Source organism: Clostridium sp. MCC345 (assembly GCF_018785345.1).
Taxonomy (GTDB): Bacteria; Bacillota; Clostridia; order Lachnospirales; family Anaerotignaceae; genus Anaerotignum_A; species Anaerotignum_A faecicola.
This window is the reverse complement of record NZ_WQPP01000012.1, coordinates 57,672-106,955: the sequence shown is the minus strand read 5'-3', so window position 1 is coordinate 106,955 and position 49,284 is coordinate 57,672. Positions and strand designations below refer to the sequence as shown.

At 48.8% G+C, this 49,284-nt stretch carries 56 protein-coding genes; 8 read left to right on the top strand and 48 right to left on the bottom strand.

What is annotated here, in order from left to right; translation table 11 throughout:
* Nucleotides 1–705: 705 nt before the first annotated feature.
* From GPK49_RS04060 to yneA, 4 genes are all read right to left on the bottom strand, one after another.
* The gene (locus GPK49_RS04060) at nucleotides 706–861 is read right to left on the bottom strand and encodes a hypothetical protein (protein WP_016407368.1); all 156 of its coding nucleotides are present in this window, start codon (nucleotides 859–861) and stop codon (nucleotides 706–708) included.
* Nucleotides 862–1,033: 172 nt separating this feature from the next.
* Nucleotides 1,034–2,044, bottom strand: coding sequence for a flotillin-like protein FloA (floA, locus tag GPK49_RS04055; protein WP_118582062.1), 1,011 nt, complete (start codon nucleotides 2,042–2,044; stop codon nucleotides 1,034–1,036).
* Between the two features lie 15 nt (nucleotides 2,045–2,059).
* The gene (locus tag GPK49_RS04050; protein WP_215676823.1) at nucleotides 2,060–2,524 is read right to left on the bottom strand and encodes an NfeD family protein; all 465 of its coding nucleotides are present in this window, start codon (nucleotides 2,522–2,524) and stop codon (nucleotides 2,060–2,062) included.
* 213 nt (nucleotides 2,525–2,737) lie between these two features.
* Nucleotides 2,738–3,058, bottom strand: coding sequence for a cell division suppressor protein YneA (gene yneA / locus GPK49_RS04045; RefSeq protein WP_016407371.1), 321 nt, complete (start codon nucleotides 3,056–3,058; stop codon nucleotides 2,738–2,740).
* 250 nt (nucleotides 3,059–3,308) lie between these two features.
* Between yneA and lexA the strand changes: the two genes are divergently transcribed.
* Nucleotides 3,309–3,917: a transcriptional repressor LexA gene (gene lexA, locus GPK49_RS04040; RefSeq protein ID WP_118582071.1), complete on the top strand. Its 609-nt coding sequence runs from the start codon at nucleotides 3,309–3,311 to the stop codon at nucleotides 3,915–3,917.
* A 14-nt stretch (nucleotides 3,918–3,931) separates the two neighbouring features.
* A complete protein-coding gene (locus GPK49_RS04035) occupies nucleotides 3,932–5,869 on the top strand; it encodes an NAD(+) synthase (RefSeq protein ID WP_215676822.1) in 1,938 nt (645 codons plus the stop codon).
* Between the two features lie 321 nt (nucleotides 5,870–6,190).
* On the opposite strand, the gene GPK49_RS04030 is transcribed toward GPK49_RS04035, so the two are convergent.
* Nucleotides 6,191–7,432 (bottom strand): hemolysin family protein, encoded by a 1,242-nt coding sequence (locus GPK49_RS04030; protein WP_215676826.1) that lies wholly within the window; start codon nucleotides 7,430–7,432, stop codon nucleotides 6,191–6,193.
* Between the two features lie 267 nt (nucleotides 7,433–7,699).
* On the opposite strand from GPK49_RS04030, the gene GPK49_RS13150 reads away from it, so the two are divergent.
* Nucleotides 7,700–8,314, top strand: a complete 615-nt coding sequence (locus GPK49_RS13150; RefSeq protein WP_444876937.1) for a Na+/H+ antiporter NhaC family protein — start codon at nucleotides 7,700–7,702, stop codon at nucleotides 8,312–8,314.
* A 107-nt stretch (nucleotides 8,315–8,421) separates the two neighbouring features.
* Nucleotides 8,422–8,997 (top strand): Na+/H+ antiporter NhaC family protein, encoded by a 576-nt coding sequence (locus GPK49_RS13145; RefSeq protein ID WP_444876936.1) that lies wholly within the window; start codon nucleotides 8,422–8,424, stop codon nucleotides 8,995–8,997.
* Nucleotides 8,998–9,099: 102 nt separating this feature from the next.
* On the opposite strand, the gene GPK49_RS04020 is transcribed toward GPK49_RS13145, so the two are convergent.
* The 4 genes from GPK49_RS04020 to GPK49_RS04005 all read right to left on the bottom strand — a co-directional run bounded on the left by GPK49_RS04020 (nucleotide 9,100) and on the right by GPK49_RS04005 (nucleotide 14,508).
* Entirely contained in the window at nucleotides 9,100–11,001 is a 1,902-nt protein-coding gene (locus GPK49_RS04020) for an ABC-F family ATP-binding cassette domain-containing protein (RefSeq protein ID WP_215676825.1), read from the bottom strand.
* A gap of 8 nt (nucleotides 11,002–11,009) precedes the next feature.
* On the bottom strand, nucleotides 11,010–11,876 hold the full coding sequence (gene lgt, locus GPK49_RS04015) for a prolipoprotein diacylglyceryl transferase (protein WP_215676821.1): 867 nt from the start codon (nucleotides 11,874–11,876) through the stop codon (nucleotides 11,010–11,012).
* Between the two features lie 174 nt (nucleotides 11,877–12,050).
* Nucleotides 12,051–13,283, bottom strand: a complete 1,233-nt coding sequence (gene yfmH, locus GPK49_RS04010) for an EF-P 5-aminopentanol modification-associated protein YfmH (protein ID WP_215676820.1) — start codon at nucleotides 13,281–13,283, stop codon at nucleotides 12,051–12,053.
* Nucleotides 13,273–14,508: an insulinase family protein gene (locus tag GPK49_RS04005; RefSeq protein WP_215676819.1), complete on the bottom strand. Its 1,236-nt coding sequence runs from the start codon at nucleotides 14,506–14,508 to the stop codon at nucleotides 13,273–13,275. Before GPK49_RS04005 ends, yfmH begins: the two co-directional genes overlap by 11 nt.
* A 200-nt stretch (nucleotides 14,509–14,708) precedes the next feature.
* On the opposite strand from GPK49_RS04005, the gene GPK49_RS04000 reads away from it, so the two are divergent.
* Together GPK49_RS04000 and GPK49_RS03995 are read left to right on the top strand one after the other, a co-directional pair.
* Nucleotides 14,709–15,815 carry an FAD-binding protein gene (locus GPK49_RS04000; protein WP_215676818.1) on the top strand — a complete coding sequence of 369 codons (1,107 nt, stop codon included), beginning with the start codon at nucleotides 14,709–14,711 and terminating at the stop codon, nucleotides 15,813–15,815.
* Nucleotides 15,816–15,841: 26 nt separating this feature from the next.
* Complete coding sequence (locus GPK49_RS03995) at nucleotides 15,842–16,501, top strand: YczE/YyaS/YitT family protein (RefSeq protein ID WP_016407381.1); 660 nt, start codon at nucleotides 15,842–15,844, stop codon at nucleotides 16,499–16,501.
* A gap of 130 nt (nucleotides 16,502–16,631) precedes the next feature.
* Here GPK49_RS03995 and obgE read toward each other — a convergent pair whose 3' ends face one another.
* The 16 genes from obgE to GPK49_RS03915 all read right to left on the bottom strand — a co-directional run bounded on the left by obgE (nucleotide 16,632) and on the right by GPK49_RS03915 (nucleotide 29,529).
* Complete coding sequence (gene obgE / locus GPK49_RS03990; RefSeq protein ID WP_215676817.1) at nucleotides 16,632–17,909, bottom strand: GTPase ObgE; 1,278 nt, start codon at nucleotides 17,907–17,909, stop codon at nucleotides 16,632–16,634.
* A gap of 222 nt (nucleotides 17,910–18,131) precedes the next feature.
* Nucleotides 18,132–18,422, bottom strand: coding sequence for a 50S ribosomal protein L27 (gene rpmA / locus GPK49_RS03985; RefSeq protein WP_016407383.1), 291 nt, complete (start codon nucleotides 18,420–18,422; stop codon nucleotides 18,132–18,134).
* Nucleotides 18,423–18,425: 3 nt separating this feature from the next.
* Complete coding sequence (locus tag GPK49_RS03980; RefSeq protein ID WP_016407384.1) at nucleotides 18,426–18,758, bottom strand: ribosomal-processing cysteine protease Prp; 333 nt, start codon at nucleotides 18,756–18,758, stop codon at nucleotides 18,426–18,428.
* A 9-nt stretch (nucleotides 18,759–18,767) separates the two neighbouring features.
* Nucleotides 18,768–19,073 (bottom strand): 50S ribosomal protein L21, encoded by a 306-nt coding sequence (gene rplU, locus GPK49_RS03975; RefSeq protein ID WP_016407385.1) that lies wholly within the window; start codon nucleotides 19,071–19,073, stop codon nucleotides 18,768–18,770.
* A 130-nt stretch (nucleotides 19,074–19,203) separates the two neighbouring features.
* Nucleotides 19,204–21,456, bottom strand: a complete 2,253-nt coding sequence (locus tag GPK49_RS03970) for a tetratricopeptide repeat protein (protein ID WP_215676816.1) — start codon at nucleotides 21,454–21,456, stop codon at nucleotides 19,204–19,206.
* A 6-nt stretch (nucleotides 21,457–21,462) separates the two neighbouring features.
* Nucleotides 21,463–22,086, bottom strand: a complete 624-nt coding sequence (locus GPK49_RS03965; RefSeq protein WP_215676815.1) for a RecX family transcriptional regulator — start codon at nucleotides 22,084–22,086, stop codon at nucleotides 21,463–21,465.
* A gap of 103 nt (nucleotides 22,087–22,189) precedes the next feature.
* Nucleotides 22,190–22,399 carry a hypothetical protein gene (locus GPK49_RS03960; protein ID WP_016407388.1) on the bottom strand — a complete coding sequence of 70 codons (210 nt, stop codon included), beginning with the start codon at nucleotides 22,397–22,399 and terminating at the stop codon, nucleotides 22,190–22,192.
* Nucleotides 22,400–22,820: 421 nt separating this feature from the next.
* The gene (locus GPK49_RS03955; RefSeq protein ID WP_016407389.1) at nucleotides 22,821–23,036 is read right to left on the bottom strand and encodes a PF20097 family protein; all 216 of its coding nucleotides are present in this window, start codon (nucleotides 23,034–23,036) and stop codon (nucleotides 22,821–22,823) included.
* Nucleotides 23,033–23,686: a hypothetical protein gene (locus GPK49_RS03950; protein WP_215676814.1), complete on the bottom strand. Its 654-nt coding sequence runs from the start codon at nucleotides 23,684–23,686 to the stop codon at nucleotides 23,033–23,035. Before GPK49_RS03950 ends, GPK49_RS03955 begins: the two co-directional genes overlap by 4 nt.
* A 278-nt stretch (nucleotides 23,687–23,964) precedes the next feature.
* Complete coding sequence (locus GPK49_RS03945) at nucleotides 23,965–24,186, bottom strand: hypothetical protein (RefSeq protein ID WP_016407391.1); 222 nt, start codon at nucleotides 24,184–24,186, stop codon at nucleotides 23,965–23,967.
* A gap of 116 nt (nucleotides 24,187–24,302) precedes the next feature.
* Complete coding sequence (locus tag GPK49_RS03940; RefSeq protein ID WP_016407392.1) at nucleotides 24,303–24,668, bottom strand: hypothetical protein; 366 nt, start codon at nucleotides 24,666–24,668, stop codon at nucleotides 24,303–24,305.
* 77 nt (nucleotides 24,669–24,745) lie between these two features.
* Nucleotides 24,746–26,269, bottom strand: coding sequence for a ribonuclease Y (rny, locus tag GPK49_RS03935; protein WP_330645256.1), 1,524 nt, complete (start codon nucleotides 26,267–26,269; stop codon nucleotides 24,746–24,748).
* Between the two features lie 209 nt (nucleotides 26,270–26,478).
* The gene (locus GPK49_RS03930; protein WP_215676813.1) at nucleotides 26,479–27,915 is read right to left on the bottom strand and encodes an Rne/Rng family ribonuclease; all 1,437 of its coding nucleotides are present in this window, start codon (nucleotides 27,913–27,915) and stop codon (nucleotides 26,479–26,481) included.
* A gap of 344 nt (nucleotides 27,916–28,259) precedes the next feature.
* A complete protein-coding gene (locus GPK49_RS03925) occupies nucleotides 28,260–28,745 on the bottom strand; it encodes a M23 family metallopeptidase (RefSeq protein ID WP_215676812.1) in 486 nt (161 codons plus the stop codon).
* A complete protein-coding gene (locus tag GPK49_RS03920; RefSeq protein ID WP_016407396.1) occupies nucleotides 28,705–29,067 on the bottom strand; it encodes a hypothetical protein in 363 nt (120 codons plus the stop codon). The genes GPK49_RS03925 and GPK49_RS03920 overlap by 41 nt, the downstream gene beginning before the upstream one ends.
* A 51-nt stretch (nucleotides 29,068–29,118) precedes the next feature.
* Complete coding sequence (locus GPK49_RS03915; protein ID WP_016407397.1) at nucleotides 29,119–29,529, bottom strand: FMN-binding protein; 411 nt, start codon at nucleotides 29,527–29,529, stop codon at nucleotides 29,119–29,121.
* 131 nt (nucleotides 29,530–29,660) lie between these two features.
* Here GPK49_RS03915 and addB point away from each other — a divergent pair, with 131 nt between their 5' ends.
* Entirely contained in the window at nucleotides 29,661–33,059 is a 3,399-nt protein-coding gene (addB, locus tag GPK49_RS03910) for a helicase-exonuclease AddAB subunit AddB (RefSeq protein WP_215676811.1), read from the top strand.
* Nucleotides 33,060–33,121: 62 nt separating this feature from the next.
* Here the strand turns inward: addB and GPK49_RS03905 are convergent, their stop codons facing one another.
* From GPK49_RS03905 to GPK49_RS03860, 10 genes are all read right to left on the bottom strand, one after another.
* On the bottom strand, nucleotides 33,122–33,907 hold the full coding sequence (locus GPK49_RS03905; protein ID WP_215676810.1) for a DUF975 family protein: 786 nt from the start codon (nucleotides 33,905–33,907) through the stop codon (nucleotides 33,122–33,124).
* A 112-nt stretch (nucleotides 33,908–34,019) separates the two neighbouring features.
* Nucleotides 34,020–34,283 carry a hypothetical protein gene (locus GPK49_RS03900; protein WP_016407400.1) on the bottom strand — a complete coding sequence of 88 codons (264 nt, stop codon included), beginning with the start codon at nucleotides 34,281–34,283 and terminating at the stop codon, nucleotides 34,020–34,022.
* Nucleotides 34,284–34,297: 14 nt separating this feature from the next.
* Nucleotides 34,298–35,302, bottom strand: a complete 1,005-nt coding sequence (gene ruvB / locus GPK49_RS03895) for a Holliday junction branch migration DNA helicase RuvB (protein WP_016407401.1) — start codon at nucleotides 35,300–35,302, stop codon at nucleotides 34,298–34,300.
* 22 nt (nucleotides 35,303–35,324) lie between these two features.
* Nucleotides 35,325–35,969 (bottom strand): Holliday junction branch migration protein RuvA, encoded by a 645-nt coding sequence (ruvA, locus tag GPK49_RS03890; RefSeq protein WP_016407402.1) that lies wholly within the window; start codon nucleotides 35,967–35,969, stop codon nucleotides 35,325–35,327.
* A gap of 95 nt (nucleotides 35,970–36,064) precedes the next feature.
* Nucleotides 36,065–36,577, bottom strand: coding sequence for a CarD family transcriptional regulator (locus GPK49_RS03885; RefSeq protein ID WP_215676809.1), 513 nt, complete (start codon nucleotides 36,575–36,577; stop codon nucleotides 36,065–36,067).
* Between the two features lie 96 nt (nucleotides 36,578–36,673).
* On the bottom strand, nucleotides 36,674–37,117 hold the full coding sequence (locus GPK49_RS03880; protein WP_016407404.1) for a deoxycytidylate deaminase: 444 nt from the start codon (nucleotides 37,115–37,117) through the stop codon (nucleotides 36,674–36,676).
* Between the two features lie 106 nt (nucleotides 37,118–37,223).
* Nucleotides 37,224–38,531, bottom strand: coding sequence for an acetyl-CoA hydrolase/transferase family protein (locus tag GPK49_RS03875; RefSeq protein WP_016407405.1), 1,308 nt, complete (start codon nucleotides 38,529–38,531; stop codon nucleotides 37,224–37,226).
* A gap of 296 nt (nucleotides 38,532–38,827) precedes the next feature.
* Nucleotides 38,828–39,241: a hypothetical protein gene (locus tag GPK49_RS03870; RefSeq protein ID WP_016407406.1), complete on the bottom strand. Its 414-nt coding sequence runs from the start codon at nucleotides 39,239–39,241 to the stop codon at nucleotides 38,828–38,830.
* A 212-nt stretch (nucleotides 39,242–39,453) separates the two neighbouring features.
* Nucleotides 39,454–40,419 (bottom strand): ROK family glucokinase, encoded by a 966-nt coding sequence (locus GPK49_RS03865; RefSeq protein WP_215676808.1) that lies wholly within the window; start codon nucleotides 40,417–40,419, stop codon nucleotides 39,454–39,456.
* Nucleotides 40,419–40,943, bottom strand: coding sequence for a GNAT family N-acetyltransferase (locus GPK49_RS03860; protein WP_215676807.1), 525 nt, complete (start codon nucleotides 40,941–40,943; stop codon nucleotides 40,419–40,421). Before GPK49_RS03860 ends, GPK49_RS03865 begins: the two co-directional genes overlap by 1 nt.
* Before the next feature lie 150 nt (nucleotides 40,944–41,093).
* Here GPK49_RS03860 and GPK49_RS03855 point away from each other — a divergent pair, with 150 nt between their 5' ends.
* The gene (locus GPK49_RS03855) at nucleotides 41,094–42,350 is read left to right on the top strand and encodes a stalk domain-containing protein (RefSeq protein WP_215676806.1); all 1,257 of its coding nucleotides are present in this window, start codon (nucleotides 41,094–41,096) and stop codon (nucleotides 42,348–42,350) included.
* Nucleotides 42,351–42,436: 86 nt separating this feature from the next.
* Here GPK49_RS03855 and ybaK read toward each other — a convergent pair whose 3' ends face one another.
* The 13 genes from ybaK to GPK49_RS03790 form a co-directional block, all read right to left on the bottom strand.
* On the bottom strand, nucleotides 42,437–42,916 hold the full coding sequence (gene ybaK / locus GPK49_RS03850; RefSeq protein WP_215676805.1) for a Cys-tRNA(Pro) deacylase: 480 nt from the start codon (nucleotides 42,914–42,916) through the stop codon (nucleotides 42,437–42,439).
* 125 nt (nucleotides 42,917–43,041) lie between these two features.
* Complete coding sequence (locus GPK49_RS03845) at nucleotides 43,042–43,278, bottom strand: hypothetical protein (RefSeq protein WP_215676804.1); 237 nt, start codon at nucleotides 43,276–43,278, stop codon at nucleotides 43,042–43,044.
* A gap of 1 nt (nucleotide 43,279) precedes the next feature.
* Nucleotides 43,280–43,549, bottom strand: coding sequence for a hypothetical protein (locus tag GPK49_RS03840; protein WP_215676803.1), 270 nt, complete (start codon nucleotides 43,547–43,549; stop codon nucleotides 43,280–43,282).
* Between the two features lie 2 nt (nucleotides 43,550–43,551).
* Nucleotides 43,552–44,307 carry a sigma-70 family RNA polymerase sigma factor gene (locus tag GPK49_RS03835; RefSeq protein ID WP_215676802.1) on the bottom strand — a complete coding sequence of 252 codons (756 nt, stop codon included), beginning with the start codon at nucleotides 44,305–44,307 and terminating at the stop codon, nucleotides 43,552–43,554.
* A 66-nt stretch (nucleotides 44,308–44,373) separates the two neighbouring features.
* A complete protein-coding gene (locus tag GPK49_RS03830) occupies nucleotides 44,374–45,243 on the bottom strand; it encodes a hypothetical protein (protein ID WP_215676801.1) in 870 nt (289 codons plus the stop codon).
* A gap of 2 nt (nucleotides 45,244–45,245) precedes the next feature.
* Nucleotides 45,246–45,695, bottom strand: a complete 450-nt coding sequence (locus GPK49_RS03825) for a hypothetical protein (protein WP_215676800.1) — start codon at nucleotides 45,693–45,695, stop codon at nucleotides 45,246–45,248.
* A gap of 188 nt (nucleotides 45,696–45,883) precedes the next feature.
* Entirely contained in the window at nucleotides 45,884–46,069 is a 186-nt protein-coding gene (locus GPK49_RS03820; protein ID WP_215676799.1) for a hypothetical protein, read from the bottom strand.
* Between the two features lie 30 nt (nucleotides 46,070–46,099).
* The gene (locus GPK49_RS03815) at nucleotides 46,100–46,369 is read right to left on the bottom strand and encodes a hypothetical protein (protein ID WP_215676798.1); all 270 of its coding nucleotides are present in this window, start codon (nucleotides 46,367–46,369) and stop codon (nucleotides 46,100–46,102) included.
* Entirely contained in the window at nucleotides 46,366–46,551 is a 186-nt protein-coding gene (locus tag GPK49_RS03810; RefSeq protein WP_215676797.1) for a hypothetical protein, read from the bottom strand. Before GPK49_RS03810 ends, GPK49_RS03815 begins: the two co-directional genes overlap by 4 nt.
* On the bottom strand, nucleotides 46,548–46,757 hold the full coding sequence (locus GPK49_RS03805; RefSeq protein WP_215676796.1) for a hypothetical protein: 210 nt from the start codon (nucleotides 46,755–46,757) through the stop codon (nucleotides 46,548–46,550). The genes GPK49_RS03810 and GPK49_RS03805 overlap by 4 nt, the downstream gene beginning before the upstream one ends.
* 207 nt (nucleotides 46,758–46,964) lie before the next feature.
* Complete coding sequence (locus GPK49_RS03800; RefSeq protein WP_215676795.1) at nucleotides 46,965–48,869, bottom strand: phage NrS-1 polymerase family protein; 1,905 nt, start codon at nucleotides 48,867–48,869, stop codon at nucleotides 46,965–46,967.
* 4 nt (nucleotides 48,870–48,873) lie between these two features.
* A complete protein-coding gene (locus tag GPK49_RS03795) occupies nucleotides 48,874–49,047 on the bottom strand; it encodes a transcriptional regulator (RefSeq protein ID WP_215676794.1) in 174 nt (57 codons plus the stop codon).
* A 14-nt stretch (nucleotides 49,048–49,061) separates the two neighbouring features.
* Nucleotides 49,062–49,256, bottom strand: coding sequence for a helix-turn-helix domain-containing protein (locus tag GPK49_RS03790; RefSeq protein WP_215676793.1), 195 nt, complete (start codon nucleotides 49,254–49,256; stop codon nucleotides 49,062–49,064).
* Nucleotides 49,257–49,284 lie beyond the last annotated feature (28 nt).

Here is a 49,284-nt window from a genome sequence, read left to right as displayed (position 1 = left end):
CCAGGATCAAACTCTTATGTTAAAGTTTTGTTCCTAACCAGTTCTTCTGGCTAACTCCGGTTTTTCTAAACCGGCAAAATCAAGTTCATTATCTCGTCAGTTCGCGTTGTCTTTTCGCTTTGCGAAAACCGCTCCATTCTTCGCTATTCAGCGCCTCCCGCAACCTTCGGTCACATGGTCGCGCTTCATAATCAGCTCAGAACTACTCTGACAGAATTGACTATGGGTTGTGTTTATTCATATCCATTGTTCAGTTTTCAAGGATCAATCTGCTTTTCAGCAGCGAAGATTATTTTATCAAATCTTCATTTTCTTGTCAAGTATTATTTTTTATACCTGATTCGATTTTGTTTGCTGTTTTTCGACAGCGAATGATATTTTATCAAGTATCATTCAGTTTGTCAAGCACTTTTTTATTTATTTTTCTGTGCCTGTTTTCGCTGTTTATGTCAGCGGATATCAGTATATCATCCGCAGTCCCGCTTGTCAATGTTTTTCTTTTCAAACATTCGCTGTTGACCAATGCCTATACTCTTTTTCCGACTGCTTTCGTGCAGCGACATTTATTTATTATACACGCTTAACACAAAATGTCAACACCTTTTTTCACCTTTTTTCGATATTTTTTCCTTCCCCTCAAAATAAGGAAAAGGCAGCCCTTTTTCCCTAGGAATCAAAGCTGCCTTTTTCATAATAATACCTTTTTTAGTCACACTTATTTGTCTTGTTTGTTTTATTGGTTTTATTTGTCTTTTCGTTTTTGCCGGTATCAATGCTGTATTCCTGTGCAAATTCTGTTCTGTTCATGCCCTTCTGGTTGTTCTTTTCCGTTTTGTTTGTTTTGTTATTGTTTTTGTCCATGACTATGACCTCCTGTCATCCTTCTTTTTTCTCGGCGAGCATCTCTCGCAGTCATAGTATGTCTCGTCTTTCTCATTTTATTCGTTTTCCTTTTATTAGGATTTTTTCTCTGTTTCTTCTTTATTATATAACAAAAAAGAGGGTTGCCCCTCTCCTTGTCGAAATTTCATTTTTAATTGTCTTTTGTTTCGATGCACTGCTCCTTATGGAACACCTTAGACAAATCCGTATTGCCGACATTGTTCTTCATCGCGGTATCCGCCTGCACATTCTGCATACGATAATAATCCATCACGCCCAGATTGCCGCTGCGCAGTGCTTCTGCCATCGCACGAGGAACCTCTGCTTCTGCTTCCACAACCTTTGCCTTCATGTGTTCCACTTCCGCTCTCATTTCCTGCTCCTTGGCAATCGCCGTCGCGCGGCGTTCTTCCGCCTTCGCCTGTGCAATCTGCTTGTCCGCTTCCGCCTGCTGAATCTGCAGGTGTGCGCCGATGTTTCTGCCAATATCCACATCTGCAATATCAATAGACAGAATCTCAAATGCAGTACCGTTATCCAGACCCTTTGACAAAACTGTTCTGGAAATCAGATCGGGGTTTTCCAATACGCTCTTATGACTCTGAGAAGAACCAACCGTTGTAACAATACCCTCGCCAACTCTGGCAATAATCGTTTCTTCGCCTGCACCGCCGACCAGTCTGCTCAGATTCGCTCTCACTGTTACCTTCGCAATCACCTTCACCTCGATGCCATCAATCGCAACGGCAGAAATCCAAGGTGTTTCGATAATCTTAGGCGTGACGCTCATTTTTACAGCTTCAAAAACATTCCGCCCTGCCAGATCAATCGCTGCCGCACGTTCAAAGGAAAGATCCAGATTTGCTCTGTGCGCCGCAATCAAAGCATCTACAACGTTATCCACACGACCGCCGGAAAGCAGATGGGATTCCAGCTGATTTGCGTTAACATTCATCCCTGCCTTCTGCGCCTTAATCAAAGGACGAATAATCTTATCCGCACGCACCCGACGCAGACGCATCCCGACCAGCGAAAAAATATTTACCCTAACGCCTGCGGAAACCGCGGAAATCCATAACCCCAGGGGAACAAAGCTCAGGAAAATCCCCACTATCACCAGAATGACAATCAGCGGAATAATAAAACCAAAAATTTCAAACATCTCATACGCCTCCTTTTATGCTTCGCATACCTTTACAATCACAGTTTTCCCCGTGATTTGCACAACCTGCACCTTTTCGTCTCTGTCAATAAAATCACCCTGCGAACAGACATCGATCATCTTCCCGTCAATCTCTGCCACGCCAAAGGGACGCAGCGTCGAATGTGTCACACCTGTCTGTCCCAGCAGTCCCTGCAGAGCATTTTCATCAAAGTCCTTCGCTTCCTGCTTATCCTTTAATACAATCTTATTGTACAGTCCACTTTGCTTTGCCAGAAATACCATTGCAAAAAATACAGCCACAACTGCAACCAGCATGATTAAAAATAGAATCAATCCGTAAATCTTAAACGTCAGCGCAAGCGAGCCGAAAAGGGAGATTGTACCCAAAATGCCAAACAGACCAAACCCCGGCATTAGAATCTCTGCAAAAATCATCACTAAACCGAGAACCGCCAAAACAACAATCCATGGAAACATTTCTTCAACCTCCTTTATGCAGTTTTTTACCCTATCTAGGCAAAGTATATTCGCATGGAGCAAATATGCCCTTCTTGACTTTATAGTATCATAAAAAGTAATTCGCTTGCAATGGATTTTAAAAACTGTAAGATTTTCTTAAGAAATTATCCCCATTTACAGAAGGGAGATGAAGCTCCTTCATCTCCCTTCTGTTTTTTGTGTTTCCCTTTTTTATATTTCTCTCGTCACCGGTACGATGATATTTTCGCCCGTCCGTATGTTCGCTGTTTTCAGCCCGTTCACCTCACAAATTGCATCAACCATCTGTTCGGTTTTCTGTCCCTCTGCTTTATATTCCTTCGCGATATCCCAAATCGTATCGCCCCTCTGAATCTCCACAGACTCATAATACGTTTTTGTTTCTCTTCCCTTCTGCGCGCCCATGGCAAAGGTTCCCAAGCAGAGAATCAACGCCAGTGTCAGCAGCAGAAATACGTTTTTTCTGATTTTTCTGGATTTCCTTACGACCCTTCTTTGTGTTCTTCTTTCCATGCTTTCGCCCCCATTCACTCCGAACATTTCTTCGTTTTATGCTTGTATATTACACGAACATCTATTCCTTGTCAATACTTTTTTGCATTTTTTGCGAACATAGGTTTGATTTTGTATCAATTCCATGCTATAATGAAAAACAACATCGGGAATTGCCGAAGCTCCGGCGATTTCCGTTCCTCGGCAGGATATTTCTGCCATCGACTTGATAATTCCCATCTATTTGGATACAATCATAAGGAGTGAGTATATGAGTGAGCTGTCCGCAAAGCAAAGACAAATTCTGGAATATATGAAAGCAGAAGTGCGGGAAAAGGGCTACCCCCCTTCGGTACGGGAAATCTGTGATGCCGTTGGGCTGAAGTCCACCTCAACGGTGCATGGGCATCTGTCCCGTCTGGAAAAGAAGGGGCTGATTCGCCGCGACCCAACCAAGCCCAGAGCCATTGAAATTCTGGATTCCGACTTTGATGCACCCCAGCGTGAATTTGTGAATGTGCCGATTGTCGGCAATATCACCGCCGGCATCCCGATTCTTGCCGTGGAAAATATCGAGGATACCTTCCCGATTCCCGTGGATTATATTCACAATGACACCGTGTTTATGCTTCGTGTCAAGGGGGAAAGCATGATTGAAGCAGGCATTTTTGATAAGGATTTGATTCTGGTTCGCCAGCAGCAGGATGCCAATAACGGCGATATCGTTGTTGCCTTAATCGAGGATTTTGCAACCGTCAAAACCTTCTATAAGGAAAAGGATTTCATCCGCCTGCAGCCGGAAAACCCCTCTATGTCACCCATTATCGTAAAGGACGTTGCCATTTTGGGCAAGGTCATCGGTCTGTTCAGAAAATTCTAAGGAGAGATGAAAGTATGTATGGTTATGTAAAGGTCGGTTCCGCTGTACCGAAGCTGCGGGTTGCCGATTGTGTCTATAATAAAGAGGAAATCTTGAAGCTGGTGGAGGCAGCCGCCGCAAAGCAGGTGCGTGTGCTGTCCTTCCCAGAGCTTTCCGTTACAGGCTATACCTGTGCGGATTTGTTCTTTCAAACACCGCTTCTGCACGCCGCCGAGCAGGCAATTCAGGAGATTGCAGAAGCAACAAAAGCACTGAATATCTTCCTCCTGATTGGTGCGCCCATCGCTGTGGATAATCAAATGTTCAACTGCGCTGTTGCCCTCTACAAGGGCAAGCTTCTGGGTATCGTCCCCAAAACACATATCCCCAACTATAGCGAATTTTATGAAGAACGCTGGTTTGCCTCTGCGGATGACCTTTTGACGGAAGAAATTACTTATGCAGGGCAGAATGTTCCCATCGGCGCAGACCTGATTTTCGCTGCTGCGGATTTCCCTGCACTGAAAATCGGCGTGGAAATCTGCGAAGACCTCTGGGTACCCATTCCCCCCAGCTCCTATCTGAGCCTGTACGGCGCAACGCTGCTGCTGAATCTTTCCGCAAGCAATGAGCTTGCCTCCAAGCCCGGCTATCGCCGTCAGCTGGTGTCTCAGCAGTCCGCGCGCTGCCTGTCCGCTTATGTGTACACCTCCGCAGGCACAGGCGAATCCACACAGGACGCTGTATTCAGCGGACACAGCATGATTTACGAAAACGGCACGCTTTTCGCGGAAACAGAATCCTTCTCTCGCGAAAGCCAGTTTGTTTATGCCGATATCGACGTAGAAATGCTGATGAGCGAGCGCAGAAAGCACACCACCTTCATGACCCATCTGCAAAAAGCAGAGGCACAGAAATTCTATCGCCAGATTTTCTTCGATATGGCAGAGGACACCACACTGGACAACTGGAGCAGACCCCTGTCCAATGTCCCCTTCACCCCAACCACAAAGCTGGATGCACGCTGTAAAAATATTTTCGCCATCCAGACAACAGGTCTTGCAAGACGCATGGAGCATACCCATGCCGATTCTCTGGTGATTGGCATTTCCGGCGGTCTGGATTCCACGCTGGCACTGCTGGTCTGTGCAAAAGCCTGTGATTATCTCGGCATTGACCGCACCCATGTCATCGGCGTAACCATGCCCGGCTTCGGCACAACGGACAGAACCTATCAAAACGCCCTGACGCTGATGCGTTGCCTTGGCATCACCATGAAGGAAATTCCTATCCGCGATGCTGTCATTCAGCATTTCAAGGATATCGACCATGATATCAGCCTGCATAATGTTACTTATGAAAATGCACAGGCGCGTGAACGCACCCAGATTCTGATGGATTTGGCAAATAAATACAATGGTCTGGTTGTTGGTACAGGCGATTTATCCGAGCTGGCTTTGGGTTGGGCAACCTATAACGGCGACCACATGTCCATGTATGGTGTCAATGGCGGCATCCCTAAAACACTGGTGCGTGTTCTGGTAAAATGGGTCGCAACAAACGGCGAGGTAGACGCAGAGGCATCCGCTGCTCTGTTGGATGTACTGGATACCCCCGTCAGCCCCGAACTGCTGCCTCCAGATGAAAACGGGAAAATCAACCAGAAAACCGAGGATTTGGTCGGCCCCTATGAGCTGCACGATTTCTTCCTTTATCAGATTATCCGCTTCGGCTATCATCCTGCAAAGATTCTCTTCCTTGCAGAAAAAGCCTTTGCCGGTGAATATGACAGAGCAACCCTTCTGAAATGGCTCAAGAATTTCTACCGCCGTTTCTTTATCCAGCAGTTCAAGCGTTCTTGTCTGCCCGATGGCCCGAAGGTTGGGGCATTGTGCCTGTCTCCCAGAAGTGACTGGCGAATGCCTACCGATGCAGTCAGCCGCATTTGGATGGACGAGGTCGAAAAGCTGTAATTTTATACAAAAAAGCTGAGATATCTATTACAGACACCCCATTTGTTAGACAGTATACTGTTTCACAGGTGGGGTGTTTTCCTATCTCAAAAGAGCTGCCAGGCAAACGATACTGCATCGGAATTTAAGAAACCGACAGTACCGGCAATACCGAAGGAGAAGCCTCGCCGCCGCAGAATAAGCCGAATAAAGGCAAATTTTAAGGGCCTATCGCCTGCAATATACAGACAATAAGCCCTTTCGGTTGCTTGAATTGTTTTGCTGAAAAATATTTGTCTAGCCCTTCGGGGTGCCACTCAACGGAGATACCCCATTTCCTTTTTATTTATAAACACGAACCTTTTCAATACGATTCTTATCCATTTCCTCAACCACAATCCGCAGTCCATCCGTCTCAATCACCTCGCCGTTTTTCGGAAAATCCCCTAAAAGCTGAAGAATATACCCTGCAATGGTATCCACTTCCTCGCTTTCCAGCTCGGTACCGACAATTTCATTGAAATCCTCCAGACGGGTGCTGCCGTCCACCACGAATTCGTTATCCTTGATGACCTCGATTTCATCTTCCTCATCATCGTATTCGTCTCCGATTTCTCCGACAATTTCCTCAACAATGTCCTCTGTTGTAATCATACCGGATGTGCCGCCATATTCATCCAGAACGATTGCAACCGCCAGACGGCTGTTTTTCAGCTCCGCCAGCAGCTCATCCAGAGGCTTGCTTTCGTAGGTGAAAAATGGCTCTCTCATATATTTTTCTGCCGAGAAGGTCGCTTCATCCAGATAGAAAATATCTTTGACATACAGAATACCGACAATATCATCCAAGTCCTCGCCATAAACAGGCATACGGGAAAAACCCTCCTCCTGCACCTGACGGACGTATTCCCCATAGGTCACATCCAACGGAACCGCAACGATATCCGTTCTGGGTGTCATGACATCCTTCGCCTTGGAATCCCCGAAATCGAACACGTTGTTAATCATTTTTCTTTCGTCTAGCTCCAGCACGCCCTCTTCATGGCTGACATTGACCATGGTTTTCAGCTCTGCCTCTGTAATCAGCGGTGCTTTTTCATTCGGATTACATCCCAGAAGACGAATCAAACCGCCTGTCACCACATTCAGCACTGCAACCACAGGGCGGAACACCAGCACACAGAAGGAAATAATCTTTACCACTGCAAGAGCAACCTTTTCCGCCTTCTGCGCCGCAATCGTCTTAGGAGTAATTTCCCCGAAAATCAGAATGATAACGGTAATCACAATGGTCGCAATCCCCGCTCCGCCGGAATTGCCGCGGAAAATCTGAATTGCCAATGTGGTTGTCAGGGCAGACGCGCCGTTGTTTACTAAGTTATTCCCAACCAAAATGGAACTCAGCAAGCGGTTCGGGTCTTCCAGCAGACGCATAATCAAATCCGCATTTTTTACATTTTCCTCCACCATATTCCGCAGACGAATCCTGCTCAGGGAAGTCAGCGCCGTTTCCGATGCGGAAAAAAACGCAGAACAACATACCAAAAAAATCAATAAGCCAATTAACACTGGACTGCCGTCCATACGGTCATCACTCTCCATATCTCTCAAATGTTTTCTATATATCTGAATAGTTTACTATAAAAGTGACTTTTTTGCAACAAAAACTCCTTTGTACAAAACCCAATCCTTGTAGCAAACAAAAAAATATGTTAGGATATAAAGGATGTTATACAACAGATTTTTCAAAGGAGCGGGAAATGCCTATGAATGTATCATGCAGATTGCTGTAAAAAAATGGAATCTCAATTAAAAACTTAGTAGTTTTATCGTATGGAAAGGAAGAAGAAAATGGAAAAGAGAAACGGGAAGGCATTGCTTCCCATATTCGTATTTGTTGTTTTATATTTAGGTCTTGGCATATTGTTTGAATATGGCCTGCGCATCGAAATGGGCTTTTACAAAATCCCTGTTGTTGTCATATTTCTGATTGCCCTGCTTGTTGCCTGTCTGCAAAACCGTTCCCTGCAGCTCAATGATAAGCTTGCCGTTATGGGCACCGGCATCAGCGACCCGAATATTATCACGATGATTCTCATCTTCATGCTGGCAGGGATTTTTGTCGGCGTTGTCGGCAGATCCTCCGCAAACAGCGTTGCCTACTTCATTCTCTCTCTGATTCCACCACAGTTCGCGGTTGCGGTGCTTTTCATCGTCAGCTGTCTTGTATCGCTCGCCATGGGCACCTCTGTCGGCACAATTACGCTGATTGTCCCCATCGGCATTGCTGTTGCAAAGGCATCCGGCTTTTCCGTGCCTCTTTGCATTGCTTCTGTCATGAGCGGTGCAATGTTCGGGGATAACCTGTCCTTTATTTCGGATACAACCATTGCTGCCTGCAACGGACAACAGATAAATTTAAGGAAAATTTCTTTATCGCCCTGCCTGCGGCGATTGTCAGCGTAATCATTATCTTTGTTCTTTCCGTAAAAAGCTATAATGGCGGCTTTGTTGCGGAAAAATATAACCTGATTCAGACCATTCCCTATATTCTGGTACTGATCGGCGGCATCGTGGGACTGAATGTGTTCCTTGTACTGATTATCGGTGTCATCAGTGGCTCTGTTATCATGATTGCAACCGGCATGATTGCGCCAACCGATTTGCTTGGCAATATGGGCACCGGTGCCGCAGGGATGTTTGAAACCAGCATGGTTGCAATTCTGGTTGCCGCTATCTGCGCACTCATTAAGGAATACGGCGGCTTTGCCGCTCTCCTGCATTGGATTAAGCAGGTCTTTAAGGGCAGAAGGGGCGGTCTGCTCGGCATGGGCTTATTGGTCGGGCTTATGGATATCGCAACCGCAAATAATACCGTTGCCATCGTTATGGCAAACCCCATCGCAAAGGAAATGTCCAAGGACTACGGCATCAGCAGCAGAAAAGCTGCCTCCATTCTGGATACCTTCTCCTGTGTATTTCAGGGTATCCTGCCCTACGGTGCGCAGATGCTCGTTGCCATCGCCGCCGCATCCGGTTTGGGCGAAACCGTCAACGCATTTGAAATCATGCCGAAGCTGTTCTATCCTTATATGCTGCTCATCAGCTCTCTTCTGTTCATCTTTTTCGGAAAGGAAAAGCAGAAATAAGCGGTTCAGCCACAGGATGTTCTTCCGCAACCGCAGAAGACCTTCTATAAGAAACGAAAAAATAAATATTTTAAGGGTGTCGAAAAAGTCGACACCCTGTTTTTACGCTTTATTTCTCTCAATTTCCTCCGCCAGCTCGCTCAGCTCCATCCAACGCTCCATCCGTTCCTCAAGCTTCGCCTCCAGTGCTTCCTTTTCGGCAGAAAGCTCCTGTAAATGGGTGAAATCTGTCGCACAGGCTGCCATATCCGCATCCGTCTTTGCAATTTTTTCCTCCAACGCAGCAATTTCGTCCCCAATGGTATCATATTCCCGTTGGTCCTTATAGCTCATTTTCTTGATGGGAGCCTTTTCCTTCTGCGGTTCCTCCCTTTTCACCTTAACTGCCTTTTCAGCGAAAATAGGCGTTTCCTTTTCTCTTGCCGCCTTGCAGTCGGAATAGCCGCCCTCATATTGCTTAATTCTGCCGTTGCCAAGGAAAGCAAAAATCCGTCCCATCGTTTTATCCAGGAAATATCTGTCATGCGAAACCGCAACCACCGCCCCGTTGAAATGCTCCAGATATTCCTCCAGAATCATCAGCGTTTCAATATCCAGATCGTTCGTCGGTTCATCCAGAAAGAGGATATTCGGCGCGCCCATCAGCACGCGGCAAAGGTACAGCCTTCTTCTTTCCCCACCCGAAAGCACAGAAATCGGGCCTCTCTGCATGGAAGGCGGAAAAAGAAAGCGGTCGAGCATCTGGGATGCGGTGATATGTCCGTCCGCCGTGCGGATAATTTCCGCCTCATCACGAATGTAATCAATCACACGCTGCTTCTCGTCCATATCCACGTTTTCCTGCGCGAATACACCGATTTTCACCGTTTCGCCTATCTCCACCTCACCGCTGTCAGGCTTCAGCCTTCCGGTCATAATGTTCAGCAGTGTAGATTTGCCGCAGCCGTTATCCCCGATGATACCCACACGGTCATCTCGGAGAATGATGTAGCTGAAATCCTTGATGTACGTTTTCCCGTCATACGCCTTGCAGATGTTTCTTAGCGCAATCGTCTTTTTCCCCAGACGGCTGCCGACAGAGGAAAGCTCCACGCTCTGCTTTTCCTCTGGCGCACGGATTGCGGAAACCTCCTCAAAGCGCTGCAATCTCGCCTTCTGCTTGGTGCTTCTCGCCTGCGCGCCGCGGCGCACCCATTCCAGCTCCGTCCGCAGAAAATTCTGCCGCTTGCGTTCCCCTGCGGCAATCAGCTCCTCGCGCTCTGCCTTCATTTCCAGAAACTTGGAATAGTTCGCCTGATAGGAATACAGCTTGCCCTGCTCCAGCTCCAGTGTGCGGTTTGCCACACGGTCAAGGAAATATCTGTCATGCGTCACCATCAAGAGCGCCTTGGAATATTTCTCCAAATGCTTTTCCAGCCAATCCACCGTATCATTATCAATATGGTTTGTCGGCTCATCTAGAATCAGCAAATCCACAGGTGCAATCAGTGCCGCCGCCAATGCCACGCGCTTTTTCTGTCCGCCCGAAAGCGTTTCCACCGTCTGCCCGAAATCAGAAATGCCAAGCTTGGTAAGAATCGTTTTCGCCTCACTCTCCAAAGACCATGCCTCTGCCTTATCCATTTTTTCCGCAAGCTCCGCCGCCCGCTTCACAAGCCTTTCCTCCTCAGGCGTTTTTGCAAATGCCGCCATCGTTTCCTCATATTCTCGCACCAGAGCAAGCTGCGGATTTTCTCCGCGGAACACCTGCTGCAGCACCGTTGTGCCGTCCACAAAAACGGGGCTCTGGGAAAGATAGCCGATACGCATCCCATTCATGGTAACAATCGTGCCGCTGTCCGCCTGATCCACCCCTGCGATAATCTTCAACAGGGTAGATTTCCCCGTCCCATTCACACCGATAACCCCGATTTTATCCCCTTCATGGATGCTGAAGGAAATATCATCGAAAATGACACGCGTACCGTAGCTTTTTCTGATATTTTCTGCTGTCAATAAAACCATATTTTCACTCAACTTTCTGATTCCTTCTTCGCCTTTTCCTGCTTGCCCTTCCGGATTAAAAATATCGCCGCGCAGATAATCAAACCACCCGAAAGCAGCTGGCTCACCGCAAAGGGGCCAAACATCAGCTGGTCTGTCCGCAGTCCCTCAATCCAGACTCTCCCAAGCGCATAGCCCAGAAAATATAAGCCCAGCACCTGCCCGTCAAATTTCTTTTTCGGGCGGAATTTTATCAAAAGCAAGAATAAGCAAAGATTCCAAAGCGATTCATATAAAAAGGTCGGATGCACCTGAATATAATCCACGCCGCCATAATTGACAATATGCTGCATCACCTCTGCGGAAATATCGCTCGTCCGCACCTGACTCATCTGCAAGCGCATTGCAAGCAGACCATTCGTAAAGCCGCCAAACGCTTCTCGGTTGAAGAAATTCCCCCAACGTCCCAGCATCTGCCCAAACGCAAGGCAGGGTGCAATCGTATCCGCCAGCAGCCAGAAATTGACCCCTTTCCTTTTGCAATAGACGATTGCCGTCACCACGCCGCCGATGATGCCGCCGTAAATGGCAAGTCCTCCCTCTCTGAGGGCAAATATCTTTTCGGGATGCGCGCTGTAAAAATCCCACGAAAAAATAACATAATACAGCCTTGCCCCGATAATGGCAAAAATCAGCGCATAGATGATAAAATCAACGTACATATCAGGGGACTGTCCCGTCCGCTTTGCCTCCTTCATTGCCATCAGTACCCCCAGAACCACCGCCAGCCCGATAAAAATGCCGTACCAGTAGACGTTCCTTCCGAATACCGTAAACGCCACACGGTCTAGGTGTGCAATCTCAATTCCCAGATTGGGAAACCATATTTCAGGCATAAAAATCCCTCTTTTCTCTTTGATTTTTTCTGCCGATTTTTCGGCATACCAATATTATTTTATAACAACCACCTCTTAGAATCAACCTTTCTGTTTTCCCTGCCGAAAAATTCATGCCTCCTTTGCGGCACAATAAAAAATGCCCTCCCGATAAACGTATAGAGGGCATCCTTTTTATTTCACAACCGAAAGCACCATATTTTCTTTTGAAAAGCCTTCCTTCAGCATTTTTTCCACTTCCTCCTGCCGCACGGTCTTGATGCAGGTCAAAAGGTCGATTGCCGTTGCATCCATCCGCGCCCACGCAAGCTGTCCAAAGCAGAGCTTCTGCGGTGTATCCAGCTGCCGCAGGAGCTGCCCCAAGTGCTTTTTGCGGATACGCTGAAAATCCTCCTGCGAAAAGCCTTCTTGTTGCAGGCGCTCCAGCTCCCTTCCCAGAAAATCCGCTGTTTCCTCCGGATGCGTCCCACTGCCCGAAAATGCCGCAAAGGCATACCCCTCGCCGCAGAAAAAGGCAGAGCCGAGTGCCTCATCCAGCCACTCCCATTCATACGCCTTTTGGAAAAACACACTGCTCTCCCCTGCCAGAAGCTCCATACAGAACCCTGCCGCCATCCGTTTTTTCAACCAATCCTGCTTCGGAAGCGGCGGCAGCTTGCATCCAATCTGAAACTGCGGCACAGAAAGCCTCCTTTCACACGCGCGATATTTCTCCGCAATCTCTGCATCCTCTGTCGGAAAATACACGCGTGCATCCGTTTCCCGTCTCGCAACACGCTCTGCCATCCGCCGCACCTCGCCCAAATGGATATCCCCTGCACAGATCAGCGCCATTTCGTCCGTTGTGTAATAGCATGCGTACGCCCTCTGCAAGGTTTCCTCTGTAATTTCTGCCACCGTTTCCGCCGTTCCCGCAATGCGGTTGCGGATGGGGTGCTTCCCATACATACCTTCCAGCATCTGATAATACCCCACCCACATCGGGTCATCCTCATACATCGTAATCTCGCTCACGATGATATCCTTTTCCCGCTCCGTGTCCTCCTTCGTAAAATACGGCTTCTGCACAAAATCCAGCAAAAGCCTTAAATTTTCCGTAAATTTATCCGAACAGGTAAAATAATAAACCGTCCGGTCGCCATCGGTAAAGGCATTTGCAGATGCGCCATTTTGCGTAAAGCGCGCAAAGGCATCGCCCCATTCCTGCTGAAACAGCTTATGCTCGATAAAATGCGCCGTTCCCTGCGGAAAGCAGATTTTCTCGCCATCCCTTCCCTTCCAAAACAGGTGGTTCGCCCCTCTTTGCACCAGCACCGCCGCCATCTGCTCCCCAAAACCCGTTCGAGGAAAGAGATAATACCGCAGACCGTTTTTCGTTTTGCCCTGCTCCGTTTTTTCAATCCGCATCCTGCGTCCGCTCCTTTCCCTGCAAAAGATACACCGTCTGTAATCTGAAATGCTTTGCCGCACGCACAATATCCGCCGCCTCTGTTCTTTCTATCTGCCGCAAAAGCCGCTCTGTGGTAAGCTCCTTGCCCTGCAATGCCTGCTCTGCCAGAAAATCCACCATCCCCCATGGGCTGTCCGCCAATGCGGTATATTCCCGTATCAGGCTTTCCTTTGCATGAGCAAGCTTTTCCTTGGAAATGCTGTTTTTCTTCCATTCCTCTAAGCAGAAAAGCAGCTCCGCACAGACGCGCTTGGCATCCTCTGCCCGAATCCCTGCCTGCACAAAAAAATACGGCGAAAGCGGATATCGGTACGATTTGATTTCGTAGCAAAGCCCCTCCTCCTCCCGCAGCTTCCGGAACAAAAACGAATCCGGGTCGCCGCCCAGAAGCTGATTCAGCAGCAGCAGTGCCGTCTCTCTGGTGCTGTTTCCCACATCCCCCAGAAAGCCGAGCAGAAGCCTTGCCTGTGCCGCATCTGTTTCTTCTCTCAAAAAATGCGGCTTTTCCTCTAGAATCGGTGCAGCTTCGTCCTCCGCTGCCGCCTTCCCCTTAAAATTCTGCCGCAGAGAAAGCAAGGCATCATCCTTTTCGCCGCAGAAAAAGACCTTCACCCTTGCCGTTTCCAGAAGCTCCCGATAAAATGCAAGCAGCCCCTCCGCACTGATTTCCTCCAAATCCTCCGCATAGCCGTCCCCCGAAATCGCAAGTGCTGTTCCCTTTGCGGTTTCCTCCAGGGCACGCCTGCGCGCAAATGCCTTTTTATCATCCCTTTGGTTTTCCAATTTCTGTCGCAGAATTTTTTTCTGCCGCTCCACGGCTTTCTCCGTAAAGCCATTCTGCATCGGCGCAAACAGCCGCTCTCGCAAAAACGCAAGCATTTCCTCTGTTTCCACATTTTTCAGTGTCTCCAAGGAAAACAGCAGTAACTGCCGTCCCCCCTTTTTCACCACGCTGATATCCCAATGCGCCCCAAAAAGCAGCTCCGCCTGCCTTGCCGCCCCCGTCGGGTCTTCCCCCTGCCGCAGCACCTCTGCCAGAAGGGCTGTTTTCGTTGCCGTTTCCCGTTTTAGCGGCAAATCAAAAAATAAAACCAACAGATTTGTCCGAAATTTCTGCCCCTCTGCAAAGAAAATCCTGCACCTCGGCTCATATTTCGGCTCGCATTTTTCCATCGCAACCATCCTGCCACCTCTTTTTCTTTTTCTCCTATTCTTTCTCCGGAAAAGAAAAGTATGTATGGTTGCATCCACACCACCTTCATGTTATACTTATCTACAAATTCGAAATCCTTAAGATTTTCTTACAAATGCCCTAAGGTTTTCGGACATTTCGTTTTCCGAAGCCCTTTTGTGCTACACTTCTCTTGAAAGGGAGTGTTTGTATGAAAGCAAAGGATTTGTATGATATCGCCATCATCGGCACAGGGCCTGCCGGCGCAACGCTCGCGCGACTCCTGCACCCAAAGTATAAAATCATCGCGATTGATAAAAAGAACCCCCATGGAGATGGCTTTCAGAAGCCCTGCGGCGGTCTCATCTGCACAGATGCACAGAAGGCACTGGCAAGCTTTGACCTGACCCTGCCAAAGGATGTTCTGGTCGATCCGCAGATTTTCGCCGTAAAAACGATTGATTTAAAAAATAAGCTGATTCGCCATTATCAGCGGTTCTATATCAATATGGATCGCCATAAATTCGATCTTTGGCTGGAATCTCTCCTGCCGAAAACGGTAGAGCTGCACAGCAACGCTGTCTGCACAGAGCTGAAACGGGAAAACGGCGGCTTTCTCATTTCCTATCAGGATTTGGAAACAAAGCAAATCCGCACCGTTCGAGCGAAATTTCTTGTCGGGGCGGACGGCGCAAATTCCATCGTCAGAAGAACGTTCTATCCCGAAAAGCAGCTGCGCCGGTATCTTTCCATACAGCAATGGTTCCCCGAAACACACCCGAACCCGTTTTATTCCTGCATTTTTGATCCGGAAACAACAGATTGCTGTTCGTGGTCGATTTCCAAGGATCATCAGTTTATTTTCGGCGGTGCCTTTCCTCTGGATCATGCCAGAGAACGCTTTGAACGGCAAAAGGCAAAGCTGGAGGAAATCGGGTTTCGTTTCGGCGCGCCCTTGAAAACAGAGGCATGTCTGGTGCTGCGTCCTGCGTCCTTCCGCGATTTCTGCAAGGGAGAAAAGGGAATTTTCCTCATCGGTGAAGCTGCCGGCTTTATCAGCGCAAGCTCCTTGGAGGGCATCAGCTCCGCCATCGGCAGTGCAAAAACACTCAGCGGCGTGCTGAACCACCCCCGCAGCAATCCGAATGAACGCTATTGGCAGAAAACCCTGCCTCTGCGCTTGAAATTATTCACGAAGGTGCTGAAAAGTCCCTTCCTCTATCGTTCCTTCCTGCGGAAGCTGGTGATGAAAAGCGGTATCCAAAGCATAAAAATCACAGAAACCCTTGCGAATCCTCCGTTTTTCGCAAAAAAATAAGCGTCCATAAATACAAGGAGACCTCAATGCAAAACAAATCCCTGCAAATGATAAAAGCAATTCTAAAATCTGCCTTCGGGCTGTTTCTCTATTCCTGCGGTGTCTATCTGACCGTGCAGGCAAATATCGGCATTGCCCCATGGGAATGTCTTTCCATGGCAATTTCCGGCAAGGTCGGGCTGAGCTTCGGCTTTGTTCATACCGTCAGCGGTATCATTATTCTGGGGATTGACCTGCTTTTGAAGGAAAAAATCGGCTTCGGCACAATTTTGGATGCCCTCTTAGTCGGCAATTATGTCGATTGGATTTCGTATTTCCATCCCATTCCCGTCAGCCGCAATCTCTGTCTGAGCATTATTCTTGTTATTGTCGGGCTGTTCGTGATGGGCTTCGGGCAGTATTTTTATATGTCTGCCGGGCAAAGCTGCGGCCCGCGCGATTCTCTGACAATCGCCTTGGGCAAGCGGTTCCCAAATCATCCCGTCGGTCTGGTGCAGTCCGTCATCGTCGGCGTGGTTTTGCTGATTGGCTGGGTCTTGGATGGCCCTATCGGCATCGGCACCGTCATTTCCGTTTTTGTTGCGGGAACGGCTCTGCAAATCGTTTGCCGCATCATGCACTTTGAGCCAAGAAATGTCAAGCATCTGAATCTTCTGGAAGCAACAAAGCTGCTGTTGTCGCATTAAAAAAAGGCTGTCAAAAGCGACCTTCCAAATCAGAAAACAAATCGTTCTTATATAAAAAAGCAAGAAATTCCGATTTTTCAGAATTTCTTGCTTTTTTTGCTTTCTGATTTGGATGCACCGACATCCTTCATTACTTCCAGAATTCAAAGTCCAAATCGTAAATATGAACCGTATCGCCTTCTTCGATACCCTTTTCCTCCAAGGCCTCGATAATGCCCTTTTCCTTCAAATATTTCTGGAAGAAGGCAAAGCCTTTTTCGGTATCAATATTGGTGTAGCCAATCATTTTTTCTACGCCGACACCTGTAACCACGAAATAGCCATCCTCGACCTCCTCGATGGTAAAGGGCTCCTGATCGACCTTCACTTCATCATATTCTTCGTATTCCTCCTCGAATACAATATCCTCAGGATATTCTCTCAAAATTCTGCCGACCTCTGTCAGAAGCTCATCCAGCCCCTTATTCGTTGCCGCAGAAATGGGGAACACCCTGAAGCCCTGTGGCTCATAAGCCTCCTTCAGCCGTGCCACATTCTTCTCAGAGCCGGGGATATCCGTCTTATTTGCCGCAATCACCTGTGGACGCTTCAGCAAATCCTCCTTATATTCTGCCAGCTCGCGGTTGATTTTTTCCACATTCTCCACAGGGTCATCCCCTTCTACGCCTGCCGCATCCACCACATGAATGAATACCTTCGTGCGTTCCACATGGCGCAGGAATTCATGTCCCAAGCCAACGCCCTCGCTCGCACCTTCCACCAGACCTGGAATATCCGCCATCACGAATTTGTCCCCAAAGCGTCCTTCCACAACACCAAGGTTGGGTGCCAGTGTAGTAAAGTGGTAGTTTGCAATCTTGGGGTTTGCGTTTGTTACCATGGAAAGCAGTGTGGATTTCCCAACATTCGGGAAACCAATCAGACCAACGTCCGCAATCAGCTTTAATTCCAGAATGACATCATATTCCTTGGATTTTCTGCCCGGCTCTGCATATCTGGGGGCCTGTCTGGTGGGGGTTGCAAAGTGCTGATTGCCCTTGCCTCCCTTGCCGCCGTGGATGAGGATTTTTTCCTCGCCTGCCGTTGTAATATCCGCCATTACCTTGCCGCTTTCCGCCTCACGGATTACCGTACCGACAGGCACCTTAATGATGATATCCTCGCCGTCCTTGCCGAAGCAGTTGCGCTTGCCGCCGGGTTCGCCGGGCGTTGCCACAAATTTTCTCTTATAGCGGAAATCCATCAGTGTGCTCATGCCGCTTTCGCCGACAAAAACCACATTGCCGCCCTTGCCGCCATCGCCGCCATCGGGGCCGCCGTGCGTAATGTATTTTGCTCTGTAAAAGGAAACCTTACCATCGCCGCCGTCGCCGCCCTTTACATGAATCTTGACTCTATCTACAAACATTTTCCAATTCTCCTTTCCTTCCTTGGGGCTTTGCCGCAAACCTTCTTTGCGGCGGGGTTGGAACATTTTTCTTTAAAATCAACAATATCCTTTTGATATTTCCTATAAAAGAAGACTTCACAGCTCTGCATCCGTTAGACCTGTCAAGTCTTCTTTCTGCTTTCTCTGATTGAAAAAAGGCTCCAAATGAAATGGTATTATCATTTGAAGCCTTCGCAAATCTTATTCAGCGATTTCGACAGGGTAAACAGAAACCTGTTTTTTGTCTCTGCCCTTTCTTTCATATTTTACACGACCATCAACCAGAGCGAACAGTGTATCGTTACCGCCCTTGCCAACGTTTACGCCGGGATGGATCTTTGTGCCTCTCTGTGTGTATAAGATATTGCCAGCCAGTACATACTGACCGTCTGCACGTTTTGCACCAAGTCTTTTCGCGTTGGAATCACGACCGTTCTTTGTGGAACCGCCGCCTTTATGGTGCGCGAAGAACTGAAGGTTCAATCTGAACATACTTCACACCTCCTCATGTATCAAAGTGAGATAGTTTTTGTATTCTAATGCTATATCGGAAAGCCCCATGACCAGCGTTTTCAGAAGAAGCTGTGTATCATGGTCCTCCATTCCCTCAAGGGGAAACAAGACTTTGAGATAACCGCCGCGTTTTTCATCCACATCCGCCTTGAATGGGATGTCAGTGAATTTCTCCACAGCGTTGACTGTGTTAAAACAAAGCACTGTTACCGCAGAACAAACGATATCCTCGCCTGCCTGTGCATAACCTGCGTGACCGGAAATCTCAAATCCGCAGATTTTTTGATTTTTGCGATAAATCCTTGCTTTAATCATAGCTGAAAATTACAGGGATTTGATCTGCAGCTTTGTGAAAGGCTGTCTGTGGCCTCTTTTTTTGTGGAAACCTTTTTTAGGTTTGTATTTGTAAACTACAACCTTCTTTTCCTTGCCGTCACCGATTACGGATGCTGTAACAGCGGCACCTTCCACGTAAGGAGCACCTACTTTGATATCGCCTTCCTTTGCCAGAACCAGAACCTTATCGAATTTGTATTCGGAGCCTGCTTCTACTGCCAGCTTTTCCACTGTGATGATATCACCTTCGGATACTTTATACTGCTTACCACCGGTTTCAATAATTGCGTACATGTTGACACCTCCTCGCAATTTTACTCGCTGGATACGGTAATCGGAGCCTTTCTCCGATTTTCTCGAACCTCTCCACGCGGCTGAACATACTTCAATATACTACCACACCCAAACCGCCCTGTCAACTGAATTATTCCAATTTTCCTGCATTTTTTACTGCAAAATAGGCTTTTTCATCGCCTTTTTCCTGCAACAGGCGCAGCAGAAGTGCCTGTCCCTGTCCGGTCATACATTTTTCGGTCATCGTCTGAATCTGGTATGCCTGTCTCAGCGTTGCCTCCGCTTTATTCTTGCTGCCTGCCTCGGCGTAAATCCTGCCAACGCGGTCGCAGAGTCTGCCGAAGGAGGTCGTAAATACCCCCTCCTTCGCCCCGATGGAAAGCACACGGTCAAGCAGCGTTTCCGTATCCCGCTGATTTCCCAGCTTTGCATGCAGCGCAGCCGTTTTCAGCAGCACCTTGGCAAAGCTCTGCCCCTCGCCCTCCTTGTTGCGAATAGAAAGCGCCAACGCGCTGTAATATTCCAGCTCCTTCCGAATATCTCCACCCTTCTTCGGCTTGGGCGGCATGGCATGCTCCATTTTCTGCCGCAGATAAAGCCCTCTGCGCTTTTCGTAGGTCTCATCCATTGGCAGTCCGCTCCGCTTCTGCTTTGCCTCTGCCTCCGCAAAATACGCCGCCGCCTTTTCCTCTACACCCGAAAGGCGATAGCAGTTCGCAATCGCAAGCAGATTATTTGCCGCCGCCATCTGCTCCTGCGGTGTTTCCTCAAAATTCAAATCATTCTTTTCCTGATACAGTTCGATTGCCTTTTCGTATGCCTCCTGCTTCACAAATACACGCGCCAGTGCTTCCAAGGTTCCCAGATACAGCGGATTATCCTCATCCAGCATTTCCTTGCGAATTTCTGCCGTTGTGGTAAAGACCTCCTCCGCCTCCTCCAGATTGCCTGCCGCTTCCTCCATCAGTCCAAGCTTTTCCAACGCCGTTGCATAACGGGGATGCTCTGCTCCGAAGCGTTCCTTCGCAATCTCCGCCGCCTGCCGGCAATGTCCGACCGCCGCATCGAAATCCTCCTGCCGCCGCTCGATTTCCGCCAGCAGATGCAAACACCAGAGATACATGCCGCTTTTTTCATCGCCACAGCTTTTCCGCACCTCAAGTGCCTTTCTGACAAAGCGCTCCGCCTCGTCGTATGCCTCCTGTCCTTCGTAAAGCTTGCCGATTGCCGTCAGCGTATCCGCATAGGCTGTATTCCTTCCGTCCGCAATCGTACTGCGCAGTGCCTCCGCCGCCTCATAGCACTGCAAAGCCTCCTCCGCCTTGCCCATGCTTTCATACAGCGTCCCCATCGCCATGTGGCACGCCGCAATCTGCGGATCTTCCTCGCCCAGAAGCTCCTTCTTCCGCTGCAAAGCCTTTTTGCTCAGCGCAAGTGCCTTTTTAAATTCCTTCTTGCCGCCGTAATCCACACTGAGGTTGCTCAGCGCATCCGCATAAAAAATATGCTCCTTCCCCAGCATCCGCTCCACAATCTCCAGAACCTCCCGATGCACCTCCAGTGCTCTGTCATATTGCCCGTCCTTACAGCACAGCGCCGCCAGAGAATTCAGGCTGTTGATGAAATCCAGATGCTCCTCGCTCATCAGCTCTCTGCGGATTTCCACCGCCTTTTCGCAGTATTCCACCGCCAAATCCAATAGTCCGGCCTTTTCGCAGACAGAAGCCAGCGTCAGCACGTTCATCATGTAATAAAACGTATCACAGCCGCGCGCCTTCTCAATCAGATCCAGACAAATCTCGTAATAATAGATTGCCTTTTTATAATTCCCCTTCGCCTCATAGGCTCTGGCAAGCGCCCCATGCACATCCGCCAGCTCCAGTGTAGAAAAGGTATTGTTCCTCAATGCCATCGCATGGTAGTCGATCGCCTTGTCATATTCCCCCAAAAGCTCGTATGTATTCCCGATATGGTACAGGCTGTGCAGAAAATCCGCATGCTCCCTGCCAAGCTTTGCCTCCCGAATCTCCATCACCTTCCGGTGCAGACGCAGTGCCTCCGTCTGTCGGTTCGTCTGATTGTATACAATCGCAAGGTTGTTCAGCGTGTCCGCATAGGAAAGGCTCTCTCCGCCGCAGCGCTTCTTCAGCTCCGCCGCCTGCTTGTAATATTTCTCCGCCTGCGGATATAGCTGCAAGCGGTCAAACACCATCGCCAGATTGCTCATATCCACCGCATACTCAATACAGTCGCAGTCATCGTTTTCCGCATAAATCTGCAATAGCTTATTCCCCAGAACAATCGCTTTTTTGTAGTCCCCATCCTTGTAGGCCTCAAAAAAGCTGTTCCGTACCTTCTTCATTTCTCCGATATAAAAAGCCATTTGCTTTCACCTCCGTTCCTCCATCTGCCGAAACGCCTCCTTGATGATATCGTAGGAATAGCCCTTCCGCAGCAGGAAATCAAACAGCTGTTTTTTCTTTTTTTCGTTTTCGGGCGGCCATTGTCCGCGGCTTTTTTTCTCCAGCCACCGCAGGGCATCGCTCGCCTCGTCAATCTCCGTTTCCGCAAGCACTTCCTCAATGATACGAGAGGAAACGCCCCTCTGCCGCAGCTCCAGTCCGAGCGCATAGCCGCTTTTCGGCTTGAGCCGCAGCTTTTCTCTGATATATCTGTGACAGTATTCCCTGTCATCCGCATAGCCGTATTTTTCCAGAAAGGCAAGCACCTGTGCAATCACATCCTCCGCAAACTCCTTTTCCAGAAGCTTTTGGCGAATCTCCTTCACCGTCCGCATTTTGTATCCAAGGAAACGCAAGGCCGTGTCCTGCGCCTTAATGTAAATCAGGTTTTTGCGGATAAAGGCAATCGTCTCCTCCGCCGCCTCCTGCCCCTCCTTCAGCTTGAAATACAGAATATCCTGCATAGGCAGTGCAAAGGCATATTCACCGTCAATGAAAATGTTGTATCTGCTCGGGTCACGCTTCTGCTGCGTGATGGCTGTAATCAGCATGGCACTGCCTCCTTTCGTAGTAAAATATTATACCACGTTTTTTCCTCCTGCGCCATTCATAAAAATAACCCCCTCGCCGCAGGTCGGCAAAGGGGGCAATTCGTTATTCGTCTTTATAAAAAATCATCCATAGCTGAATCAGGAAGGAAAGCACAATCAACACAATCAACCACACCGGCAGATACTCCCCGATATTCTCATAATAGCTTCCACTCAGCTTTGCCAGTCCATATCTGATATAAGTCCAGCCAAATGCCGAGGACAATCCAAGCGTCGTAAAGCCCATCGAAAGAATCAATTGCAATCTTTTCATAAAGTTATCAACTCCTAAAGAGCAGGTACATCTCCTACTCCTATTTATCTCATCATACCGGCTAATTTCTCTATTCCGATTTATCCTTCATCTGTTCTGCGAAGATGCAAACGCCGATAATTTTTATAGAAATATCCGTCAGAAGCCAAGGCAGGCTTGCATCGGCAAACCCGACCAGAGCATATAGGAACGAAACAATCCAACTGAGTATCGGCGAAAAAAAATCAGAAGCAAAGCGCCCTTTCGCGTTTTTATCATCTTCATTCCTCTCACACCCTTCTCATTTTACAGGAAATGTATTATGCTCAATCGTTCTGCATTTCTTTGCAGTTTTCGCTTTATCTTTATCTCCTGAATATCCAAAAGAAGCACCTGTAGCCACTTCATAACCATCAATTCTTGTATATTCTTTTCCTTAAATCTATCTTGTCAGAATCAATCCGCATTTTTCACATCGTTTTGCATCCACATAATAATACATCCACCAGAACGGCATCTCCTCATTTCTTTCCAATCGCTCCGCTCCCTTTGTGTTCCGTGGCTGTTTTATTTTTCCCGGCTGCGGTGTCCATACAATCTCGTGACCGCTCCCAAGGAAGCCCTCCTGCATTTCTCCTCCGCAAATCGGACATTTCATTTTCCTCTCTCCTTTAGCATCTCCTCAACGTCGCCGCCATTTTCCAGAAAGAGATATTCCTCTTTCGTCAATGCATATCCCTTGTCATCATGCACAGCAACGGCTCCTGTTATATGTGCATCTCCTTCCGGAATATCAAACTGCGGCATCTCGCCCACAGGCTCGCCCCGTTCCGGCACATCAAAGAGATAATAGCTGTCGCACATTTCATCCTGCAAGTCATGCAATTTTTCATATTCCTTCTTTTTCTCCCGATTCTCCGGATCATACTGCACATCCGTCACAAAAACGCAGAGCAGCACTCGTTCCTCATCCGCATAAACCTGTCGATACATCCCCGAATAGCTTTCCTTGACCTCATTTTCCCAATATGCCTTATCCAGATACCAGAAGGAGAAAATCTGCATATCTGCCTCCGGTGCAAAAAATTCGACCATTAGCCCATTTCCGTCCGTTTCCATGTCGGAAATATAAAACGGATTCTCCGTATATCCCTGCGGCATCCGAAACCCAATGCCGTAATCCTCATTTTCATACAGACTCTCCCTGTCTCCGTCCTTCTCATCCTTTGCCGCACCAACCCAAACTGCAAGAACCACCGCAACAATACACAGCAAAATGCCAATCGCCCATTTCCTTTGCTTCTTCATTGCCATCCCCCTCCTTTGTAGCCCTTCACAGCCGCATTTTTCCTATTTCGAGCATACAATAAAATTCCCCTCCCGTAAAGCAAATCCCGCCGCAAAATCGTTTCCCATCCGCAAAATTAAGAAATTCGTAAGAAATCCCCCCTCTTTCTCCCAAGTAACGTATACATCACAAAAAAGCCGTCCTTTGCAGAATCCCCGACAATCCCTTTCCAACAGAAAAAACTTTCCAACATAAAAAAGCCGTGGGAATCCCTTCCCACAGCCATTTTTTCTTTCCCTTATATCCAGCCTGCCGCCGAAAGCACCCCTGCCGATTGCTTCGCCTCATGAAACCCTGCCACAGCTATCGCAACCAGAATACACAGCAATATCCCACAGACCCATTTTCTGCGCTTCTGTTCCTTCCGCATGGCATCCATCAAAAAAAATGCCACAATGCAGCAGGCAGCAGACAGCACAAGAAATAGATTTTTTGTCCCCGGGGAAAAAGCAGTGTACATTTTTGTCCCTCCTTGCGAATTACCTGATATTTCCAATTCTTCCTTTTTTAAACATACCACAAACTGCCGTAAAATACAAGAGCCATGGGGCATTTTTGCCCCACAGCCCCTTCTTTTTAAAGATATCGCTCAAAAAATGCTTCTATCGCACGCTTGCCCTCCGCAAATCCGTCAGGTGCTTCACTGTGTCCCATCGCATGAATATATTCGTCCCTGCTTTCCCTGTAGGTCACATGAATCGTCCAGCTGTTGCCGCTGCACATACATAAATCCAACTTGCAGAAATCATTCCATTCGTCAATTTTATGCGCGCGGATGACTTCCTCCAGCTCTGCCAACTCCTCCTCCGTCATCCGGCACCGCTTCGCCTGCATTGCCCCGTCACATCTGTCAATCCAGAGTCCCTGCGCCGGGTTATAGCGAAACCATTCCATAAATCCTGCCGTATCGGCATATCTGAAAGAAAAGGTATCAATCGTCATGCTGCTTCCTCCTTCATCAAAATACCAAAAAAGAACCATCCGTTTCCGAATGGCTCTTTCTGTTTCAGGTGTTAAAATTATTTTGCGTATTCCACGGCTCTGGTCTCTCTCACCAGATTTACCTTGATCTGACCGGGGTATTCCAGTTCTTCTTCAATCTTCTTAGCAATTTCTCTTGCCAGAAGTGTCATACCTTCGTCCGTCACATCTTCGGGTACTATCATAATTCGCAGTTCACGCCCTGCCTGAATTGCGAAAGATTTTTCAACGCCCTTGAAGCTGTCCGCAATTTCCTCCAGCTTCTGCAATCTCTTAATGTAGGATTCCAAGGTTTCGCGTCTTGCGCCGGGTCTTGCCGCAGAAATGGCATCTGCTGCCTGTACCAGCACCGCGATAATGCTCTGCGGCTCCACATCGCCATGATGTGCCTCCACCGCATTGATAACGGTATGGTTTTCCTTGTAACGCTTCAGCAAGCCAACACCGATGCTGACATGAGAGCCTTCCATTTCATGATCCACACTCTTACCGATATCATGCAGTAAGCCTGCACGCTTCGCCAGAACGACATCTACCCCCAGCTCTGCCGCCATCAGTCCGGCCAGATGGGATACCTCGATAGAGTGCTTCAATACATTCTGTCCATAGCTGGTGCGGTATTTCAGTTTTCCCAACAGCTTTACCAGTTCGGGATGCAGCCCATTGACACCTGTGTCAAAGGTTGCAGACTCGCCTTCCTCGCGGATTGTGGTTTCCACTTCTTTTCTTGCCTTTTCCACCATTTCCTCGATACGGGAAGGGTGTACACGTCCATCTACAATCAGCTTTTCCAGTGCCAATCTTGCAATCTCTCTCCTGATGGGATCAAACCCGGAGAGAATGACTGCCTCCGGCGTGTCGTCAATAATCAGGTCAATGCCTGTCAGTGTTTCCAAGGCGCGAATGTTTCTGCCCTCACGACCGATGATACGTCCCTTCATCTCATCATTGGGCAGCTGCACAACAGAAACCGTTGTTTCTGCCACATGGTCAACCGCACAGCGCTGAATTGCATTTGCAACAATTTCTCTGGAGCGTTTTTCCGCCTCCATCTTCGCCTTGCTTTCCGTTTCCTTGATGAGCAGGGTTGCCTCGTGCTTCACATCATTTTCCACCATTGCCAGAATGTGATTCTTTGCTTCCTCGGTGGTCAGTCCTGAAATTCTCTCCAGCTCTCTAAGCTGTTTTTCTCTCAGTTCCCTTGCTTCTTCCTTCTGTCTGTCCAAATCCTCCAGCTTTTTGGTCATGTGCTCCTCTTTTCTTTCCAGAGCCTCTACCTTCTTGTCCAGAGTTTCTTCTTTTTGGAACAGCCGTCTTTCATTTTTCTGAAGCTCGTTTCTTCTGTCACGAACCTCTCTTTCCAGTTCATTTTTTGTCTTAATGCTCTCTTCCTTTGCCTCCAGAAGAATTTCCTTCTTCTTGGCCTCTGCATCCTTTACTGCATCCTCGACAATCTTGTTGGCTCTTTCCTCTGCAACGCCAACCTTGCCCTCCGCAATCTTCTTGCGGTATGCAATACCGATGACAACGCCAATCAGCAAACCTACGACAGCACAAATCATACTTATCGGATTAATGAAAAACACCTCCCTCTTATTCAGTTTTCAAAGTGCAATTTTTAATTGTTTTACATAATCTGTAAGTAATGGCGAAAATACACCTTTTTCATTTTATAACTTTTTCACATGTGTGTCAAGAAACAATTCAGCACAGTAAAGCGTACAAAGAGCAAAAGCAACAAAGAGAACGCCTTTGCGGCGCTTTCATACATTTACTTTTTCTTCCGCTTCTCCATGGCATATTGCCCAAAGCCCATTTCGCTTTCCTTTAAAAGAATCGTGCCGCCGCTTTTTTCCTCCAGTGCCGTTTTCCATGCCCCGTCCTGTCCGGCAAAGGCAGCCAGCAGACGCTTGTCCGCCTGCACCGTCAGCTCGTTATAAATCGTATGTGCAAAAACGCTTTCCACCTCTCTGCGCATCCTTGTCACCGTCCATTCAATCGAGGGCAGTCTGCCGCTGCCGTCGCAGGCACGGCATTTTGTTGTCATCTGCCGCTTCAGGGAGGGTCTGGTCTTTTTGCGCGTCACCTGCATCAGCCCCAGCTCTGTCATGCCGACCACAACCGTCTTAATGCGATCCTTCGCCACAGCCTTTTTCAGCCGCTGTGTAACCTCCTTCTGCGCCGCCGTATCTGCCATATCAATAAAATCAATGATGATAATCCCCGAAAGATTTCTAAGGCGCATCTGCTTTGCCGCTTCCTCCGCCGCCTCCAGATTCGTTTTCAGAATCGTTTTCTGCAAATCCCCTCTGCCTGCTGCCTTCCCTGTGTTCACATCAATCACCACGCAAGCCTCGGTTTCCTCAATCACCAGAAAACCGCCGCTTTTCAGCCAGACATGCTCGTCCAGTGCCTTCTCGCTCTGGCTCTCCAGAAAATACGCCTCAAATAGCGGAATTGCATCGGTATGCAGTCTGAGGGCAGGCTGTCCCTCGCCGTTAAAGTCTCCGCTTTCCAGCAATTCCCGATAGCTTTCCGCCTCATTGACCACATATTCCTCCACATCCGCGCCGTAAAAATCCCTTGCGGCACGCTTGACGGGATGGTTTTCCTGTGAAATCAGCGCAGGCGGCTTCAGAAATTCGCCCGTTTTCAGCCTTTCGCATTTTGCCCAAAGCTGCTTCCATTCTCTTTCAAATTCCTCTCTGCTTTTGCCCTCCCCGTTTGTGCGGACAATCGCGCCGCAGTCCGCAGGCAAAAGCTCCGTCAGAATTTCCCGAATCCGTGCACGCTCCGCCGAATCGGTAATTTTTCTGGAAATGCCGATTTCGCCGCCCTCCTCAGGCAGGAGCACCAGAAATTTCCCCGGAAAGGAAAACTTTCCTGTCAGCACCGCGCCCTTCGTGCCGACTGCATCCTTCTCCACCTGCAATAGCAGCGTATCCCCGACCTTCGGTCTTGCACTGTTTTTCTCTGCATCGGAAACGGCTCTTGCATTGCCGTAATAATAATAACCGTTTTTCTCCGCGCCGATGTCTACAAACGCCGCCTGCAAATTTGGCATGACATTTGCCACACGCCCCGCGTAAACATTCCCGACAAGGCTTTCCTCCCGCTTGCTTTCATAATATAATTCCTTTAATTCGCCGTCCTCCGCTAACGCAATCCGCGTTAGGTCGGCGGAAATATCCATCAAAACTCGTTTCAAGCTGCATCCCTCACCTTTCTCCCTACCATCATACCCGAAAAAAGCAAGTTTTGCACCTCTTTCTTTAAATATACCCTTAGCGAAAATAAGTCATTCGCCGGTTTAAAACATGCAGGCGCGCCTGCGCCGCTTTTCTCCCTGCCGTTTCCGGCACTGTGGGGAAGGGTTTGGAAAGGGAAACCTTGTGTCCCTTTCCTCGTCTGTGGGGGTCCGGGACCCATTACGAAACGGGTCCCGGGTTTTTGTTACTTTTTAGCATAAAAAGTAAGGAAGAACGCCTTTGTTTTGCCGTGAAAGTTCTAAACTGGCGAACTTCTCATCTTCACCAACCTCCGATGATATTTCTATACCTTCTCCGTTGCCCTCTCCGGCAAATACTCCATCGGGTTCAGCAGCTTCCCATCCCGATAAATCCCATAATGCAGATGCGGCCCTGTGGAAAGCCCCGTATTCCCTGATTTTGCCACCACCTGTCCCTGCTTGATTTTCTCCCCCTTTTTCACCAATATCTCTGAAAGGTGTGCATATAAAATCGTATACCCGTCCGTTGTTTCAAATCGCAGCAGCTTGCCATACGTCGCAGAAGTACGCACCTCCGTCACCCTGCCGCTTTTAACCGCTACCACCTCTGTCCCCTCTGGAACGGCAATATCCAACCCGTCATGCAGCTCCTGTTTATGTAAAATGGGGTTTTCCCGCTTGCCGCAGTCCGAGGTCACCACCCCCGAAACAGGCGCAAGCCAGTCCTCCGTTTTCTGTTCCCATGCAAGTCCCTTCCACACCAGCACACTAGGGCGATTCTTCCGTATCGGGACGGTAGACCCTTTCATCCCTTTCCTGCTTTTCCCGAAAAACAGGCAAACTTTCCTCCACGCCCTTCCGCAGTGCCGCCCCTCTGCTTTTCCATTTCTGCACTTCCTCCGTCGAAATCTGGTAAGCAATCGTCTCCTTCAGCTTATTGCAGACCATATCCGAGGTTTTGCTCTCAAATAAAGAAATCAGCAGACAGCCGCCCACCAAAACCGCCGTCACATACGTCCGAAACGCGAGCGTGCCGCTTCGCTCCTGTCCTTCTCTCCCCCGAAAATTCTGCCTTGCGCGCATCCGCCGCTCCATCTCTCTCCTGCGTCGGCGTTTTTCCTGCTCCGTCATGCGTATTCCTCCCTACTTTCTTTCAGTCGAAATCAGGATTTCGACCTGCGCTTATCTCTCCGCCTGCTCCAGACACGCCGCCACCGCATCCAGAATCGCCTGTGCAGAATGTGGATTCTCGCTCTCCACTGCAATCTCTGCCGATTGGTTTTCAATCACCGCCTGCCCGACCGTTTCCGTCACCTCTGCCAGCAGGGGATAAAACACCGCCACCGCCTCTGTTGCCTCCTCCATGGAAACCTCCGCAATGCGCCCCTCCGCAATCGTTACCGCAATCTCCGCCGTTTCTTCGCCAAGCTGCATTTCCTCGTAATAGGTACCGTCCCGATATGCGCCGTCATGCTTCCCCATATTCAGAAAAAATGCAATCAACCCCACCAGAATAATCACACCCAGTACCGCAAACACCGCTGTTTTGATTAACTCCTTCGCCTTCACTACCATAAACCTCGTGCGCCCCACGAAAATCCCTCCTCAGTCCTTCTTATCCCTACCATATTCCGTTTTTTCCTTCTTTATGCTGTCATCCCTTGAAAAAAGGCTGTCCCTTTTGTATCATAGAGGAAGAAACGAATCAGAAAGAAGGGATAAAAATGGGACTGCGTTTCATCATCGGCAGAGCCGGCACAGGCAAAACCCACCTCTGCATAGAGGAAATCATCCATCAATCGAATACGGGAGCGAAACGGCAGATTCTCATTGTGCCCGAGCAGTTCACCTCACAGGCGGAACGGGATTTGATTGCCGCAACCGGGCAGAACGCCATCCTCACCGCCGAAGTGCTCAGCTTCGGTCGTCTGGCGCATCGGGTGTTCTCCAAAAAGGGAATCGGCAATCGCCTCCCTCTGGGGGATATCGGCAAGGCAATGGCACTGCGAAAAATCCTTCTGGCGGAAAAGGACAATATTTCCTATTTCCACAGCGTTCTGGAGCAGCCCGGCTTTATCAACCAGCTGGGTCTGACCATCTCCGAATTTTTTCAGTACCGCATTTCTCCGGAGGATACAGAAACCCTCGCACAGGCAGAAGGGCTTTCCCATGCCGCAAGAGAAAAGCTGACTGATTTGAACCGTATCTATCGTTCCTATCTGGATTTTCTCAGGCAGGAATATATTTCCGCCGATGAAACCCTTGGGCTTCTGGCGGAGCGTCTGGATGAAAGCCTTGGCTTTGCTGATACGGAATTCTGGCTGGACGGCTTTTATGGCTTCACGCCGCAGGAATACAGCGTCATCCGCCGCCTGCTGCAGCTTTCCGCACAGGTCAACATCACCCTGCCGATGGATAAAAACAGCTTTTACGGTGCATTCCTGCCGCCCTCTGCGCCGTTTTACGAACCATATCTGACGAAGAAAAAGCTGCTCGCTTTGGCAGAAGAATTACAGCTTGCCCCCGTGCCGCCGACCCTTCTTGAAAAAAATTTCCGTGCCGAAACGGATGCCCTCCGCAATCTGGAGCAGGAATATTTCCACAGCTTTTTCCGCAAGGCACCGCTTGCAGAAAGCGTGCATGTGGTTGCCTGCCCTTCCCTGCAGGAGGAAATTCGCTTTACCGCAGGCAAAATCCTCCGTCTGGTGCGCGAGGAGGGTCTGCGCTTCCGCCAGATTGCCATTGTAACAAACGCCATGGAGGCGTACGAAAAGAGTCTGCGCGGCATTTTAGAGGAATACGAAATCCCCTGCTTTATCGATGCGCGCCGCGAAACCACCGCACACCCCCTGGTCACCCTGCTGACCTCTCTGTTGGATATTCTGGTGTATGATTTTAAATATGAAGCCGTTTTTTCCTATTTAAAATCTGGCTTGAGCCTGCTTTCCACAGAGGAAATCGATATTCTGGAAAACTACGTCCTTGCCTATGGCATCAAGGGCTGGAAGTGGCGGCAGGATACCTGGGATTATGGCATCCAACGCGAGGGCGCAGAAGCCGTAGATGCGGTCAATGCCCTGCGGGACAGGGTGCTTGCGCCCTTCGCCCCCCTTCTTACCCTTCCGCAGAAGAAGGCCTTCCCCCTTCGGGAATTTTTGCAGGCATTGCTTTCCCATCTGGAACAGCTCCACGCCGCCGAAACGCTCGATGACTGGGCACAGTCCGCCACCGCCGCAGGCAATCTCAATAAGGCAGAGGAATACCGCCAGATTTGGCAACTTGTCATGGATGTTCTGGAAAAGGCAGATGCCATCCTCGGCAAGGAAGAACTCACCTTAGAAGAAATGGCAAAAATTCTCAAGGCAGGTCTGGAAAAATGCTCCATGGGTGTCATTCCGCCGACCGCCGATTGCCTTCTGATCGGGGATATCGAGCGCAGCCGCCTGCCTGAAATCAAATATCTTTTCGTGCTTGGTGTCAATGAAGGCGTTCTCCCCTCTCCCGCCATGGCGCAGGGCATTTTCACCGAAGTCGAGCGCGACCTTCTGACCGCCCAAGGCATAGAACTGGCAAGCGGCGGCAAGCAGAAAATCTTCGAGGAGCAATTCCTCATCTATCGCGGCTTAACCAGACCCTCCAAGGGTCTATGGCTCACCTATGCCGCCAATGATGCCGAGGGTCGGGAGCTGTCCCCCTCCTCTCTGATTGAACGACTGCAGCGTCTGGATGAAGGCCTGCAAATCGAGCCCATGCCCGCCTTCGATTTAGAAGAAACCGCCCCTGCCGCCGTTTTCCATCTGCTTGGCGGCGAAATGCGGAAGGCAACGGCAGAAGCGCCGCTTTCTCCCCTCTGGCAGAATATCTATGGCTTTTTTGACGAAAACAGCCAATGGCAGAAGCACCTTTCCCTTCTGAAGCAGGGCATCGGCAAAACGGCAAAGCTCGAGCGGCTCTCCCCGAAAACGGCAAAGGCGCTTTATGGCAAAAATATTTTTTCGAGCGTTTCCCGCTTGGAGCGTTTCGCAGGCTGTCCCTTCTCCTTCTTCGCAGAATATGGTCTGAAAGCGGAGGAACGGCGGCTGTATCAGCTCAATACCCCCGATTTGGGGTCTCTGTTCCATGAGGTTCTGGAGCTGTTCTCCAACAAATTGGAGCAGGACAATCTCCCTTGGACATCGCTCACGAAGGAGGAAACCACTGCCCGTATCCATGCCGCCGTAGAGGATGCCGCCCCTCGTCTGGGCAATCGTATCCTTCTGGATTCTGCCGCAAATCAATACCTTATCCGCCGCCTGAAACGCATTTCCACCCGTGCCGCATGGACGCTGGTGCAGCATTTACAGCAGGGAGATTTCGTTCCGGCAGGCTATGAGGTCGGCTTCGGCGCACATGAAGCCCTCCCCCCGATTGTCATTCGCCTACAGGATGGCGGCAGTCTGATTCTCAATGGTAAAATCGACCGCGTGGATTTGCTCGATGCCAACGGCACACGCTATGTCAAAATCATCGACTACAAATCGGGCAATAAGACCTTCCATTTTCAGGATATTTATTACGGTCTGCAATTACAGCTTCTGGTTTATCTGGATGCGTATTTGAAGTATTATAAAAAGACAGGCGCATCCTTCAAGCCGGGCGGTGTCTTTTATTTCCGCATCACAGACCCCACCCTTGCCCTTGATGAGGAGCTTTCCGCCGAGGCAATCGAAAAAATCCTCTATGAAAAAATGCGGATGTCCGGTCTGCTTTTGCAGGAGGATGTCCTCATCCATGGCATAGACCATAGCCTTGCCGAAAGCCAAGCCTCTGCCATTGTGCCTATCGGCTATACCAAAAAAGGCGACCCTACCGCCGCCTCAAATCTCGCAACCGAGGAGCAGTATGCCGCCATTCTGGATTTCGTTGCCACACGCACGCAGGAACTCGGCGATGCCATGAAGGCAGGCATCATCACCCCTGCCCCCTATCGCGATGGGCAGCGCACCCCCTGCAGCTATTGCAGCTATCGTTCCCTTTGCCGCCATAGCTACGGGGAAGCGCCAAGGTGGCGCAAGCTGAAGAAAATCGATAAGGCGGATTTCTGGGAAAGCATCACCCCCAAACAGCCCACCGAAACCGAATAATTATACAAAAAAAGTCCCTCCCACAGGCTTACCCCCATGGGAAGGACTTTCCTTTTTCTATCTTATTCTTCCAAAATAACATCTTCTTCTGTCTGTGTTTCCTGCATTTCCTCCGGTTCCTCTCCCTTTTCCAAGGGCACCAGTTCTCTGTAGAACGCCGCCGCTGCCGCAGTTCGATAGGGTGTCAGCCACAAATCCCCAATGCCTAATGTAAAAACCGAAAGAATATCCCAGCCGATAAAGCTGAAATCCAGACAGAACAGCCGCCATTTATTCCCCTTCATCAGCTCCTTGGAGCGGGTAATGGCATCATTTGCGCCCATTTCGGGGTTTTCCGCCAGAATATAGCCTGTCAGCTGATAACGATATGCCGCAATAAGTCCCGGAATGATAAACAGCAGCGTCCAGCCGATGATATACACCGCCTGCAATAAAACAGCCGCAAGCATCGTTCCCCACTGTTTGACATAACGAAACAGCGTTTCCAATCTGCCTTCCTCACCGTCAATCAGATCCAGATTGAATTTCATGTAGCCAACTCCGACAAACGATCCGACAATCAATCGTACAATCGCAACCAGAGCAGCAGCCACAGAAAGATATTGCCATACCAGAAAAGCACTGCCCACACCGATATTGCGCATCATTTCTACCGGATTCAGCCTCTGCCCGAAAATATCCAGGGTCATCTGAAAATTGCCTTCTACCATTACAAAATTCACATCAAGCCCACCGACACCGGCAATGCCGCCCAGAACCATCGCAAGAAAGCCAATCCCGATTGCAAGTCCCCAGCGTCCCTTTAACGCTGCTCTTGCCTCTGCCCGAAAATCCGCCGCACATCTCATATTGTGTCCCCCTTTCAAAAGCTGACCTTTTCTTTCAGCATAGCAGAAAACATTCTTCGACACAACAGCGCCGCCCGATTCTTAAGAAAATCTTAGAAAATCAATTTCCGGCTTAAAAGGTTTCCCAATATTTCTTTACATTTCCTTCCGCAACGGCATCCAGATAGGAATCCGCAATCTCGAAAATTTCCTCCTCGTCCTTGATTTTCAGAAAAACACCGTTCTTGTCGGCAACAATATCCTTGTGCTTGCCCTTGTTTTTCTCAATCCATTCCCGAAATTCCTTTTCCCAGCTATCTACCACCGCTTCGCCCTCCTCGTAGCAAAGCAGCTCATCTCTTACGTCCTCAATCACTTCATTTATCTTCAATTTCATGCGTTTTTCTCCTTTCAGCCCTCAGGCGGTGTCATGCCGAAGTGGGCATAGCCAAGCCTTGTCACCACGCGTCCTCTGGGGGTGCGCTGAATATACCCCAGCTGCAATAAATACGGCTCATAAACATCCTCAATCGTTTCGGATTCCTCATTGATGGATGCCGCAAGGGTATCCAGCCCAACGGGCCCTCCGCCGAATTTTTCAATCATCGTCAGCAGCATTTTTCTGTCCGTCTGGTCAAGCCCCACCTTGTCAATATCCAGTAAATCCAGTGCGAATCTCGCCACTTCCTCCGTAATCACCCCGTCATAGCGCACCTGCGCAAAGTCACGCACACGCTTGAGCATACGGTTTGCCAGTCGCGGTGTCCCACGGGAGCGGCGCGCAATCTCCTCTGCACCGCCTTCCTCCATCTCCACCTGCAAAACCGCAGCGGAGCGCTTCAGAATGATTTTCAGATTCTCCACGCTGTATGGCTCCAGCCGCTGTACCACGCCGAATCTGTCACGGAGCGGTGCCGTCAAAAGCCCGATTCTAGTCGTTGCGCCAATCAGCGTAAACCGTGGCAAATCCAGCCGCACAGAGCGTGCCCCCGGCCCCTTGCCAATCATAATATCAATCACAAAATCCTCCATCGCAGGATAAAGAATCTCCTCAATCATGCGGTTCAGCCGATGAATTTCATCAATAAAGAGAATATCCCCCTCATTTAAGCTGTTCAGCACCGCCGCCATATCCCCCGGGCGTTCAATCGCAGGGCCGGAGGTCGTCTTAATATTCACGTCCATCTCGTTTGCAATGATATTCGAGAGCGTAGTTTTCCCTAACCCCGGCGGGCCATATAAAAGCACATGGTCGAGTGCCTCTTTCCTCTGCTTTGCCGCCTGTATGAATACGCGCATATTCTCCTTTACGCTTTCCTGCCCGATGTAGCTTTCCAGCGTGGCAGGGCGCAGCTTTGGCTCCAGCTCGCGGTCTTCCTCCCGCAAGCCTGTCGTCAAAATCCGTCTGTTTTCCAACTAAAACACCTGTCCTCTATCCTCAGAAGGTAATCATACGCTTGAGCGCCGCCTTCAAAATATCCTCTGTTGTCATGCCCTCTGCCGCAACCGCATTGACCGCCTGTGCCGCCTCACTGCGGCTGTAGCCCAACGCCGTCATAGCATCAATCGCTTCAAATTTCGCATCACCGCCGCCAACGCTTTCCGCAATACCTGCCGCCCCCTCAAACGAGGAAACCGCATCCTCTGTTTTGAATTTATCCTTCAAATCCAGAATCACGCGCTGTGCTGTTTTTCTGCCGACCCCCGGTGCCTTGGAAAGCGTTTTCACATCATCCGATAAAATTGCCATCACAATTTCTGAGGGGTTCAGCACCGAAAGAAAGCCTAATGCCCCCTTCGGGCCTACGCCGTTTACCAGCAGCAGCTTTTCAAACATCTCCTGCTCCTCTCTCGCCGCAAAGCCGTACAGGCTCATACCATCCTCCTTCACGCTGAAATATGTAAAAATCTGCACCGCTTCGCCCGTCTGCGGCAGCTTCGCCAATGTGGCAGGGGATACAAAAATACGGTAGCCGATACCGCCTGCCTCCACAATAATGTCATTCTCGCCGCGTCGTTCCAATGTGCCTTTGATATAGGAAATCATATTCTCACCAAATTTCTTCAGAATACAAGAGAACATTCGTTTCTCTTTTAGCTTCATTATACCCAAAGCAGAAAGAAAGCGCAAGCCAAACAAAAACCCCGAATCCACTCGATTCAGGGTTATGCCTCATCTTACTTTTGCAATGCCGCCACTTTTTCCGTAATATAATTCTCCACCTTATCATAAGGAACCTCCAGTGCCATAGAAAATTCTCTGTGAAGCAGTTCCTTCGCCAGCTTGCTGTATTCCCGTTCAGTCTTTGCCAGCTTTTTGCCGTTTTCCTCCAGTCTTTTCTCCTTGCGGTAAACGGTTTTAATCAGCCTGACCAAATCCTCGCATCGGTGCGTATCCAGACAGCCCTTGTATTTCTCGCCAAGGGCGCGCACATCCTGCCCAATGACCTCCTCTGCCCGAATTTCGGGAATCTGCAAAATCAGCTTCTCCGCTTCCGCCTTTGTCAGAATCGGGCGCATGAATACCTTCGTATCCAAAGGCGCATAAATTTTCCCACTGGAAAATACCGGCGCAAGCGTGTAATATTCCTTCCCGCTGTCTCCCAGCGGCGTATCGCGCGGCACACCAATCTCCTCGATGCAGCAAATACCGTTATTTCCATAAATGACATATTCACCCTTCCGAAACATCGTTCTCCCTCCTGCATCCTCCATATTCATAAGCTTTTCTGATATAAGTATACCACAAAATTTTTTTCTGATGCAAATGGGAAAAATCCCGAAAAATCAGTCCATTGCCATAACCTCAATCCCTGCCTCTGCCAGAATGGACTGCGAAAGGGGGTCGGGGTATTCGCCCCTGTGCACAATACGCGTGATGCCTGCGTTAACCAACATTTTCGCACAGATGACACAGGGCTGCAAAGTAATATAAATCGTCGCCCCCTCCGTACTCACACCCACCTTCGCCGCCTGAATGATGGCGTTCTGCTCCGCATGCAGTGCGCGGCAAAGCTCATGCCGCTGTCCCGAGGGAATATGCAGCCGCTCCCGTTCACAGCCGCCGATGTCCGTGCAGTGGCGCAGCCCCGATGGCGCACCGTTGTAGCCTGTCGTAATGATACGGTTATCCTTTACAATCACCGCCCCCACCTGTCTGCGCAGGCAGGTCGAGCGCGTTTTTACAATCTCAGCAATTTCCATGAAATATTCGTCCCAGCTTTTTCTCACCGCTCCTACCTCCTTTTTCCATGGTTTTGTTTCAACATACCATAAATCTATCCGAAACGCAACACAAAAGCCCGACCTTTCGGTCGGGCTTTTGTGTTACTACCACTTATACAATCAGATTCATTTTCTTTGCTTCAAACAGCAGCTCATCTCTGAATTCGGGTGCCGCCAGAGAGATAATCATTTTCGCTCTTTCGCTTGCGGTTCTGCCCTTCAGACGAACAATATTGTTTTCCGTTACCAGGAAGTCCACTTCATTCTTAGAGGTTGTCACAATGGAGCCGGGTGTCAGCACGGGTTTTACCTTGGAAACCGTACCGTTTTTCGCGGTAGAAGTCATCGCGATAAAGCCCTTGCCGCCCTTGGAAAGGTTCGCACCGCGCACGAAGTCCACCTGACCGCCGGAACCGCTGTAATGCAGTGTGCCCAGAGATTCCGCACAAACCTGACCAAACAGGTCAATCTCTACACAGGCATTCACGGAAATGAAGTTGTCATGCTGACCGATGACATAGGGGTTGTTTGTATAATCAACGGGGTGCATTTCAAATGCAGGGTTATCATCCATGTATTCGTACATTTTCTTTGTGCCCCAAGCCAGTGTGGCAATCGTTTTGCCGACATTGATGGGCTTTTTCATATTGGTAACTGCGCCGCATTCAAGCAGGTCAACCATGCTGTCTGTAAACATTTCGGTATGCAGACCCAGATCCTTCTTATCGCGCAGCAGAACGCCAACCGCATTGGGAACGCCGCCAATCCCCAGCTGCAGGGTTGCGCCGTTGGGAACCTCGTCCGCAATCATCTGACCGATTTTCTTATCTGTTTCTGTCAGTACGGTTTCGGGCAGCTCCAGCAGCTCATGGCAGGATTCGCACAGAGCCGTTACCTGAGAAATGTGAATCAGGTTATTCCCCATAACACGGGGCATTTTTTCATTGACCTCCAGCAGGATGATCGTTGCCTTATCTCTCAGCGCAACCACCTCTGCCCCGGCCATGCCGCAGGAGAAATAGCCATGCTTGTCCATCGGGGAAACCTCAGCATAGAATACATCCAGTCTGGGCATGCAGTCTCTCCAGTAGCCGGGTGCTGTGCTGTAGTTATTCGGTACATAGGTATAGTAGCCCTGCTGAATTCCCTTTCTGCCTGCGCCGCCTGTAAACCAGGATACATAATCATATTTACCCTTGAGTGCAGGGTCCATAAACGCATTGCCCTTTACGGACAGAATCGCATGGTGCTGTACTCCTGTGATTTCGCCGCGTCTTGCTCTTTCGCCGACAGCCGCACAGATGGTTTCGGGCTCCTCCAAGCCTGTAGGACAGGCACAGATATCACCGGATTTTACATACATTGCAACCTCTTCTGCTGTTTTCAGCTTTGCACGGTACATTTCCTGAAATTTGTTCATGTCTGTTCTCCCTTTCTGGTTTCTCTCCATGATTTCGTTAAAAAAAATAAACAAAGAATTGTTCTATTTTTCCATTTCTGCATACAAAATACGTTCTATAGCTTGTATTTTAGCACAAAGAAAACCCAAAAGTAAAGTGAAATACTGTTCTGTTCTTCAAATTATACAAAAATTTAAGCAAATTTTGTCCTTTTTGTCCTACAACTGTTTTTTCTTACAAACAATATTCCTTTGCAATAAAAAAGGACTCTAAAAAGAGTCCCTTTTCGGTTCATGAATGTTTCAATTTTAAAAGATTAAATCAGATACTGCTGTACCTCTGCAGGAAGTGCATCTGTTTTGCGGCTGATAATCATAACCATATCCATTTCCGCTTCCTTGGAAGTCTTATCCAATTCCTGAATGAAGGCTGTGAAATCTGCGTCACTGATTCTGTCCATAATATGGTTCAACCCATCAATGTAAATGGTTTCAATATCACTGTTCTGAGAAAGGATACCACACACAAAGCCTCTGAATACCTGTGGATCTTCCATAATGAACTTCGGTGTTTCTACGAAACGCACACTATAATGCAAATCGTACATGTGGCTGTTGTCGTCATCAACAAAGACAATATTGCCCTTTGCCTCTTTGCCGGCTGCATTTGCCATGTCGATCATTCTTTTTGTTTTGCCTTCACCTTTTTCGCCTGCAAGAATTTTAACCATTGCAATCTCCCCCTTTAAATAGTTTTCCGGTGGTATGCCTTTGAATCATTCATAATTTGACAGGATATCCGCTTCGGATGTTTCCTGTTATATTGTAAATTCTCCAAAACTCCGTGTTTTCCTTCTTTTTTGCGCGGAATTTTTGTCATTTTTCTTTTTCAGCATATTTTCACAAAAACTTAACACCGTTTTTGTCCACTATTTACATGCTTCTATCTGATTTTCTGTAGCAACAATGCCGCCGCGCCGCGCATCCCTGCGGCATTGCCCAGCTTTGCCAAAAGGAATTCCTTTTCTCTGCTGTGCGCGAAAACCCTGCTCCTGTAGGCTTTTTCGACTTTTTGCAGAAGCAGCTCCCCTGCCTTAGAAACGCCGCCGCCAAATACGATTTTCTCCGTATCCACAAGATACATCGCATTGGCAAGCGCCATCCCCAGATACGCCGAAACCGCATCCGTAATCTCATTGGCAAGCGCATCGCCTGCCCGCGCCGCATCCCAGAGGGTCTTTGCCGTTACCTCCTTCTGCCGCAGCAGGGAATCCTCTCTCCGCTTAGCAAGAACCTGCTTCGCCACGCGCACCATTCCCGTCGCAGAGGCATATTGCTCCAGACAGCCCATTTTGCCGCAGTTGCAGCGCACCGTCTCAAAGGGATTCACCGTCATGTGCCCGATTTCGCCTGCCACACCGCTCTCCCCCATGAGAACCTTCCCGTTCAGCACCACGCCGCCGCCAACTCCCGTGCCAAGCGTCACCATGAGCATGCTCCTCGCCCCGACACCTGCTCCGTAGGCTGCTTCGCCCAATGCCGCCAGACGGGCATCATTCCCAACGCAGACGGGTGAAATGCCGATGATGCGCTCTGCCTCTTTCGCAAGTGCCACATCTCCCCAGCCGATATTGACCGCGCCATGCAGGATGCCATCCGCCGTCACCGCACCGGGGGCAGCCATGCCGATGCCGAGGATGTCCGCTCTGCGGATTTTTTGCTTTTTTCCCCTGTCCAGCTCCCTGTCCAATCTGTCCAGTATGGACACCCTGATGTCCAACAGAAGACCCTCCGGTGTCGGCTCCCTTCGGGTAGGAATTTCCCATCCTTCCAGAAGCGTTCCATCCTCTGCCGCAAGCCCGATTTTCACCGTTGTGCCGCCGATATCGATTCCAAAGCAATAGCCCATTACAAATCACCCTCATATTTATATACGATGCTGTGTATCCGTTTCTTATACCGCTGATAGGTTTTTGCATCAATGGCGGCAGGCTTCGTCATCAGCCGCAGCGGCAGGACTCCCTGCCCCTTTCGCATGGGCGGCTGCAAATAGGGATAGCTGTTGAACACAAGTCCATGCCGCTCATAAAAGCCAATCCGCCGCCTTGTCAGCGCATCCTCCGGCAGCTCCACCTCAAGCACCATCGGGCGTTTTTTCTCCGCCAGAAGGGCATCCAGAAGCATGCCGCCGTAGCCGCCGTTGCGGTATTCCTCTTTTACCGCAAAATGCTCAATATATAAAAAATCCTCGATTTCCCATGTCGCAAAGGTTGCCGCAAACGCGCCTTCTCTGCGCACGCCGTAAAGCCGATAGCATGGCTCTTTCAGCAGTGCGCGCTGGTCCTCCTTCATGCGTAATTCCGTCACAGGGAACGCGCTTTCCAGCAAGGGAAAAATTTCATCAAAGGTTTTCTCCGTAATTCGTTCAAACATTATCCTCACCTCCGTCCTAAGAGGATACTATAAATACAGGAAAAAATCAAATCCTCCTGCCATGCGCGCACATTTCTTAAATTTTTCTAAATTTTGTCCGCAAAGCCCTGTTCTGTGATATACTTTATGCTAGAAAGGAAGTGAACCACCATGAAACGATTGGTAAGAGGAGGTTTCCTCTTTCTGTTTCTCTTTTTATGCTCCATGCAGACAGCGGCAGCGGCATCCATTCGCATTTTTCTGGATGATAAGGCTGTTTCGTTTGCTGAAGCTCCCTTTATCGAAAACGACCGCGTATTAGTACCCATGCGCGGCATTCTGGAATCTCTGGGGTATTCTGTTGCATGGCAGGAGGAAAGCAAAACCGTCCTCGCAGAAAAGGACGAAATACAGATTTCCCTGCATCCTGACGAAAAAACAGCCACCGTCAACGGCAAAGCGGTTTCTATTGATGCTCCGGCAAAAATCAGGAACGGGCGCACCTTCGTACCGCTTCGCTTCTTAGCCGAATACAGCGGCGCAGAGGTCACATGGAACCAGAGCACCTCCTCGGTTTCCATCCATTCCGCGGAATACATGGCACCGGAAAAGACAGAAAACAATGATTCCGTTGTTTATATCCAGACGAATAAAATGCAGGGCAGTGGCATTGTGCTTTCCGCAGATGGTCTGATTGCCACGAATTACCATGTAATTAAGGGTGCGGCAACCGCGCAGTTTGTGTTTGCGGACGGCACGATTTATCAAGGCACGACAACCGTAGTCGGACTTGATACTTCCGCCGACATTGCCCTTCTGAGAATCGAAAAAACAGACCTTTCTGCCGCAACGCCTGCCTTTTCCTACAAGGTTGGGGATGCGGTTACGTCCATCGGCTCTCCCGGCGGCGCGCGCAACACTGTCAGCACAGGCACAATCAACGGCTATGATACGGATGTGATTTCCACCTCCGCCGTCATTGCCCCCGGCAGCAGCGGCGGTGCTTTATTCAACAGCACCGGTGAGGTCATCGGCATGACCTCCTTCTTTGGGGACTCGCATTATTTCTCTATCCCCATCGCACAGGTATTGCAGGTGCCGCAGAAGCTTTCTCTGCCGCTCAGCGCAATGCAGGGCTACACCTATACCCCCTCCGCACCGCAGAATCTGCGTGCAAGGCTGGCGCAGGACGGCTACGCATACGTTTCATGGGCTCCCGTTTACGGCGCAGACCATTATTATGTATACAAGTCCCTCACTCCGGATGGGCCATACACGCGCATCAGCAATAACAGCAGCGAAAAATGGTACTGGGGATATCCACAGTGCTTCGGCATCTCTATCAACGGTACCTGCTATCTGCGTGTGACCACAGTGATTGATGGGCAGGAAAGTGCCCCCAGCGAGAGCATTAAAATTACAAAATAACAGAAAAGCAATAGCAAAAAACAGCGATTTCCGATTTCTCAGAAGTCGCTGTTTTCTTATTTCTTCTTATTTTTTTATTTTTTGTTTTATTCCATCGGCTTTGTGATGTCTGCCTCCGTCGCTTCAATATACTGCACCAAATCCTGCGGATTCAGAATCACCTGTTCGCCGCGCACCCCTGCGCTGACCGCGATTTCATCAAAGAGGATACAGGTTTCATCAATAAAGGTGGGGTACTTTTTCTTCATTCCGATTGGGGAGCAGCCGCCGCGGATATAGCCCGTCAGCCCCAGAAGCTCCTTCATGTGCGTCATTTCCACCTTCTTATTTTTGGAAACAGCTGCCGCCTTTTTCAAATCCAGTTCCATATCCACAGGGATACAGAATACCAGAATCCCTGTTTTATCCCCTCTGGTTACCAGTGTTTTAAACACCTGCTCCGCATCCATGCCAACCTGCTCCGCCGCATGCAGTCCCGAAAGGTTCGCTTCATCATATTCATACTCCGCAGTGCGGTAGGCAATCCCTGCCGCCTCCAGAAGACGCATCACATTGGTCTTTGTCATAAAACCACCCTCTTTTAATCATCCAGTCTACGGTAGACCTTTACACTCGTTATTTTCCTTGTTATTTGCCGTTTTCTTTGTTTATTTTTCTGTTCACATAGGCTATTTTACAAGGTTTTTCTTTCTTATAGTACGTTTTTGGTACGCTTCAACTCTGCAAGCAATTCCTCCAACTCTGACATCTTCTTCCCCTGTTCATCCGTCCGAATACTACTCAAAATGGCGTTACAAGCCAAGATAATAGCATTGGCTCTCTTTGGGTCAAGTTCCCCGTTCAGAACCATATTTGATACCCTTGTAAGTGCTCTGCGAACCTCTGTGGCAGTAGTCAGCTTTAGCCGCAGCCGTTTACTCTCCTCCATCTTATCCCCCTTCCTGCAGGTTGTCAATAATTACAACAGGCTCTTTTTCGCCGGGGTATCTTTTCCGCATATCTTCCACACGCTTATCAACGCTTTCCAAGTCCGGACAGAAGGAAGTAACTCTCTTATAACTGCTGCTATTTCCATACCACAGATGGAACACAACCACCCATCCGGCTTTTACTGCCTCAACCATAGCAAGGAAGAAAACGGGCTGCAGAGTCTTCCGAATCTCTTTCGCCTGCTGTGCCATTTTATCAACTCTTATCATTGTCATGTCTCCTCTATAAGTTTTAATGCTGTGTATTCTGTGGAGCTTGTCCCTGTGGCTCTCCAGAGAGAGTAGCTGCCGTAATAGGCATAACGGGAAATGATACCGTCAGCAAATGTCTCAAGCCGCTCTCTGTTCTTCCCCCTGCGCAATTTCCTCAAACCTTCTGTTTCCCTGTTCCTACACTGCACATAGGTAAGTCCTACTCTCTCCCCCGCCTTTTCAACCGTCAGCCCCTCAAAATAGCGGTACCGAATAACGGCGCTCTGCACCTCGGGGAAGGTTGCCAGACACTCATCAAGAACGCTCCGCAGCTGTTCGTTGTATATGCCATCCTCCGCCCTTTGGAAGTCCTCAGCAGCAAGCTCGTCAACAATTGTATCCTCATAGGTTATACCTTCCTCAGAGCCGGGGACAGCGGCATTAAGGCTCTTGCATCTGTTCAGCGGTCTTTGCGCCTGCGCCTTTGTGCGGATTCCGCACGCCTCGTTAAACCGCTTCCGCAGCGGAAAAACCAGATAGGTAAGAAACTTATAACCGTCCGCAGAGGTGTAATATCTGATAGCATCCAGAAAGGCAAAGTATGACACCTGCTTTAAATCATCAAGAGCCACACCGCAGCGAATGCAGGTTTCCTCATGCTGCCAATACCAGTTTTCAGATTTTAGGTAAATAAACCGCTCCATCTGCTCCCACAGGGGTGGAATCAGATCCCGCTCCCCGTTCTGTATCTTCAATGCAAGCTCCTCATTTGTCATAATGTCTCCCCCTATTTCATACCACCACATAAAAACAGGGGACACCGCAAGGCATCCCCCTAAAGTTTATTCTTTCGTTACAGAAGCCGCAGCAACTGCCGCCGGAACGGTCTGATAATAGATTGCCTTTGCTTTGTTCTCCAGTACAAAAGCATCGTAGCAGATACGCCCCTCCACCAGAGAGCCGCTGATACCAGGAGGGTCAATGTGACACTTGAAGTCCTCCAGTTTAGTAGGTGCTACGGTTGCCACAGGATGCGCCATCATAAAGCCGAAATTCTCAGGCAGTCTTTTCGCAGGCACCTTTACAATCTGCGCACCGTCCAGCTGTGCAATCACACCCTTTAAGCGCAGCTCTGCAGAGAAATCTGTATCCATTACAATATCAGAGCTCTTTTTCATCAGAGCATATACCGCAGGGGTTACAAGCAGCACACGCCCCGCCTCGGGTGCCTCAGCATTGTCCAGAGCTTCACTTGCTTTCAGAATCTCGCTATAGATATTTTCCTTCGTCAGTGCCACCGCCTCGGGCTTGTGGCCTGCATTGGCACACATCACACCGTAGGTGTACTTATCCACTTCGGGCACTACAATTTCACGCTGCTGTCTTGCAAGAGCGGTTGCCGCCGCCAGCTGCTGCAGGGTTTCATCCTCATCCAGCTTATCAATCGCAAAAGTGAAAGAGCGATCTTTTTTCAGTGTCATTTCCTCTGTGGTCGCATCCAAGCCGGCTACAGCACCATAACGAGACCAGTTATTATCGTCAGCACCGGAACGGTTATAGTCATTCATGCCAACTGTAGAAATCTTGTATACCTTAATGGTATGCGCCCCTACCCAGTCGAAATCAGAGTTTGTCAGCAGAGACTTTTTGCTTTCCTTCGCAAAGACTTCGTCTGTATAGGGTACTACTTTTGTTGTTAAGTTAATTGCCATTCTTAATCCTCTCCTCCGTTAGGCAGTCGGAACGCCGCCGCAATGGGGTCGGGTTTTGTAACGCCACCCAAAGAGCAACCCCTTACAGCAATAGGTATCTTGCCAGGGGACATGAAGATGCGGGGGAATAACTCCTTCATCTTCTCAACATTCCCCTTGAATTGTTCCATGTCCGCGGTATCGAACAAATCAAGCAGTTCACTCGGGTATTTCTGCGCTGCAATGTATTCCTTGCAGCTCATTTTATTCTCTCGGGCAGTCAGCTCCTTTTCCCGCAGTTCCGCAGGTGTAGGCTCATTCTTTGCCCGTTCCCTTGCCAGACGTTCCTGTACAATGTTGTTTACTTCTTCCTGTGTGAATGTTTTCTCGGTGCCAGCGTTTGCACCTGCAGAGTTGTTATTTACCTCTGTATTCACGTTACTGTTTGCCGCTGCGTTGTTGTTGTTTTCCATTCTCTTATCCTCCTTTTACGCCTTGAGTAGGGCTGAGTATCAAATATAAATAAAAAGGCGCAGGACGGTTATAAAACCATTTCCCACGCCTTATAGACTTACAGCAGTGCTGCGGTACTCCCCACGCTATTCATTTATGGGGGTATTATACCATAAAACCATTGAAATATCAAGGCTTATAGCTATTCTTATGTATCGTTTTCGCTGTCCTCTCCGCCGCCTAAATGCCCTTTATGCTGTATATAGATGCGGCTCCTTGGGGTGCCCTTCTGCTCCTTGCAGCGGTATCCCTTTTCAAGTAAAGGGCGCAGCAGCTTGAGGATCAGCCGCTTTTCCCCTTCATCCGTATAGCTGACTTTGATTTTAATTGACAATTTCGCACCTCCTGCGGTATAATTTAGAAATCAATTATTGTTGCTCCCTGTGTATCTTGCCGGATTCTGGGAGCTTTTATTTTTTAGCCTTTCTTCTCTGATTCCTTGAATCCTTCCACTCATAAACACAAATGCAAAGAAGCGTGAGGCATCAAATTGACTGCGAGGATTTAGGTTTTTAGCTTGAAAGTATTTTTCATACATTTTCCAACACAGTTTGAGCTCACTCACTGTTGCGGAACCGCTTAAGGAAAGCATTTCGTCTATTGTAATCAATAAAGGGTATTTCTGATATTTCATTTCGCTACCTCCTGTCCTTCTGTTCTTCCATCTGCCAAGCCGTCAGCATATCCTCGGGTATAAGCTCGCTCCATTGCATCTATCAGATACCCGACAAGCTCCAAGGTCTGTGGGGTTGGGTTCCACCCTTCTTTTGCAGCCTGCTTTTTGAAATCCTCTATTGTTACCTCCGGTCTTTTCATTTCGATACCTCCTGTCCCTCTGTTCTTCCATCTTCAAAGCCTTTTTCATAGCCGCAACTCCATCCTCTGGAAAACTGATCCTCTGCAATTTCTTCATCTGACTGGAACACATCCAGAAGAATCTTCTGGAGTGCTATACTCAGCCCTATATCAAGTTCGGCGGCTTTTCTCCGAACCTGCAACAGTTTTTCGTTTTTGTATCGCATGGTAAATAACCGACCTTTCTTTGTGTGTATGCTTTTACTGCTTTTACTGCTCTCTAACCTCTGAAAGCCTTGATTTTACAGGGCAAAGACACAAAGCAGTAAAAATATACTTCCTGCTTTCTGCTACTCAGAATTATCTCCACAAGTAGTAAAAGCGGATAAAGCAGTAAAAGCGGATAAAGCAGTAAAAGCGGATAAAGCAGTATTTTATATACATAAGGGTTCATCAAACCTAAAGCCGTGTACTCTTTTAGAAGTACACCCTGTTGGCGTTATGTAAACAATATTATCTCTTGTCAACAACTCCGGTTGTAGTTCTCTGAGTTTACGCCCTAAATGTGCTACGTCTAATTCTTCTCCCTGGTACTCTTTAATTGCTGTACTAAGCTCTGTGGCTGTTCCGCTCCAAGTTCCATTTTCTTTCAATAGTTCACGAATCGTCATAACAATAGGGCTATTATTGTACCGTTGAACCTCTGCCATTTCCTCCACATCATCTTTTTTGCCCACATAAGACCAGCCGTAGCCTGTCCTTCTATCCTTCTCTATAACAAGAATATCGTTCATAACATCACGCCCCGTTATATGCAAATAGGCTTGGTTATCCTTCCGTTTTTCCTTTGACAAAATCATGATAGTGTCAGCTGCTGCCATGAGGGCATTTGTACCAGAAATCATGTTAAATACATCATCATCCTTCATTTTTCTTGTGTGATGCACAAGCAAGATTGCTATATCGTTTTTATCAGCAAACCTTTTCAGTATGCCCATGTCCTCATAATCCGCAGCAAATGCGTTTTTGTTGCTGCTACTCGTTCCCCTGATCTTCTGCAGGGTATCAATAATAATCAGCGAAAAGCCCTCTTTTGCGTAATGCTCTAATACCTCTATCAGTCCATTCCCCATAAGTGGGGATTCTGTCAGATACTCTAAATTTCTGGATGCCACCACAGAACCGAGCAGCTTATTCATACGGCTTTGCAATCGTCTTCGGCTGTCCTCTAAAGCGAGATACAAGGTTTTACATCCTTTTGTTTTCTTCCCTAGAAAATCAGTGCCGGCAGAAACCGCCAGAGCAAGCTGCAGTGCAAACCATGATTTACCTATCTTGGATGCACCGACAAACAAAGATAACCCTGTTGTCAGCATAGAATCCCACAGCCAACATATATCCGGCAGTACCATCTTTTGAAGTTCGTCGGCCCGAATTGCTACGGGTAAATCAAAAGTCTTTAACTCCTGCTTTTTATAGTCCGGAGAATAGACCTCTCGACAATCCCCACAGGCTCTTTGTATCGTCATTTCTCCGTATGTAACGGATCCGTGCAACTCGTCCCACTTTGGCCGCATCAGCCCACCGGAACGGAAAAGCCTGTCCATCTGCTCCGCATTGCACCCCGTCCAAAAGGCGAGATAATTACATAAGGCTTGGTCTGCTTCAGACTGCGAGTTATATTTCCCCTGCCAGTTGCCGTCATACAGCGCGAGGAACGCTCCGCCCGTTTTGGCGTTGGTTGTCGCTCTTGCTATTACTTCCTCGTCCGGCATCAGCTCCACCCCTGTGGACTTTGGTGCGTCCGGCTTAGGTGGTTCGATATACTTTTTATGCACTCGGTTAATGGCTGCTTGATTTTCTGCAATCTGCCGCCGACCTTCCCACACTTTGCCAGTCATGGCAAAATAGCGAGGAGAGCCGCTACCATACATCTCAAAAGAACCTTTTCTCCTGCGCCCCTGCGGCAGTGCTCCACGTAGGATAATATGAAAGCCTTTCCCACTCTGGGAAAGTTCAGTGTAGCTCTGCGTTGTTTCGATTATGTCGGATGCAGCGGCGGAGATTTCTCCTGTTTCTGTATTTACACAGCCGTCAATATCAACCCCCACAAATGGTGTATCGGTAAAGACAAAGCCTATCCCGTCATATTCCCCTGTTTCGTATGCCGCTACGGCGGACTTAAATGTTCCCCATGTGTTGGGGTTGCTGACGGATGCAGAGCCGCTGACAGAGAACGGCACCTTTGAGGGCTTTTCTCCACCTTTGTCAACCAGCCTCCACACAAGCCAGTTCTTAAGCTGTTTCATTTCATCGGGTATATTGTTGTATTCTTCCATGCAATCACCCCAGACACAGCTTTTTCTCAAGGTACTGCTTCGGCACCTTGCCCCGTACTACTATGTATCCATCTGCCTCAAGTTCCTCGTTCAGCTGCCGGATAACCTTATAGGCGTATGTCTCGGAACACTCAAGCATAGCCATAACATCTGTAGCCTTGTAATATTTGCTTTCCATAGCTTTCTCCTTTCTTAGTCCTCCAGAAGTTCTTCCACGGATACGCCCAGAGCTTCGGCGATTTTTCCTACTGTCTCAGGTTTTACTTCTGAGCCTTTTTTTATAGCTGCAATAGTCCCCCTACACACTTCTGACTTTTCACTAAGTTCTTTAATAGACATCTTTGCCTTTGCCATCTCTATTAAGAGTGTTTGGACATCGATATTCATATACTCACCTCCATCATATTTTTTAAGA

Bases quoted from the DNA above. Each gene is read 5' to 3' on its own strand.
- GPK49_RS04060 (WP_016407368.1), bottom strand. From the start codon at position 861: ATGGACAAAAACAATAACAAAACAAACAAAACGGAAAAGAACAACCAG.
- floA (WP_118582062.1), bottom strand. From the start codon at position 2,044: ATGTTTGAAATTTTTGGTTTTATTATTCCGCTGATTGTCATTCTGGTG.
- GPK49_RS04050 (WP_215676823.1), bottom strand. From the start codon at position 2,524: ATGTTTCCATGGATTGTTGTTTTGGCGGTTCTCGGTTTAGTGATGATT.
- yneA (WP_016407371.1), bottom strand. From the start codon at position 3,058: ATGGAAAGAAGAACACAAAGAAGGGTCGTAAGGAAATCCAGAAAAATC.
- lexA (WP_118582071.1), top strand. From the start codon at position 3,309: ATGAGTGAGCTGTCCGCAAAGCAAAGACAAATTCTGGAATATATGAAA.
- GPK49_RS04035 (WP_215676822.1), top strand. From the start codon at position 3,932: ATGTATGGTTATGTAAAGGTCGGTTCCGCTGTACCGAAGCTGCGGGTT.
- GPK49_RS04030 (WP_215676826.1), bottom strand. From the start codon at position 7,432: ATGGACGGCAGTCCAGTGTTAATTGGCTTATTGATTTTTTTGGTATGT.
- GPK49_RS13150 (WP_444876937.1), top strand. From the start codon at position 7,700: ATGGAAAAGAGAAACGGGAAGGCATTGCTTCCCATATTCGTATTTGTT.
- GPK49_RS04020 (WP_215676825.1), bottom strand. From the start codon at position 11,001: ATGGTTTTATTGACAGCAGAAAATATCAGAAAAAGCTACGGTACGCGT.
- lgt (WP_215676821.1), bottom strand. From the start codon at position 11,876: ATGCCTGAAATATGGTTTCCCAATCTGGGAATTGAGATTGCACACCTA.
- yfmH (WP_215676820.1), bottom strand. From the start codon at position 13,283: ATGCGGATTGAAAAAACGGAGCAGGGCAAAACGAAAAACGGTCTGCGG.
- GPK49_RS04005 (WP_215676819.1), bottom strand. From the start codon at position 14,508: ATGGTTGCGATGGAAAAATGCGAGCCGAAATATGAGCCGAGGTGCAGG.
- GPK49_RS04000 (WP_215676818.1), top strand. From the start codon at position 14,709: ATGAAAGCAAAGGATTTGTATGATATCGCCATCATCGGCACAGGGCCT.
- GPK49_RS03995 (WP_016407381.1), top strand. From the start codon at position 15,842: ATGCAAAACAAATCCCTGCAAATGATAAAAGCAATTCTAAAATCTGCC.
- obgE (WP_215676817.1), bottom strand. From the start codon at position 17,909: ATGTTTGTAGATAGAGTCAAGATTCATGTAAAGGGCGGCGACGGCGGC.
- rpmA (WP_016407383.1), bottom strand. From the start codon at position 18,422: ATGTTCAGATTGAACCTTCAGTTCTTCGCGCACCATAAAGGCGGCGGT.
- GPK49_RS03980 (WP_016407384.1), bottom strand. From the start codon at position 18,758: ATGATTAAAGCAAGGATTTATCGCAAAAATCAAAAAATCTGCGGATTT.
- rplU (WP_016407385.1), bottom strand. From the start codon at position 19,073: ATGTACGCAATTATTGAAACCGGTGGTAAGCAGTATAAAGTATCCGAA.
- GPK49_RS03970 (WP_215676816.1), bottom strand. From the start codon at position 21,456: ATGGCTTTTTATATCGGAGAAATGAAGAAGGTACGGAACAGCTTTTTT.
- GPK49_RS03965 (WP_215676815.1), bottom strand. From the start codon at position 22,086: ATGCTGATTACAGCCATCACGCAGCAGAAGCGTGACCCGAGCAGATAC.
- GPK49_RS03960 (WP_016407388.1), bottom strand. From the start codon at position 22,399: ATGAAAAGATTGCAATTGATTCTTTCGATGGGCTTTACGACGCTTGGA.
- GPK49_RS03955 (WP_016407389.1), bottom strand. From the start codon at position 23,036: ATGAAATGTCCGATTTGCGGAGGAGAAATGCAGGAGGGCTTCCTTGGG.
- GPK49_RS03950 (WP_215676814.1), bottom strand. From the start codon at position 23,686: ATGAAGAAGCAAAGGAAATGGGCGATTGGCATTTTGCTGTGTATTGTT.
- GPK49_RS03945 (WP_016407391.1), bottom strand. From the start codon at position 24,186: ATGTACACTGCTTTTTCCCCGGGGACAAAAAATCTATTTCTTGTGCTG.
- GPK49_RS03940 (WP_016407392.1), bottom strand. From the start codon at position 24,668: ATGACGATTGATACCTTTTCTTTCAGATATGCCGATACGGCAGGATTT.
- rny (WP_330645256.1), bottom strand. From the start codon at position 26,269: ATGATTTGTGCTGTCGTAGGTTTGCTGATTGGCGTTGTCATCGGTATT.
- GPK49_RS03925 (WP_215676812.1), bottom strand. From the start codon at position 28,745: ATGAAAGGGTCTACCGTCCCGATACGGAAGAATCGCCCTAGTGTGCTG.
- GPK49_RS03920 (WP_016407396.1), bottom strand. From the start codon at position 29,067: ATGACGGAGCAGGAAAAACGCCGACGCAGGAGAGAGATGGAGCGGCGG.
- addB (WP_215676811.1), top strand. From the start codon at position 29,661: ATGGGACTGCGTTTCATCATCGGCAGAGCCGGCACAGGCAAAACCCAC.
- GPK49_RS03905 (WP_215676810.1), bottom strand. From the start codon at position 33,907: ATGAGATGTGCGGCGGATTTTCGGGCAGAGGCAAGAGCAGCGTTAAAG.
- GPK49_RS03900 (WP_016407400.1), bottom strand. From the start codon at position 34,283: ATGAAATTGAAGATAAATGAAGTGATTGAGGACGTAAGAGATGAGCTG.
- ruvA (WP_016407402.1), bottom strand. From the start codon at position 35,969: ATGTTCTCTTGTATTCTGAAGAAATTTGGTGAGAATATGATTTCCTAT.
- GPK49_RS03885 (WP_215676809.1), bottom strand. From the start codon at position 36,577: ATGTTTCGGAAGGGTGAATATGTCATTTATGGAAATAACGGTATTTGC.
- GPK49_RS03875 (WP_016407405.1), bottom strand. From the start codon at position 38,531: ATGAACAAATTTCAGGAAATGTACCGTGCAAAGCTGAAAACAGCAGAA.
- GPK49_RS03870 (WP_016407406.1), bottom strand. From the start codon at position 39,241: ATGGTTAAAATTCTTGCAGGCGAAAAAGGTGAAGGCAAAACAAAAAGA.
- GPK49_RS03865 (WP_215676808.1), bottom strand. From the start codon at position 40,419: ATGGGCTATTGCTTTGGAATCGATATCGGCGGCACAACGGTGAAAATC.
- GPK49_RS03860 (WP_215676807.1), bottom strand. From the start codon at position 40,943: ATGTTTGAACGAATTACGGAGAAAACCTTTGATGAAATTTTTCCCTTG.
- GPK49_RS03855 (WP_215676806.1), top strand. From the start codon at position 41,094: ATGAAACGATTGGTAAGAGGAGGTTTCCTCTTTCTGTTTCTCTTTTTA.
- ybaK (WP_215676805.1), bottom strand. From the start codon at position 42,916: ATGACAAAGACCAATGTGATGCGTCTTCTGGAGGCGGCAGGGATTGCC.
- GPK49_RS03845 (WP_215676804.1), bottom strand. From the start codon at position 43,278: ATGGAGGAGAGTAAACGGCTGCGGCTAAAGCTGACTACTGCCACAGAG.
- GPK49_RS03840 (WP_215676803.1), bottom strand. From the start codon at position 43,549: ATGATAAGAGTTGATAAAATGGCACAGCAGGCGAAAGAGATTCGGAAG.
- GPK49_RS03835 (WP_215676802.1), bottom strand. From the start codon at position 44,307: ATGACAAATGAGGAGCTTGCATTGAAGATACAGAACGGGGAGCGGGAT.
- GPK49_RS03830 (WP_215676801.1), bottom strand. From the start codon at position 45,243: ATGGCAATTAACTTAACAACAAAAGTAGTACCCTATACAGACGAAGTC.
- GPK49_RS03825 (WP_215676800.1), bottom strand. From the start codon at position 45,695: ATGGAAAACAACAACAACGCAGCGGCAAACAGTAACGTGAATACAGAG.
- GPK49_RS03815 (WP_215676798.1), bottom strand. From the start codon at position 46,369: ATGAAATATCAGAAATACCCTTTATTGATTACAATAGACGAAATGCTT.
- GPK49_RS03810 (WP_215676797.1), bottom strand. From the start codon at position 46,551: ATGAAAAGACCGGAGGTAACAATAGAGGATTTCAAAAAGCAGGCTGCA.
- GPK49_RS03805 (WP_215676796.1), bottom strand. From the start codon at position 46,757: ATGCGATACAAAAACGAAAAACTGTTGCAGGTTCGGAGAAAAGCCGCC.
- GPK49_RS03800 (WP_215676795.1), bottom strand. From the start codon at position 48,869: ATGGAAGAATACAACAATATACCCGATGAAATGAAACAGCTTAAGAAC.
- GPK49_RS03795 (WP_215676794.1), bottom strand. From the start codon at position 49,047: ATGGAAAGCAAATATTACAAGGCTACAGATGTTATGGCTATGCTTGAG.
- GPK49_RS03790 (WP_215676793.1), bottom strand. From the start codon at position 49,256: ATGAATATCGATGTCCAAACACTCTTAATAGAGATGGCAAAGGCAAAG.